The organism is Streptococcus sp. ELY_125 (assembly GCF_058314535.1).
Genome location: NZ_JBZFUM010000012.1, coordinates 1 through 57,671, shown reverse-complemented (window position 1 = coordinate 57,671; position 57,671 = coordinate 1). Strand labels below are relative to the sequence as shown.

Annotated in this window: 61 protein-coding genes, 1 tRNA gene and 1 pseudogene (1 of these 63 running past the window's edge); 11 read left to right on the top strand and 52 right to left on the bottom strand. The window is 40.4% G+C overall.

Annotated features, from left to right (window positions below; genetic code table 11):
- From AC4HAL_RS06350 to AC4HAL_RS06225, 26 genes and pseudogenes are all read right to left on the bottom strand, one after another.
- Positions 1–757, bottom strand: the 5' portion of a protein-coding gene (locus AC4HAL_RS06350) for a methionyl aminopeptidase (RefSeq protein ID WP_491093478.1). The gene continues 104 nt to the left of window position 1, outside the view; 757 of the gene's 861 nt are visible here — the first part of the coding sequence; its start codon is at positions 755–757; the stop codon falls past the left edge of the window.
- A gap of 129 nt (positions 758–886) precedes the next feature.
- Positions 887–2,167, bottom strand: a complete 1,281-nt coding sequence (spxR, locus tag AC4HAL_RS06345) for a CBS-HotDog domain-containing transcription factor SpxR (RefSeq protein WP_447452068.1) — start codon at positions 2,165–2,167, stop codon at positions 887–889.
- Between the two features lies 1 nt (position 2,168).
- The gene (locus AC4HAL_RS06340) at positions 2,169–2,714 is read right to left on the bottom strand and encodes a GNAT family N-acetyltransferase (protein ID WP_491093477.1); all 546 of its coding nucleotides are present in this window, start codon (positions 2,712–2,714) and stop codon (positions 2,169–2,171) included.
- 418 nt (positions 2,715–3,132) lie between these two features.
- Entirely contained in the window at positions 3,133–5,343 is a 2,211-nt protein-coding gene (gene recJ / locus AC4HAL_RS06335) for a single-stranded-DNA-specific exonuclease RecJ (protein ID WP_491093476.1), read from the bottom strand.
- Positions 5,340–6,107 (bottom strand): SDR family NAD(P)-dependent oxidoreductase, encoded by a 768-nt coding sequence (locus AC4HAL_RS06330; RefSeq protein ID WP_491093475.1) that lies wholly within the window; start codon positions 6,105–6,107, stop codon positions 5,340–5,342. The genes recJ and AC4HAL_RS06330 overlap by 4 nt, the downstream gene beginning before the upstream one ends.
- A gap of 2 nt (positions 6,108–6,109) precedes the next feature.
- Complete coding sequence (rnz, locus tag AC4HAL_RS06325; RefSeq protein WP_447452064.1) at positions 6,110–7,039, bottom strand: ribonuclease Z; 930 nt, start codon at positions 7,037–7,039, stop codon at positions 6,110–6,112.
- 62 nt (positions 7,040–7,101) lie between these two features.
- On the bottom strand, positions 7,102–7,764 hold the full coding sequence (locus tag AC4HAL_RS06320) for a cystathionine beta-lyase (protein ID WP_491093474.1): 663 nt from the start codon (positions 7,762–7,764) through the stop codon (positions 7,102–7,104).
- Positions 7,757–8,995, bottom strand: coding sequence for a GTPase HflX (hflX, locus tag AC4HAL_RS06315; RefSeq protein WP_491093473.1), 1,239 nt, complete (start codon positions 8,993–8,995; stop codon positions 7,757–7,759). The genes AC4HAL_RS06320 and hflX overlap by 8 nt, the downstream gene beginning before the upstream one ends.
- A gap of 233 nt (positions 8,996–9,228) precedes the next feature.
- Complete coding sequence (gene ezrA, locus AC4HAL_RS06310) at positions 9,229–10,953, bottom strand: septation ring formation regulator EzrA (RefSeq protein ID WP_491093472.1); 1,725 nt, start codon at positions 10,951–10,953, stop codon at positions 9,229–9,231.
- A 310-nt stretch (positions 10,954–11,263) separates the two neighbouring features.
- Complete coding sequence (gene gyrB, locus AC4HAL_RS06305; protein ID WP_491093471.1) at positions 11,264–13,216, bottom strand: DNA topoisomerase (ATP-hydrolyzing) subunit B; 1,953 nt, start codon at positions 13,214–13,216, stop codon at positions 11,264–11,266.
- A 1-nt stretch (position 13,217) separates the two neighbouring features.
- Positions 13,218–13,778 (bottom strand): HAD-IA family hydrolase, encoded by a 561-nt coding sequence (locus tag AC4HAL_RS06300; RefSeq protein ID WP_491093470.1) that lies wholly within the window; start codon positions 13,776–13,778, stop codon positions 13,218–13,220.
- 449 nt (positions 13,779–14,227) lie between these two features.
- Positions 14,228–15,460, bottom strand: coding sequence for an FtsW/RodA/SpoVE family cell cycle protein (locus AC4HAL_RS06295; RefSeq protein WP_491093469.1), 1,233 nt, complete (start codon positions 15,458–15,460; stop codon positions 14,228–14,230).
- 63 nt (positions 15,461–15,523) lie between these two features.
- Entirely contained in the window at positions 15,524–16,510 is a 987-nt protein-coding gene (locus AC4HAL_RS06290) for a YeiH family protein (RefSeq protein WP_491093468.1), read from the bottom strand.
- 114 nt (positions 16,511–16,624) lie between these two features.
- On the bottom strand, positions 16,625–18,319 hold the full coding sequence (gene ilvD / locus AC4HAL_RS06285; RefSeq protein ID WP_491093467.1) for a dihydroxy-acid dehydratase: 1,695 nt from the start codon (positions 18,317–18,319) through the stop codon (positions 16,625–16,627).
- 26 nt (positions 18,320–18,345) lie between these two features.
- A complete protein-coding gene (locus AC4HAL_RS06280) occupies positions 18,346–18,687 on the bottom strand; it encodes a metal-sulfur cluster assembly factor (RefSeq protein ID WP_447452055.1) in 342 nt (113 codons plus the stop codon).
- A 221-nt stretch (positions 18,688–18,908) separates the two neighbouring features.
- Positions 18,909–19,364, bottom strand: coding sequence for a class Ib ribonucleoside-diphosphate reductase assembly flavoprotein NrdI (gene nrdI / locus AC4HAL_RS06275; RefSeq protein ID WP_491093466.1), 456 nt, complete (start codon positions 19,362–19,364; stop codon positions 18,909–18,911).
- A 348-nt stretch (positions 19,365–19,712) separates the two neighbouring features.
- A tRNA-Arg gene (locus tag AC4HAL_RS06270) sits at positions 19,713–19,784 on the bottom strand.
- An 80-nt stretch (positions 19,785–19,864) separates the two neighbouring features.
- Positions 19,865–19,966: pseudogene (locus AC4HAL_RS06265) on the bottom strand (NAD(P)-dependent oxidoreductase); the annotation flags it as partial.
- Between the two features lie 164 nt (positions 19,967–20,130).
- The gene (gene rplS, locus AC4HAL_RS06260; RefSeq protein ID WP_447452051.1) at positions 20,131–20,478 is read right to left on the bottom strand and encodes a 50S ribosomal protein L19; all 348 of its coding nucleotides are present in this window, start codon (positions 20,476–20,478) and stop codon (positions 20,131–20,133) included.
- A 99-nt stretch (positions 20,479–20,577) separates the two neighbouring features.
- Entirely contained in the window at positions 20,578–21,765 is a 1,188-nt protein-coding gene (locus tag AC4HAL_RS06255) for a chloride channel protein (RefSeq protein ID WP_491093465.1), read from the bottom strand.
- A gap of 113 nt (positions 21,766–21,878) precedes the next feature.
- Positions 21,879–22,163, bottom strand: a complete 285-nt coding sequence (locus AC4HAL_RS06250; RefSeq protein ID WP_491093464.1) for a chorismate mutase — start codon at positions 22,161–22,163, stop codon at positions 21,879–21,881.
- Positions 22,164–22,215: 52 nt separating this feature from the next.
- A complete protein-coding gene (locus AC4HAL_RS06245) occupies positions 22,216–22,902 on the bottom strand; it encodes a VTT domain-containing protein (RefSeq protein WP_491093463.1) in 687 nt (228 codons plus the stop codon).
- A gap of 46 nt (positions 22,903–22,948) precedes the next feature.
- The gene (gene sufB, locus AC4HAL_RS06240) at positions 22,949–24,334 is read right to left on the bottom strand and encodes a Fe-S cluster assembly protein SufB (RefSeq protein WP_491093462.1); all 1,386 of its coding nucleotides are present in this window, start codon (positions 24,332–24,334) and stop codon (positions 22,949–22,951) included.
- Positions 24,335–24,742: 408 nt separating this feature from the next.
- Complete coding sequence (locus AC4HAL_RS06235; RefSeq protein ID WP_491093461.1) at positions 24,743–25,186, bottom strand: flavodoxin; 444 nt, start codon at positions 25,184–25,186, stop codon at positions 24,743–24,745.
- 64 nt (positions 25,187–25,250) lie between these two features.
- A complete protein-coding gene (add, locus tag AC4HAL_RS06230) occupies positions 25,251–26,270 on the bottom strand; it encodes an adenosine deaminase (protein ID WP_491093460.1) in 1,020 nt (339 codons plus the stop codon).
- A 158-nt stretch (positions 26,271–26,428) separates the two neighbouring features.
- Positions 26,429–26,812 (bottom strand): VOC family protein, encoded by a 384-nt coding sequence (locus AC4HAL_RS06225; RefSeq protein WP_491093484.1) that lies wholly within the window; start codon positions 26,810–26,812, stop codon positions 26,429–26,431.
- A gap of 312 nt (positions 26,813–27,124) precedes the next feature.
- Between AC4HAL_RS06225 and yghU the strand changes: the two genes are divergently transcribed.
- The 3 genes from yghU (at position 27,125) to AC4HAL_RS06210 (ending at position 29,447) form a co-directional block, all read left to right on the top strand.
- Positions 27,125–27,916, top strand: a complete 792-nt coding sequence (gene yghU / locus AC4HAL_RS06220) for a glutathione-dependent disulfide-bond oxidoreductase (protein ID WP_491093459.1) — start codon at positions 27,125–27,127, stop codon at positions 27,914–27,916.
- Between the two features lie 417 nt (positions 27,917–28,333).
- The gene (locus tag AC4HAL_RS06215; protein WP_491093458.1) at positions 28,334–28,765 is read left to right on the top strand and encodes a MarR family winged helix-turn-helix transcriptional regulator; all 432 of its coding nucleotides are present in this window, start codon (positions 28,334–28,336) and stop codon (positions 28,763–28,765) included.
- Between the two features lie 46 nt (positions 28,766–28,811).
- Positions 28,812–29,447, top strand: coding sequence for a GNAT family N-acetyltransferase (locus AC4HAL_RS06210; protein WP_491093457.1), 636 nt, complete (start codon positions 28,812–28,814; stop codon positions 29,445–29,447).
- 317 nt (positions 29,448–29,764) lie between these two features.
- Here AC4HAL_RS06210 and AC4HAL_RS06205 read toward each other — a convergent pair whose 3' ends face one another.
- The 4 genes from AC4HAL_RS06205 to AC4HAL_RS06190 all read right to left on the bottom strand — a co-directional run bounded on the left by AC4HAL_RS06205 (position 29,765) and on the right by AC4HAL_RS06190 (position 34,129).
- The gene (locus AC4HAL_RS06205; protein WP_491093456.1) at positions 29,765–31,300 is read right to left on the bottom strand and encodes a HAMP domain-containing sensor histidine kinase; all 1,536 of its coding nucleotides are present in this window, start codon (positions 31,298–31,300) and stop codon (positions 29,765–29,767) included.
- Between the two features lie 85 nt (positions 31,301–31,385).
- A complete protein-coding gene (locus tag AC4HAL_RS06200) occupies positions 31,386–32,090 on the bottom strand; it encodes a response regulator transcription factor (RefSeq protein WP_491093455.1) in 705 nt (234 codons plus the stop codon).
- 326 nt (positions 32,091–32,416) lie between these two features.
- Positions 32,417–33,205: a CPBP family intramembrane glutamic endopeptidase gene (locus AC4HAL_RS06195; protein ID WP_491093454.1), complete on the bottom strand. Its 789-nt coding sequence runs from the start codon at positions 33,203–33,205 to the stop codon at positions 32,417–32,419.
- Positions 33,206–33,364: 159 nt separating this feature from the next.
- A complete protein-coding gene (locus AC4HAL_RS06190) occupies positions 33,365–34,129 on the bottom strand; it encodes a CPBP family intramembrane glutamic endopeptidase (protein ID WP_491093453.1) in 765 nt (254 codons plus the stop codon).
- Positions 34,130–34,282: 153 nt separating this feature from the next.
- Here AC4HAL_RS06190 and AC4HAL_RS06185 point away from each other — a divergent pair, with 153 nt between their 5' ends.
- The 5 genes from AC4HAL_RS06185 (at position 34,283) to AC4HAL_RS06165 (ending at position 38,423) form a co-directional block, all read left to right on the top strand.
- Positions 34,283–35,227: a DHH family phosphoesterase gene (locus AC4HAL_RS06185; protein WP_491093452.1), complete on the top strand. Its 945-nt coding sequence runs from the start codon at positions 34,283–34,285 to the stop codon at positions 35,225–35,227.
- Positions 35,214–36,146, top strand: coding sequence for an FAD:protein FMN transferase (locus AC4HAL_RS06180; protein WP_491093451.1), 933 nt, complete (start codon positions 35,214–35,216; stop codon positions 36,144–36,146). The genes AC4HAL_RS06185 and AC4HAL_RS06180 overlap by 14 nt, the downstream gene beginning before the upstream one ends.
- A gap of 68 nt (positions 36,147–36,214) precedes the next feature.
- Complete coding sequence (locus AC4HAL_RS06175; protein ID WP_447452032.1) at positions 36,215–36,817, top strand: NADPH-dependent FMN reductase; 603 nt, start codon at positions 36,215–36,217, stop codon at positions 36,815–36,817.
- Positions 36,818–36,826: 9 nt separating this feature from the next.
- The gene (locus AC4HAL_RS06170; RefSeq protein WP_491093450.1) at positions 36,827–38,068 is read left to right on the top strand and encodes an NAD(P)H-dependent oxidoreductase; all 1,242 of its coding nucleotides are present in this window, start codon (positions 36,827–36,829) and stop codon (positions 38,066–38,068) included.
- 112 nt (positions 38,069–38,180) lie between these two features.
- Entirely contained in the window at positions 38,181–38,423 is a 243-nt protein-coding gene (locus AC4HAL_RS06165) for a type B 50S ribosomal protein L31 (protein ID WP_447452031.1), read from the top strand.
- Positions 38,424–38,550: 127 nt separating this feature from the next.
- Here AC4HAL_RS06165 and AC4HAL_RS06160 read toward each other — a convergent pair whose 3' ends face one another.
- The 22 genes from AC4HAL_RS06160 to AC4HAL_RS06055 all read right to left on the bottom strand — a co-directional run bounded on the left by AC4HAL_RS06160 (position 38,551) and on the right by AC4HAL_RS06055 (position 55,315).
- Entirely contained in the window at positions 38,551–39,777 is a 1,227-nt protein-coding gene (locus AC4HAL_RS06160; RefSeq protein WP_491093449.1) for a tyrosine-type recombinase/integrase, read from the bottom strand.
- Between the two features lie 15 nt (positions 39,778–39,792).
- On the bottom strand, positions 39,793–40,059 hold the full coding sequence (locus AC4HAL_RS06155) for an excisionase family DNA-binding protein (protein ID WP_491093448.1): 267 nt from the start codon (positions 40,057–40,059) through the stop codon (positions 39,793–39,795).
- A 70-nt stretch (positions 40,060–40,129) separates the two neighbouring features.
- Entirely contained in the window at positions 40,130–41,185 is a 1,056-nt protein-coding gene (locus tag AC4HAL_RS06150; RefSeq protein WP_491093447.1) for a phage tail tip lysozyme, read from the bottom strand.
- Positions 41,186–41,201: 16 nt separating this feature from the next.
- On the bottom strand, positions 41,202–41,429 hold the full coding sequence (locus AC4HAL_RS06145; RefSeq protein ID WP_491093446.1) for a hypothetical protein: 228 nt from the start codon (positions 41,427–41,429) through the stop codon (positions 41,202–41,204).
- Positions 41,430–43,310 carry a conjugal transfer protein gene (locus tag AC4HAL_RS06140; protein WP_491093483.1) on the bottom strand — a complete coding sequence of 627 codons (1,881 nt, stop codon included), beginning with the start codon at positions 43,308–43,310 and terminating at the stop codon, positions 41,430–41,432.
- 32 nt (positions 43,311–43,342) lie between these two features.
- Positions 43,343–45,862 (bottom strand): ATP-binding protein, encoded by a 2,520-nt coding sequence (locus AC4HAL_RS06135; RefSeq protein ID WP_491093445.1) that lies wholly within the window; start codon positions 45,860–45,862, stop codon positions 43,343–43,345.
- An 18-nt stretch (positions 45,863–45,880) separates the two neighbouring features.
- Complete coding sequence (locus tag AC4HAL_RS06130; protein ID WP_491093444.1) at positions 45,881–46,297, bottom strand: conjugal transfer protein; 417 nt, start codon at positions 46,295–46,297, stop codon at positions 45,881–45,883.
- A gap of 4 nt (positions 46,298–46,301) precedes the next feature.
- Complete coding sequence (locus AC4HAL_RS06125; RefSeq protein ID WP_491093443.1) at positions 46,302–46,526, bottom strand: hypothetical protein; 225 nt, start codon at positions 46,524–46,526, stop codon at positions 46,302–46,304.
- A gap of 23 nt (positions 46,527–46,549) precedes the next feature.
- Entirely contained in the window at positions 46,550–47,533 is a 984-nt protein-coding gene (locus AC4HAL_RS06120; RefSeq protein ID WP_491093442.1) for a conjugal transfer protein, read from the bottom strand.
- 7 nt (positions 47,534–47,540) lie between these two features.
- A complete protein-coding gene (locus AC4HAL_RS06115; RefSeq protein ID WP_491093441.1) occupies positions 47,541–48,017 on the bottom strand; it encodes a hypothetical protein in 477 nt (158 codons plus the stop codon).
- Between the two features lie 30 nt (positions 48,018–48,047).
- Positions 48,048–48,470, bottom strand: a complete 423-nt coding sequence (locus AC4HAL_RS06110) for an LPD11 domain-containing protein (RefSeq protein WP_491093440.1) — start codon at positions 48,468–48,470, stop codon at positions 48,048–48,050.
- 215 nt (positions 48,471–48,685) lie between these two features.
- Positions 48,686–49,381 carry a hypothetical protein gene (locus AC4HAL_RS06105; RefSeq protein WP_491093439.1) on the bottom strand — a complete coding sequence of 232 codons (696 nt, stop codon included), beginning with the start codon at positions 49,379–49,381 and terminating at the stop codon, positions 48,686–48,688.
- 136 nt (positions 49,382–49,517) lie between these two features.
- On the bottom strand, positions 49,518–49,793 hold the full coding sequence (locus tag AC4HAL_RS06100; RefSeq protein WP_491093438.1) for a hypothetical protein: 276 nt from the start codon (positions 49,791–49,793) through the stop codon (positions 49,518–49,520).
- 89 nt (positions 49,794–49,882) lie between these two features.
- The gene (locus AC4HAL_RS06095) at positions 49,883–50,269 is read right to left on the bottom strand and encodes a hypothetical protein (protein WP_491093437.1); all 387 of its coding nucleotides are present in this window, start codon (positions 50,267–50,269) and stop codon (positions 49,883–49,885) included.
- Complete coding sequence (locus AC4HAL_RS06090; protein ID WP_491093482.1) at positions 50,247–51,479, bottom strand: replication initiation factor domain-containing protein; 1,233 nt, start codon at positions 51,477–51,479, stop codon at positions 50,247–50,249. Before AC4HAL_RS06090 ends, AC4HAL_RS06095 begins: the two co-directional genes overlap by 23 nt.
- Before the next feature lie 214 nt (positions 51,480–51,693).
- Positions 51,694–53,340: an FtsK/SpoIIIE domain-containing protein gene (locus AC4HAL_RS06085; RefSeq protein WP_491093436.1), complete on the bottom strand. Its 1,647-nt coding sequence runs from the start codon at positions 53,338–53,340 to the stop codon at positions 51,694–51,696.
- Between the two features lie 5 nt (positions 53,341–53,345).
- The gene (locus AC4HAL_RS06080) at positions 53,346–53,756 is read right to left on the bottom strand and encodes a DUF961 family protein (RefSeq protein WP_491093435.1); all 411 of its coding nucleotides are present in this window, start codon (positions 53,754–53,756) and stop codon (positions 53,346–53,348) included.
- 32 nt (positions 53,757–53,788) lie between these two features.
- A complete protein-coding gene (locus tag AC4HAL_RS06075; RefSeq protein ID WP_491093434.1) occupies positions 53,789–54,103 on the bottom strand; it encodes a hypothetical protein in 315 nt (104 codons plus the stop codon).
- A 214-nt stretch (positions 54,104–54,317) separates the two neighbouring features.
- The gene (locus tag AC4HAL_RS06070; protein ID WP_491093433.1) at positions 54,318–54,545 is read right to left on the bottom strand and encodes a DUF3850 domain-containing protein; all 228 of its coding nucleotides are present in this window, start codon (positions 54,543–54,545) and stop codon (positions 54,318–54,320) included.
- Positions 54,535–54,753 (bottom strand): hypothetical protein, encoded by a 219-nt coding sequence (locus AC4HAL_RS06065; RefSeq protein ID WP_491093432.1) that lies wholly within the window; start codon positions 54,751–54,753, stop codon positions 54,535–54,537. Before AC4HAL_RS06065 ends, AC4HAL_RS06070 begins: the two co-directional genes overlap by 11 nt.
- Positions 54,746–54,949 carry a hypothetical protein gene (locus tag AC4HAL_RS06060; RefSeq protein ID WP_491093431.1) on the bottom strand — a complete coding sequence of 68 codons (204 nt, stop codon included), beginning with the start codon at positions 54,947–54,949 and terminating at the stop codon, positions 54,746–54,748. The genes AC4HAL_RS06065 and AC4HAL_RS06060 overlap by 8 nt, the downstream gene beginning before the upstream one ends.
- A gap of 30 nt (positions 54,950–54,979) precedes the next feature.
- The gene (locus AC4HAL_RS06055; protein ID WP_491093430.1) at positions 54,980–55,315 is read right to left on the bottom strand and encodes a hypothetical protein; all 336 of its coding nucleotides are present in this window, start codon (positions 55,313–55,315) and stop codon (positions 54,980–54,982) included.
- Positions 55,316–56,041: 726 nt separating this feature from the next.
- On the opposite strand from AC4HAL_RS06055, the gene AC4HAL_RS06050 reads away from it, so the two are divergent.
- From AC4HAL_RS06050 to AC4HAL_RS06040, 3 genes are read left to right on the top strand one after another with little or no spacing between them, the layout of a single operon-like run.
- Positions 56,042–56,395 carry a helix-turn-helix domain-containing protein gene (locus AC4HAL_RS06050; protein WP_491093429.1) on the top strand — a complete coding sequence of 118 codons (354 nt, stop codon included), beginning with the start codon at positions 56,042–56,044 and terminating at the stop codon, positions 56,393–56,395.
- A gap of 1 nt (position 56,396) precedes the next feature.
- Positions 56,397–56,822 (top strand): ImmA/IrrE family metallo-endopeptidase, encoded by a 426-nt coding sequence (locus tag AC4HAL_RS06045; RefSeq protein ID WP_491093428.1) that lies wholly within the window; start codon positions 56,397–56,399, stop codon positions 56,820–56,822.
- Positions 56,819–57,523, top strand: a complete 705-nt coding sequence (locus tag AC4HAL_RS06040; protein WP_491093427.1) for a restriction endonuclease — start codon at positions 56,819–56,821, stop codon at positions 57,521–57,523. The genes AC4HAL_RS06045 and AC4HAL_RS06040 overlap by 4 nt, the downstream gene beginning before the upstream one ends.
- The last annotated feature ends 148 nt before the right edge of the window (positions 57,524–57,671 follow it).

The window sequence follows — 57,671 nt, the reverse complement described above, 5'->3', positions numbered from 1 at the left end:
TGTGAGCCCAGCCAGTCTCTAAATCCGTATCAATTTCCCAAGTACCTGTATTGATCATGGGTTCAATGGTAAGCACCATTCCCTCTTTAAGGCGCAGGCCGCGACCTGCCTTGCCATAATGAGGAACATTAGGTTCTTCATGCATGGTCGGACCAACACCGTGGCCGACCAGATCACGAACAACACCATACCCGCGGCTTTCTGCGTATTCCTGAATAGCAGCACCGATGTCGCCAATACGATTGCCAACAACGGCCTTTTCAATTCCCAAATACATAGCTTCCTTGGTCACATCCATCAAATCCTTGACCTCCTGTGATACATCACCCACAGCGTAGGCCCAGCAAGAATCAGCTAAACCGCCAGTATAGGGTGCTGTATATTCTTTCATCTCAGCAGTGTTGTCAAAGTCCAACTTAGAAACATCAAGAATTGATTGATCCAAGGGCTCACTCAGTACCATATCCACCTTAAGCAGATCACCTTTTTTTAAGATGTAGTGACGCGGGAAGGCGTGGGCAACTTCATCATTAAGACCGCAGCAGGTCGCATAAGGATAGTCCATTAGTTGTCCGTCCACTCCAATTTGTAAGGGGAGAACATTGGCTTCTTTACAGCGGCGGCGAACATATTCTTCAACCTCCCACATATCTAAGCCTGGTTTAATCAGGTCACGCAGACCAATATGGATGCTGGCAAGAAAGTCACCTGCGCGGTCCATGGCTTCAATTTCACGTGCTGATTTGAGTGTTATCATTTATGTTTTTCTCCTTTTACTAAATATAAAGCTGTTAAACACTCCAAAAGAATTTAGAAAATGGAGTGACGATCCATTAAGAATCGAGCGGTATTTACCTAACTCCGCAGGAATGTAGGTGTGTTCGATTTAAGTTACCCTGCTTGAGATAACCGCTTTACAGATAACCTGATCCATGCAACGTACTTCTACATCGACAGTCGCACTGCGACGATTTTTAGCAACGATTCGCGGTTTCAGGTGCAATTGGTCATCGATTTGAACGGCCTGTAAAAAGTATATCATCATTTGCTCAATAAAGATATTTTTTTTGCGATTGAGAGATAAGAGGCGCATGGCTGACTCTTTCAAAATTTCTGTCAGAATACCATTGGTTAGATTGCCGGCATTATCAATCATAGCTGGCTCCACTTTAAAACTGAAGTAACCATTTTCCTGTTTGAGGCTAGCCGTAATCTGATCGCTAAGCGTATGCAGGCCATCATGATTTAGTTCTTCCAAATTTTCCATGACCAGCTTTCGGGTGATGACGCCAAGCAATAGGTTGGCATCATCAACAACCGGCAACATAGCAAAATCTTCCATAATCATCCTCTGGGCAACCGTCGCCAGACTTGTCTCAGGTTTGGTGGTTACCGGCTTGGTCATAACAGAAGAAAGGTTAGCTATAGACTCTTGATTAGCAACATCGCGCATACTAACAACACCCACTACCTGACCAAGATTATTGATAATGGGGTAGCGAACGTGGTTACTCTTTTTGACCAAGCGATGGTAATCATTCACAGTGTTGTCAGGATTGAGATAACCATAGTTGGACTTGAGAGTATAAACCTGCGCTACCGTTTTGATATCAGTTTTGATACGAACATTGGATAGGGCACGGTTAATCATAGTCGCTACTGTAAAGGTATCATAGGCTGTTACCATAACGGGTATCCCCTGTTCTTGGGACATGGATAAAACCTTATCCGATACGGCAAAGCCCCCTGTTACCAAAATAGCATTGTGATTTTCTAGAGCCAGCAGTTGAATCTCCTCGCGGTCTCCAACAATCAGAAGTCCCCCTTTAACCAGATAGCGACCAGCATTCTCTCGTGTCATAGCACCGATAGAAAAGCGGCTAAACTCATGCTTAAGGCCTGCATGCCCTGCAACGACTTCTGATTCGGATATTGTTGCAATTTCAGCATAGGTCAGCTTTTCCAAGCGAACTTTGACCTTTTGCTCCACTCGAACAGTGCCGCTGCGGGGACGGGTTTCAACTAAGCCTCGGTTTTCTGCTTCCTTAATAGCACGATAGGCTGTTCCTTCGCTAACTGATAAATAATTGGAAATACTGCGTACACTGACATGTCTGCCAATCGGCAAAGCCTCTAAGTATTCTAAAATTTCTTGGTGCTTGGTCATACTAATTCTCACCTGCCCTTAGCTGAAATTCTAAGTAATCTCGCATCTTGTGACTGTAGCGATCGCTCCCCTTAAAACGCCTAACTAGTCTAAACCCGGCCTTCTGCGCTACCCTTTGACTGGCTAGATTTTCCTGATGGGTAATGATGGATAAACTGCGCAATTGACACTCCTGAAAGGCCAAAAAAACAATACTTTGTAAGCTTTCGGTAGCCAATCCCTGTCCCCAGAAATCCTGATTGATAAAATAGCCAATTTCAGCGTGGTGCTTGGCTAGGTTGAGATTCTCTAAGCGGATAGCTCCAATCATTCTCTTACTGGCCTTATCCTCAATCGCCCAAATGCCCAGCGGCTCCTTCATAAAATAATGGACTAAGATATAATCACTTTCAGCTTGACTAGCTTGCAAGGGGAAGATGAAGGCTAGATTGTCGGGATTATGGGCAATCGCAAAAAAATCTTCACGGTCTTCAAATCGGAAGGGACGCAGCCAGAGTCGCCTTGTTTCCAACTGAGCATACTGCCCAAGTGCTGTCCAAATATCCATGCTATTATAGTACAGTTTTTCTAGAGGCAAGTCAATGGAGGACTAGAAACCTGCTAATACAGCTGTTTTCGGGGCCAGAAAAATCGGAAGCGAGCTCCTGCTACTATTTTTATCGGTGTTCAAAGCTAGAATGAGTTCAGACTAGTGTGATAAAGCGCTATAATTCTAGTGGGGTTTATCCACTACAGTTGACAAAGAGCCTAAAAAAGGCCCTTCATTTTCCTGATTATCCAGAAAGCGAGGACCTTTTTGGTATTCCAATACTGTTTTAAAAGTTCTATGATTCAAACAGCAATAAGAAGACGTTATACCCCAAAGCTGATCATTTTCCAAAGCAAAACCACAGACAAAGAACATTTAAATGCTATTGGGACTAATACAGGGGGCAACAAGAGATATAGCTTCTTAACTGATTCCTTTACCTACTGCTGTCAGACATCAGCCAGTCATAGATTTCCTGCGGTGTTCCCAGCGCCATCAGTTCCTGGTATTTGACCAGAGCTACTAGGTCTTGATAGATTTGACTATCAGCAATAGCACGTTTTGGAGCGTTTTTATTGACTGTCATAATCCCATCATCAATCGTGACAAAATTTAGTTCATCAAAGATTTGAATCATCTTGACCAATAAAATATCAGGGATTTTCAAATACTCTGCTAAGTCAGCCAATTTATGGCGGACATCGAATTCCGGAAACTGGTAGATGGTCTTGTAAAGTTTGGCAAACTGTTCTCGAGTTCCATAACCAGTTAGATAGTAAGCACGCTTAATGTGGTTTTTGAAATAAATCGCCTGAAAAGCCTTGCCGCTGAAAAGCGCCTTTAGCTGGTGCGGATCTTCTGGCAGGTCAACCACTGCTACAATATCACTGTTGCTATTCTCCGTTAGAACCGGCACCTGATCGGGCAGGCTGGCTGATTTTGAGCGCACATCAATCAGCTGGATTCCTTCAACTCGAGCATCCACTAGTATAAGCTGGAGGCTGGTATTACCGTTCCAAGTGTTGACTGATAAGGTAACGGCTAATTCAAGACGGCTAGCTTGGGCAAATTCTTGAGCTCGGTCACCCTGTGAAAAAGCAACAAGGTCAAATTCTGTACCGTCTTGGGCTAACTTAAGTTTAAGATGAGCACCTTGCTGTCCCATAGTTCGACTTTGCAGCACCTTGAAATTCCTTAACCAAAAAACAGGTTTTTTATTATCCATACCAAAAGGAGCCAGTTGTTCTAAACTTTTAATAGTATCAAAATCTAAGTTGGATAAGTGCAGCTCTTCATCGATTGTCAAATTATTTTTGCTAGACATGTCAATCTGATTGTCAACGATATAGTCACAGAGGATATGGCTAAGCTTTTCCAAATTTTCTGCTGGCAGAGTCATGCCTGCTGCACCTGCGTGTCCGCCAAAAGCCTCAAAAATATCTCGGTGATCCGTCAATGCTGCAAAAATATTGACAGCTTCAATTGAGCGAGCCGACCCCTTGGCTTTGCCAGCTTCAATGTTAAGAACGATAACCGGTTGGTTGAGGCTATCCAAGATACGCCCCGCGACAATACCTAAAACACCAGGATGCCAGCCTTCCTTGGCTAAAACTTGAACTGGTTTATCGGGGTCAATCATTGTCATTGCCTCATCGTAGATGGTTTGAACCAAGGCCTTACGCTCTTCATTTTTCTCCTTAATCATGAGGGCGATATCATGAGCTTCCTCATCGTCAAAACCGGTCAAAAGCTCAATTGCGGGATTAGGATCATCCAAACGTCCGAGAGCATTGAGCATGGGAGCAATCTTAAAACCAACAGTCTCCTCATTAAGGCTGCTAGAATCAATATCAGCCACATGCATTAATTCCTGTAGACCAATGCGGTCGGTCTGAGCCAAGACTTGCAAGCCATATTTTACTAAAGCCCGATTCTCATCAGTCAGACTAACCATATCAGCAATCGTTCCGATTGCCACTAAATCAAGAAGTTCATTGGGAATACCTTCTAAGAGAGCTGTGGCTAACTTAAAAGCTACACCACAGCCAGCTAAGTCTTTAAAAGGATAATTCCCTTTCGGATGTTCAGGGTGGACAATAGCATAGGCATCCGGCAATTCATCTGGCAGCGAGTGGTGGTCAGTCACGATGACATCTACCCCCTGATCTTGGGCATAGCCAATAGCCTCGTGTCCAGCCACACCATTATCAACGGTCACGATCAACGAAATTCCTTGCTGTTCAATGAAATATTTGTAGACACTGAGGTTGGGCCCATATCCATCTGTAAAACGATTGGGCAGATAAACCAGATTTTCGGCTCCTATCATCTCCAAGGTTTCCTTCACGATAGAAGCCGATGTCATTCCATCAGCATCATAATCACCATAGACTAGGATGGTTTCATTACCTTCGATAGCTCGGCGAATCCGAGATACAGCTTTTTCCATATCATGGAGCAAATAGGGATCATGTAAATGGGATAGATCAGGGGCTAAAAAGTCATCAAGCTTATCTTGAGTATGGATGCCTCGCTCAAAAAGAATTTTGGCAGCTGTATCATCTAAACCTTTTTTATGTGCCTGTTCTAAAAAGGACTCGCTGGGAGCCTGTTCGATTATAGTCCAGTCATATTTTGACGAAATCATTTGTAATTGAAAACCTTTCTCGAAAGAAAATCAGCCATTTTAGGAAATAAAGCGTAAAATTTAGCAGAAAGAACCATTGCAAAGGGCATATTGAGCTCGCGCCTGTTTTCACCCAGACTTTTGATAATCTTCTTTGCTACTTGTTGAGGCGTCAGGCTGAAGCGCTCTACTGCTTGGAGATAGCCGCCTGATGGATCAGCCCTGTCGAAAAATTTAGTCGATATAGGACCGGGGTTGACCGTTGTTACATAGACATTGTTATCGGCTAATTCCAGACGCAAGGCATTGGAGTAGCCGATAACAGCAAACTTGGTTGCCGCGTAGACACTAGCCTTGATAGTGGCCAGCTTCCCTGCCATACTGGCAATATTGATGATGTGACCGCTCCTTTGCTGAGCCATTTTAGCACCGACCAGACGGGAAAAGTTAATAGTAGCCAGAGTATTGACATCGAAAGTCTCTCGAATGGTCTCAGAGTCAAATTGATCAAAGCTTTTGAACTCTCCGAAGCCTGCATTATTGATAAAAATATCAATACGGCCATATTCCAGATAGAGTTGGTCAACTAGGGCAGCCACCTGACTGTCTGAATGGATATCCAAACTAAAAGTACGAACCTGTGGCTTGCCAGCATAGAGCTGGTCCAGTCTTCCTTTATTGCGTCCTATGGCAATAACGCTATCATCAGAAGGTAAAAGATTGATGATAGCCTCTGCTAATCCCCCAGAAGCTCCTGTCACAGCGATAATACGACCCTTTTCCATGGTTAAATTTCTACCTCTTCTAAATCCCAAACTACCTTACAATTTTCAAAGATGGTTCGAGCATCTGCTTCTAATTGACGAACATCGCGAGCTAGGAAGCGAGCGCTGATGTGGTTCATTAAAAGACGTTTGGCTGATGCTTCCTTAGCAATATGAGCAGCCTGCATATTAGTAGAGTGTCCGTGATTTCTAGCCAAGCGCTCATCTCCCTTGCCATAGGTCGCTTCATGAACCAAGATATCAGCTCCCAAGCCCAAACGCACACTAGCATGACACTTTCTGGTGTCACCTAAAATGGTTACCACTTTACCCTTACGTGGCGGAGATACGTAGTCCTTGGCGGTGATTGTTCTGCCATCTTCTAATACAATATCTTGACCACTCTTAATTCGGCCAAACAAGGGACCAAAAGGAACACCTACAGCCTTTAAACCATCTGCATCCAGACTCCCTTCCAGATCTTTTTGGACTACACGATACCCTACACAAAAAATAGTATGGTCCAACTTCTCCGCATAGACTGTAAATTTATCCGTTTCTAAAATTTGTCCCAACGACTTGCCATCAAATTCGTGAAAATGAATGCGGTAGGGGAGCCGCGTTCCCGTCGCCTTTATACTGGACAGAACCAAACTCCGAATCCCCACTGGACCGTAAATATCAAGATCAGTCTGTTCTTCACTAGCCTGAAAAGATCGGCTGGCTAAAAAGCCAGGCAATCCGAGAACATGATCTCCATGCAAGTGTGTAATAAAAATCTTTCTAATCTTACGCGGCTTAATATTGGTCTCTAAAATTTGGCGCTGGGTTCCTTCACCGCAATCAAACATCCAGACTTCATCGATTTCATTAAGGAGCTTTAGCACTAGACTTGAGACATTCCTCGCTTTAGCGGGTTGACCTGCACCTGTTCCTAAAAATTGTAGTTCCATACTAAATCCCAATAACCATACTATCGGCTGGCTAAAGCCCTATAGTTCTGGCTCTTTCTAATCTATTCTTGTATATAAATCGTGCATTCTCTTTGCTGAAAGCCGTAGTAAAGCATAGCTTTATCTATCCCTGAAACTAAGTTATCAGCTACATCTAAAACTTCTTGCGCATTGTAGCCCGAAACCTTGATAATTCCTCCTTTGAGGCGAAAGGCACTTGTTAAAAGAACATCCGATGCTAACAAATCCAACTCTTTCTTACCTTCCTCATCAAAGATAAGCGGCCGCATTTTTATTTCATCGCCTTCTCGATAAACCTTATAGTGGGGAAAAATCTGTGCTAATTCCATCAAAAGACCACCAGTTGCACTGATTGGTTGTTCAGAAAATACCTGAGCAGTCTCATTATCTGTTTCATAAACAAAACCGAAAGACTGACCAGACAGATTCAAGCGCACAAAAGGGTGCTGCTCATGTGTAAATGAAGGCTGAGAGGTCGTCAACCAGCCAAAAGCCTTAGCAAGTTCAAAATAGTAATTTGTAGCAGCCTTTGGTCCCTGCTTTTGGTAGAGTTCAGAAAAATAGGCATTGACGACGCTAGGCGGCGGTGTCACTAGCAATTGCTGTTTTTCCGGAGTCAGCTGGGATAAAATTGTTGTCAGGTAAACCTTATCTAAACTCGTAAAACCACCATATTTAAGAGCTAAATCGATCACATCAGTCATAAAATTCTTCCAGCTTCCATTTGTTTTCTTCAGCGATAAAACCTGTAATTGTAGTAGTTTCACCTTCAAACTCATAAGGGTCAAGCAGAGCAACCCTGCTTAATTCATATAGCTTATAAAGTTTGTTCTGACCTATTTTAAGTGAGAATGGCACAAAAAGCTGCTCAACCTCGTCCAAAATTTGTCGACGTAGTATTTGTCGACTATTTTTCTCCTTGAGGGAGAGACGGATATTTGGAAAAGCTGTTGCCACTAGCTGGTCAGTTTGATCCATTTTATTGTAAACAGCCAGCCTTGGAATATCCTGCATCCCCAAATCCTCCAAAATTGATAGAACAACAGCCTCTTGTTCGGCATGATTGGGGTCACTAGCATCAATGACATGCAAGAGCAAATCAGCATGGCGACTCTCCTCCAAGGTCGATTTAAAGGCCGCCACTAACTCTGTTGGTAAATCTTGAATAAAGCCCACAGTATCGGTCAGAGTCACCTGAAAACGATCCTTAAGATAAATCTGTTTCGTCGTTGCATCCAAAGTCGCAAATAATTCATCGGCTTCATATTGACGATTATCCGTTAGCCTGTTCATCAAGGTGGACTTACCAGCATTAGTATAGCCAATCAAGCCAATCTTGAAAGCCGAAGAATCCAGGCGCTTTTCTCGTACGGTTGAGCGAGTTTTTTCCGCCACTTGCAACTGGCGCTCAATGTCAGCAATTTGATGACGGATAGAGCGTCGGTTGAGTTCCAACTGGCTCTCACCCGGACCACGACTGCCAATACCACCAGCCTGTCGACTAAGCATAACACCCTGACCAGTCAAGCGCGGCAGCATATATTTGAGCTGAGCCAAATGGACCTGCAACTTGCCTTCATGACTGCGAGCACGCAAGGCAAAAATATCTAGGATTAACTGCATACGATCGATGACTTTAACACCGAAAGCTGCTTCCAAATTTGAATTTTGTCTAGGGGTTAGACGGTTGTTGACAATGACAGTATTAATCTCGTCAGCCGCAATCATGGCCGCAATTTCAGCCAATTTCCCTGAACCTATAAACAACTTGCTGTCATAACGCTCCCGTTTTTGACAATAAACAGTAATAACCTGAGCACCTGCTGTTTCAGCCAAGCTAGCCAACTCCTGCATGGACATGTCGAAATTTTTTGTTTCTTGCAATTCGACACCAAGTAAAATCACACGTTCAGGCCTGTCTGCTGTCTCGAACATAGGTGCCCCTTTCAATTAATTTTCCCTCACTCACGGAATTTTATTATATCACAAAACAGGGTGTTTTTTGCTTAATAGCTCTTAAATTTCATCGCACTTTTTGGGGTTCTTTACCTTGTAAACAACACCTATCAGTACCTATGAAAGTAGGGATAATAGGCGGAGAAGACTTTTCTTTCATAGTTGCAAAACAGAGCCGAACACAATGGCTCGACTCTGTTTAACTATCTACTTTAAAAGCGAATAATTTCGCGTGTTCTCTCATAAGATGATACAAAGCGATCGGTTACGCCTGGTTCAACCATTTCCAAGGCATATGAGATTTCTTCAAAAGATGATTTGTAGTCATACTCTTTTTCAAATAGACGCAGAGCAATTTCAAAACTATCTTGGACAGCTGGCTCAAAACTCCGATAACGGTTGGAGTATTGGAGGAGCTGTTCTGTCAGAGTAGCATTTTGCACCACACGGTAGGTTGTTTCAAGCAGGAGATCCATTGAAGAGCCTGCAGATTCGGTCAAACGTGCTACCAAGTTAATATTGATGCGGTGTTTATTCAGTTCATCTAAAAGGGTTTCCAAATGCTCACTCGTTGTGAAGAAGATACTGAGGAAATCCTGCGGAATACCTGGTAAATTGCGTTTTTCCATAAAACGCTTAATAACATGAAGCTGGTTGATGTAATCATCAGCTTTGATTCGAGATTCATTTTCGATACGTTCAATACTCTTGAGCTCTCCGCCGAGTTCAATTTGGCCTTCTTCCACTGTCGACAAGGTTTTAAGCGCTTCATCAAAGATAACCTTGAGCTCTGAATATGGTTTTTCTTGTGCATCAAAGTTCTCAATCGCTGGAATCGTATCTTGCTCGATGGTCTCTAATTCTTTAGCAAAGTTTTTAACGCTGAGGGTCTCATTGTCCTCAATGATATAGAGATGGTTGAGACGCGCCATTTCTTTTTCAAGCTGATCGTTATTGTGCTTAGCATGTTCCAGATATTTAGGCAGAACTTTGCTGTCTTTCATAACCTGTTTGTTGGCATCGATCTCGCGCTCGAAAATAGCGTAGAGACTGTCAATCTTTTCTTGAATTTCGGCATTTTCATCATTAGCTCGATCCAGATCTAAGGTAACTAGGCCATCAGCATTGCTGCTGATTGACTCACGAATATCCTGAAAGCGCCGTTCGATATTGCGTTCTGGGAAATGGTAATGTGCCTCTAACAGCTTGCTGTATCCAGACTCCAAATCGTCCAGCTGATCTGGAAAATCATCCTCTAATTTGGCGACAATCGCTGGAATTTTTTCAGAAATCTGACCGAGAGCAATGGTATGTTCTTCTGCCTTGTCCAAGATTTCAGCTGCCTCGACAGGGTCACCGGTTGAATTGAGTGTAACAAACTGTGAAAATTCTGCTTCGATATTTTTGAGCTGTTTTTCGATCTCGTTCTTGGTGGTCCCGAAATTATCGGCATTATCTTCGATGCTGCTTTTTAGATCTTCGTAAAGATCCAAGGCATGCTTAACACGTGCACTATTCTTATCCTCTTGATCCTGTAGGATTTCTAGCGCTTCCTGAACCGCTGCGATATCTTCTTCAGCTAGATCCAACTGACTTTCGATAGTTCCAATCGAATTTCTGACCTTCAAGAAACGGAAGGAATCATTCTGATTTTCAGCTTCAGTTAGGTTGGCTTCAATATTTTTGACAGTATTAGAGGTAAGATCCGTCCACTTTTGGTTCCATTCACGAAAAGTCGTTTGACTTTGACCAATCAAGTTGAGTTTCTTGACCTTCTCCAACTCTTGGGCTATCGGCTGGTCAAATAACTTTTGCTTACGCTCCTCTAATTGAACCAGTCGCAGGTCGTTTCGTTTTCTTAGAATAACACCGATAAGGTAGCCGACGATGACCACAAGGACAACAGCTACAATCAGTACTACAATTCCGCTCGACATGTTTTCTCCTTTAAGTGTCGAAGGCACTGAGCACCTTCACATTATCACATAGTACGCCCCATTATATCATAGTTCCAAGGACATATCAAAAAAAGTTCTAACTTAATTGAGGGTGGTGCCATCATGTCCGTCTATACCACTCTCCAGAAATATTCTGTGGCGTTTATCAGTTTGGAAATACCCTACTCTATTTATCTAAATCTAGTATTAGGAAACAGTAGATACAAGCAGGCAACTACAGTCGTGAGAAAGTGATCTGTTATAAAAATCAGGTTCTTTCCCACACTTTTTCACTTGGAATTCCAGTCTTTTAAATATCCAAAGTACTATAAACGGCATTTTCTTCGATAAATTCACGGCGAGGCTCAACACGATCTCCCATCAACATATCAAAAATTTTATCTGCTTCTGCTGCATCATCGACTGAGACACGGGCCATCAGGCGGTTATCAGGATCCATGGTTGTCTCCCAAAGCTGGTGGTCATCCATTTCTCCTAGTCCTTTATACCGTTGGACACTTGGTTTAGAGCGCCCCTGTGTGTAACGTTCTAGGGCCTCCTGTAATTTTGTTTCCTGATCAGAACCCGGCTGAATATATTCTTTAACCTCACTTCCGACCTTAACACCGTAGATAGGTGGCTGAGCAATGTAAACATAGCCCGCTTCCAGTACTGGACGCATAAAGCGATAGATTAAGGTTAAGAGCAAGGTCCGGATATGGGCTCCGTCAACATCAGCATCGGTCATGATGACCAGCTTATGATAACGCGACTTGCTGACATCAAACTCAGCACCAAAGCCAGTTCCCATGGCAGTAAAGAGGCTGCGGATTTCATCATTAGCTAAGATTTTGTCCATGCTGGCTTTCTCAACATTAAGAATTTTACCGCGAATAGGCAGAATCGCTTGAAATTCGCGATTGCGACCCGACTTAGCAGAACCACCGGCTGAGTCCCCCTCAACAATAAAGAGCTCATTTTGGCTAGCATTATTAGATGAGCAATCCGCCAACTTACCTGGCAGGTTAGAAATTTCCAGACCAGACTTCTTGCGTGTTACTTCGCGGGCACGTTTAGCAGCAATCCTAGCTTTGGAAGCTAAGATCCCCTTTTCCACGATTTTCTTAGCTACCTGAGGATTTTCTAAGAGGAAACGGGAGAAAGCGTCGCTAAAGAGACGATTGGTAATCTTTACTACTTCTGAGTTTCCTAGCTTGGTTTTGGTCTGCCCCTCAAACTGAGGGTTAGGATGCTTGACAGAAACGATAGCAGTCAGCCCTTCTCGAACATCCTCACCAGAGAGGTTATCATCCTTTTCCTTGAGTAGTTTATTCTGCCTAGCGTAATCATTGATGACACGTGTTAAAGCTGTTCTAAAGCCTTGTTCATGAGTACCGCCTTCATGAGTATGGATATTATTGGCAAAACTAAGAACATTTTCATGATAAGTTCCCGTATACTGCATGGCTACTTCAACGGCTATGCCATTCAGCTCACCATCTGTATAGATAGGATTTTCAAAAAGCACATCCTTATTTTCATTGAGATAGTCAACATAACTGACAATCCCACCTTCATAATGGTAATCCTCTTGCTGTTCTTGACCACTGCGCTTGTCCGTGATTGAAATCTTTAGCCCCTTATTGAGAAAGGCCAACTCCTGAATTCGCTTAGCTAATTTGTCAAAATCAAACTCGATTGTTTCGGTGAAAATTTCTGGATCCGGTGCAAAGTGGACTGTCGTACCTGTGCGTTCAGTATCACCAATAATCTTCAAATCATCAACAACAACTCCTCGTCTGTACTCTTGGAAGTGAATGTGACCATTCTTATGGACGCGCACTTCCAGAAATGTGGACAGAGCATTAACAACGGAAGAGCCGACACCATGTAGACCACCAGAAACCTTGTAACCGCCGCCGCCAAACTTACCGCCAGCGTGAAGAACCGTAAAGACAGTTTCTACTGCAGGACGACCCGTTTTTTCTTGAATATCAACAGGAATACCACGGCCGTCATCAGTAACAGTGATGGAGTTATCTGCTTCAATAAAGACCTCAATATGGCTGGCAAAACCAGCCAAGGCTTCATCAATTGAGTTGTCAACAATTTCCCAAACCAGATGATGGAGGCCTTCCTTGGAGGTGGACCCAATATACATACCCGGGCGCATTCTTACAGCCTCTAAACCTTCCAAAACTTGGATTTGGCTAGCATCGTATTCCTGCGCTAATGCGTCTTTGTTTTTATTCTCTTCTGTCATTCTACACTACCGTTTCTAATAATGGTTTTGTGCCATCAAATAGCAGGGCGTCAATCCCTGCTGCTTGTGCTGCTTGCCGATCAATCTCCCGATCCCCGATGGCAAGGGCGTTTGTCATACTATATTTTTCTTTGAGATAAAGCATGGATTCCGGATCAGGCTTTCGAGCAAAGCCGCTCTCACTGGTCACCACCTCAGTAAAATACTGGGCAATAGCTGCCTTATCCAAAATATCTAGGACCAAGTGATTTCGATGTGAAATCAAAAAATTTCGACCGCCATCCGCAACAATTTGCGCCAGCAACTCCTCAGCTCCTGCAAATAAAATAGGAGCTGCTAATGCTTTAGCTTCGCGATCCTTGTAACGAGCCAAAAAAGTAGGGTGATTGGGAATAAAGTGAGCGACAGCAGCTTCTGTTGAAACCTTAAGCCTCGCATAGACTTGGTCGTGATCAGCTTCAACACCAAATTCTTTAAGTGTTTGGCAGAAAGCCTGCGTTGAGATTTCATAGTTATCAAGCAGAGTGCCCCCTAAATCCCAAATATAATCATGAAATTTCATAATCTTAATTATAGCATATTTCTCTCGTTTTTGCACCTGATTTGTAGGTATTAAACCCTTGTTTCAAGGGACTTCCCAGCCCATTTTGCTGTCCATGACGACACATTGTTTTGAACCAAAATAAGCCCGTATTTTCTTAGTATTACTTTACCGTGTTTTCTATATATGAGTTACTGAGCCGTTAAATGACTTAAAGAAAATTAGCCTGTAAGGTCTGGGAAAGCTGTTGCAGTTGGAAATTAAATCAACAACAGCTGGTCACAAATATAGGTGCTGGGTTCTTGGCACATAGGATGTTTCTTCTTTTTCCCAGAGAAATTAGACCCTTGTTCAATTGCCAGAAAAGCGGCACACACTTCTACAGATCTTCTATTGGCTGACATCAAGGCTATAAGACAGACTTGTTCACATAAAAACGAACTGGCACTTCCTTGTACCAGTTCGTTTACCTAAATCCAGTATTTATTCCAATTACTACGACTCATGCGTTCATCAATGCGCCTTTCCTTAGTCAATGAATTTTGATAAGACATGGATAGGATCAGACCAACACCGATCAGGTTGGACATGAGTGAGGATCCCCCCTTGGAAATAAAAGGAAGAGGGATACCTGTCAGCGGAAGAACTCCAATAGCTGCACCGACATTCTCAAAAATATGGAAAAGAATCATCATGATAAAACCTGTTGAAATGTAGGTGTAAAACACATTATTTGATTCAATCGTGATACGAATCATCCGGAAAATCAAAATTAAATAGAGCAAGATAACAACAATACTGCCAATAAATCCGTAATCTTCTGCAATCACCGTAAAAATCATATCCGATTCTCTGACCGGCACAGATAAATCCGCAACATTAAAACCTTTACCAAAGATTCCACCACTACCGATGGAAATCAGACCCTGTACCTGCTGGTAGGCAATGCCTGATTCGTAAGCAAAGGGATCCAGCCAAGCCGCGACACGGTTGATTTTATAGGTATCCATTCCCATATGATAAAGCCACTCTTTTCCCCAGTTACTAGTAAAGACTAAAAGGAAGAGGCCAAACCCTATTGTCGCAACTAAAATTGCCGGCAGGATGATGCGCCAAGAAATACCCGATAAGACAATCAGACCTGCTAAGATGGCTAAGAAGACCATTGCTGTTCCCATGTCCTTTTGCAGTACCAACAGCAGCAAGACCGGTACAGTGACTCCTAAATAAAGGAGTAGGAGCCGACCGTCTTTTTTAAGTGATGGTTCTTCTTCCTTATTTTCATCTTTAAACCAGACAGCCATGCGTGCCAGCATCAAGATATAGGCTATTTTCATAAATTCTGATGGCTGAAACAGACTGACCGAACCAATGCTAACCCAGTTTTTAGCCCCTGTAGAAGCTACTAAGGTAGGACTATAAATAAATAGTGGTAAAACCATTAGAACAAGTCCCACACCGTAAAGATAAGGGGTTAATTTCCATAACCGTTCAACATCAAAAAACATGACAACAAAAGCAACGACACAGCCCACTACGACACCAATAACTTGTTGGATCATGACTGATAAAATCGTCTTGGGGTAGTCATGGTAGGTAGCAGTATAGATAGCTACCATTCCGATTAAAATTAAAAGAAATACTGGTAAGATTACCGTGTAGTCAATCCGACTATCCAGCGGCCTTTTTCTTTTTCTTGGCATACACCACACTCCTTAACACAATTAAAAAATATTATAACATGATTTTGTAACGAGGTCATAACTTTAAAAGACAAAATATTGCAGAAAGAGACTGGACAGAGCTACTGCAGCCCATGTTACAGCACCAGTAATCAGGGGTCTAAATCCCGCCTGCTTAAATTGCCGAAAAGAGACCTTGCAGCCGATACCCGCCAGTGCCATAGCCATTAAAAATTGTGACAGGAGTTTGGCCCAAGGAAGAAAATTCTTTGAGATAACTCCAAGGGAAGTCAGTAAGGAAGCCACAATAAACCATAGGATAAACCATGGGAAAACCTTCGCGAATGAAAAATTTTGCTGATTCTTTTTTGAACGATAAAATTGAACTCCAGCTAAAATTAAACAGGCAGGGACAATCATCAGTGCTCGTGCTAATTTAACAATCGTTGCAAAATCTCCAGCTTTTTGACTGTAACTATAGCCGGCAGCTACTACTGATGATGTGTCATTAACGGCTGTTCCTGCCCAGAGACCGAAAGCGGTGTCTGTCATCTGCATGAGGTGCCCTAAAATAGGAAAAAGAAAAACAGCTGCAATATTGAAAAGAAAAATTGTCGACATAGATAGAGCAATCTCATCATCCTCAGCTTCCAAAATGGGAGAAGCTGCTGCAATGGCGGAACCGCCACAAATCGCTGTCCCAAACCCTATTAAAACCTCTAAATTGTGCGGCAATCTGAGCCAACGACCGATCAAGTAGGATACTACAAATGAAATTACAATGGTTGTCGCCGAAATCCTCAAGGATGAAAAACCTGTCTGAGATACCTCTTGAATGGGCATACTTACCCCTAAGATAATAATGGCATATTGTAAAATCTTCTTGCCGCTATAGGCTACTCCTGCTTGGGCAGACGCTGGAATCCCTATCGTATTGCTGACAATAATGCCTAAAACAATGGCGAAGATGCTGGAACCAATCAAAGGGATATAATTGCCCATAACCAAAGCTACAAGAGCTATAACAGCCGTCAGAGCAAAACCTGACCAGTAGGTCCCTAATTTCTGCATGGTAGCCTCCAAATGTATGATACTACTATGTTACCACTTTTGCAGCTACAAAAAAAGAGGGGAGATAAGAAAGGGCTCTCCGCCTCTTTTGACAGCACTATCGTTCGTTTAACTCTAATCCTTATTCCAGAAATCGGTAACAGCACCTTTTGATGCTGAAGAAACAATATGGGCATACTTACCGAGAACTCCGCGTGAGTAAAGCGGCGGGATCGCTGTTTCAGCCTTGCGACGTTCCAATTCTTCTTCGGATACCTTCATCGTAATTTCTTTAGTATCTTGATCAACGATGACAGTATCACCCGTTCTTAGGTAAGCAATAGGACCACCGTCTTGTGCTTCCGGTGCAATGTGACCGACAACTAAACCGTAGGTACCACCAGAGAAGCGACCATCCGTAATCAAGGCAACCTTGTCCCCTTGACCCTTACCGACAATCATGGATGATAGAGAAAGCATCTCAGGCATACCTGGACCGCCCTTAGGACCAACATAGCGGACAACCACAACATCGCCGTCAACGATATCATCATTCAGAACTGCTTCAATAGCGTCTTCTTCAGAATCAAATACCTTGGCCGGACCTTCGTGGCGACGGACTTTAACTCCAGAAACCTTGGCAACAGCACCTTCCGGCGCCAAATTACCATTGAGAATAATCAGAGGGCCATCTGCACGCTTAGGATTGTCAAGCGGCATGATAACCTTTTGACCAGGCGTTAAATCTGAGAAGGCTGCCAAGTTTTCAGCAACGGTCTTACCAGTACAAGTCATACGATCACCATGTAAGAAACCGTTAGCCAAAAGATATTTCATAACAGCAGGCACACCGCCAACATTATAGAGATCTTGGAAAACATATTGGCCAGATGGTTTCAAATCAGCTAGGTGCGGCACTTTTTCCTGAATGGTATTAAAGTCTTCTAGGGTTAATTCAACATTGGCTGCATGCGCGATAGCAAGCAGGTGAAGGGTTGAGTTAGTCGATCCACCAAGTGCCATTGTTACTGTAATAGCGTCCTCAAAAGCTTCGCGCGTCAGAATATCAGATGGTTTAAGGCCCATCTTCAACATCTTGACAACCGCACGACCAGCTTCCTCAATATCAGCCTTCTTTTCAGCCGATTCAGCTGGATGCGACGAAGAACCGGGCAGACTCATTCCCAAAACTTCGATAGCTGTTGCCATAGTGTTAGCCGTATACATACCGCCGCAGCCACCAGGGCCGGGGCAAGCATTACATTCAATTTGGCGCACTTCTTCTTCGGTCATATCACCGTGATTCCAGTGACCAACCCCTTCAAAGACAGAAACCAAGTCAATGTCCTTACCGTCCAGACTACCCGGAGCGATAGTACCACCATAGGCAAAGATAGCTGGAATATCCATATTAGCAATGGCAATCATTGACCCAGGCATATTTTTATCACAACCACCAATAGCCACAAAGGCATCTACATTATGACCGCCCATCGCTGCCTCAATAGAATCAGCAATAATATCACGAGAAGTCAAGGAAAAACGCATACCTTGCGTTCCCATAGCAATACCATCGGCTACTGTAATGGTACCAAATTGAACGGGCCAGGCTCCCGCGTCTTTGACACCCTCTTTGGTAATCTTACCAAAATCGTGAAGGTGAATATTACATGGCGTATTTTCTGCCCATGTTGAGATGACACCAACAATGGGCGTTTCAAAATCTCGGTCAGTCATCCCTGTAGCACGCAGCATAGCGCGGTTAGGGGACTTAACCATACTATCGTAGACAGCTGAACGATGACGGAGCTTCTTCATATCTTCTGTCATAAGACTTCCTCTTCTCTAAAATGCCATTATTTAGGACTGATTCCTAGCGCGATACGACCCAAGCGACTAATACGAGTGAGTTTCCAAACAGGCTTCCAGACCACCTCGACGCTGGCTGACTCGATACCATCAATGGTCTTTAAGGTTTCCGCTAAATCAATAGGTAAGGTATCAGCACAGCCACAAGCTACATCGGTAAAAGTCATAACGACCTTACAGTGACCTTTTTCATCTAGGTCGATTTCATAAATCAGACCCAGATTATAGATATCCAACTCAATTTCTGGGTCGTAAACTGTTTCCAATTTACTCACCAATTCCTGGCTGATGGCCTCGGCTCGATCATTAATCTTGATGTCGTCTCTCATTCAGAATCCTCCGATTTATATTTTTAAATTGTAGCACAATTCAGACAATTTGTCCAGACTAAATTTATCGTAAGTAAAACCAGTGAATTGCTAATCACCTATTTTTATCCCCAGCAGGAAAATTGATACCGTACTTTTCCACCAACTAAGCCAAGGCTATTCAGCAATCAGAAATATTAAGTCTAAAAATCATTTTTACCTACTTTTTAGGATAATGGCGACTAGCTAACTGCACCATAGACCTGCAAAATTTTCTCAGCAATTCGCTCCACATCAGCAGACAGCCCTCTCATCTCATAAGTGTCAAGAACGGGAAAGCCAAACTGGTTGGAGTACTGATAAGCCGTTAAACAGAACTGATTATTAAAATTACGATTACCACTACCGACAATACCCAAGCAATATTGGGCATTATTTCCCTTAGCGATTAAATGGCGCAGATCAGTTGTTAAGATCTCCTGATCACCGTTATCCACACCATTTCCACCTTCTAAATAAGTTGGTAGAAAGGCTATATAGGGCTGATCCAAATCAGGATAAGCCTGACCTTCCTTGACTAACTCTTTGACATCTAAAGTTTCAACTGGAATATCGGCATGGTTAAAGGTAAAATAATCAACCAGCTTCTGGACAAAGGCCTTAGTATTACCGCTCAGGCTAATATATACAAACTTCAAGAAAAACTCCTTTTATTACAATATCTTGTGTTTGATTATTTATTTCTATACAAGATATTGTAGCATGATTATTTCAAAGGAACAAGAAAATAAAAATACCCTCACAAAACCAGAATGTAAATAGTAGGCTCAAAATGTGCCAATAGCGGTGGCTGCGTTAACTTAATTCTCCGCAGTATGCAGAGATTAACAATAATCAGCCTGCAAAAGATGGATGAATAGCAAGCAGCACTGATTTTCACTACTATATGAGTTTGAGACCCAGTATTAGCCACTTGCACTCATACTGCATAAAATTAAAAAACTGAGTCGTAAGTTCTCAGTTCCTACTATTCTTGCTTTCAAATATATCCCCTGCCGGAATCGAACCAGCAACTACTCCTTAGGAGGGAGTTGTTATATCCATTTAACTAAGGAGACACATCAGCTTCCTCTATTGTACCCTAGACTAAAAACGAATGCAACCCTAAGAAGCTGATTCAAGCAATTAAAACATGAGGCTATTCCTTTCCTGAAATTAAATAAACACCCTGCCACTCTTCCATTACAGCATCTGCTATCGCCAAGGCAAAATCTGCATAAAAGAAGAATTTAATCAAAAAAGTTTTCCTCATTTGAGAAAAACATACCTTTAATATTCCCCTCTAAGTACGGTTTGGCAGGTTTCTACTAGACCAGTAACTTTTTCATACTTATTACAGTTGACAAAGAGACAAAAGTTTATGAACTAAAAAAGCACAATCCAACGGACTGCGCTTCAGCTTTCTTATTTACGCACTTCTTTGATACGCGCAGCCTTACCTTGCAATGCACGAAGGTAGTACAGTTTAGCGCGACGTACCTTACCATGACGAGTAACCTCGATTTTTTCGACACGTGGCGTGTGAACTGGGAATGTACGTTCGACACCGATACCGCTTGAGATCTTACGGACAGTATACATTTCTGAGATACCTTGACCTTTACGTGAGATAACCACACCCTCAAAGATCTGAACACGTTCGCGGCTACCTTCGACAACTTTAGCGTGAACACGGACAGTGTCACCTGGACGGAAGTCAGGGATATCAGTACGCAGTTGACTTTCAGTCAAACTTTGGATTAATGGATTCATTTATTTTTCTCCTATCTTACTAATCTTAGGTGCTTGTCCCAGCGGATTAGCCGTATTTTCGTGTGTCCATTGCACACATAGGACTATTTTACACTATGATTAGCGTTTTTGCAAGGCATAAATGCCGTATTTATGGTTGACAAGAAAGGCTAGGGCAGAGACAATAACAAAATAAGGCATATTAGCAAAGCCGAAAACTTCACCACCGATAAACATCGGAGCTAACAGCGTATTGGTTGCAGAACCAAAAACTGCTGCATAACCAAGTCCAGCGACAAAGACCGGTGGTAAGCCAAAAAGACTGGCCAAAACAACTCCCAGACTAGCACCGATAGCAAACAGGGGTGTCACTTCCCCACCTTGAAAACCAGCTGTTAAGGTAAGAAGGGTTAGTACAAATTTTAAAAGCCAATCCCATATGTAGACATTTCCACCATCTAAACTTAGAGAAATGAGATTAGTCCCTAACCCTGCGTAACGCCCCTGCCAGAATAAGAACAGTAAACCGGTGACAGTTAGGCCTATTAGAGCAATACGAATGTAGGGATTATTAAAATAAACCGCTGCTTGTCTTTTAGCCCAAGCTAAACCAGCAGCAAAGGCCGTCCCAACCACACCAAAACAAAGGCCCAGCAGACATAATTTCAGGATAAGCACAGGCGTTAGGTCTAGATTCACTGATAGCGGAGCTGCAAACTTTTCTAACCCCAGAACATGGGAAGTTTGACTAGCGACAAGAGAAGCTAATAGAGCTGGTAGTAAGGCTGCTATTGTTAATTCTCCAATAACTAACACTTCTAAGGCAAAAAAGGTAGCGGCCAATGGTGTTTGAAAGAGACCTGCAAAACCGGCGGCCATGCCTGTCATGAGAAATATACGAGAGCTGTCTTTGACGGGTAATTGCTTTCCCAACCAGTGAGAAACGGTTGCTCCAATCTGAACAGCTACACCTTCGCGGCCAGCACTGCCGCCAAAAAGGTGGGTCAACCAAGTTGTTAACATAATCAGAGGGACAAGCACTTTAGGAATGTAGTTACCTTTCCCCTGCCCTACTTCAAATATCAGGCTCATTCCTCGGCTACTCTTTCCCCCAAAGCGCTGGTAAAGCCAGACACTCACCAGTCCTGCTAAAGCTAGAAAAGGCAAGGTTGCGAAGTAGTGACTATCGCGAAAATCACTGAGAGTTATCAAGACTCGACCAAACAAAGTATCAATCGCTCCGATAAGCAGGCCAACAGTAATAGCTGCTAGAATGAGAATAAGATTATTTTTTAATGATTTTTGCACTAGTTCCTCCAGACATGGCAAATAGAGAATTTATCAGTCGATTCTACAAATTATTGATTAATTACTTTAGATGCTGTAGTAATCCTCTTTTAAAACGGTATTTTTTCTGCCTTTTAAAGAGGATTCTGCTCAACTTCTAAATTGTGATTTTGATAGGCTCGTGATTCCTTCATAATATCTGCAAAAGTCGCAACAACAAAGGGTTCATAGTTTTTATCGGTTACAAGTTCTGACACCTTGGCCAATATGGCATCCTCACGTTCTTTATCGTAAATAGCCTTGCCCGTCTCTTTCTTGAAAGCTGCTACTTGGCTAACCAAGTTCATTCGCTTTTCAATTAAGATAACCAACTCTTGATCAATAGCATCAATATTTTGACGAATTAGTTCTAAATTCATGGTACTTCCCCCTTCATTCTTTGAAAATTATAGCAAAAAAAGCCCAGTAAAACTAGGTCTTTTGCTTTATTGTATATTTTCTCACTAATAGGTAAACTATGCCAGCAAGCACAAGCAAGAGTAATAACCGCTTGACGTTACCATTTATAATCGCATCACCGCCAAAAGCATAAAGGCAGCTAGTAGGAAAAACTCCTATTGCGACACAAGGCAACCATTTCTTAAGTGGTAGCTGTATCTCCGTTACTAAATAGTTCACTAAGAGTGTCGGAAAAACAGGAATCATATATCCTAAACTGACAGCTACATAGGGATTATCGACTTGCTTTAAAATAGCCAATTTATCAGAAAAGTTTTTCTCGCGCTCTGTGATATTGACGATTTTTAAAACTCTTAAAACTAAGAAATTTCCTAGCGTATTGGCTAGCACATTCATGACCAGAGCAATCCAAGGACCAAAGACAACCCCGTTAAAAACCGCCAGAACACTATTGGAAAGAAAAGGAATAGCTGATCCCAGAGCTGTCAACAGTATGAGTACACAGAAATTAATGACATTGGCGGTGGACAATTGGCGGCCCAAATTAGCAACTTGCTTTTCTACATTGACGTAACTGAGAAGGACATCCCAGTAGCGCAGAAGCAAGAAGCTAAAGTAGATAATTCCAATCAAGAGGCCTACCAGACTCAATATACGCCGCAGATTTTGGCCCTTCAACTCTAATTTCTTAAATGCCATACCGTTATTATAGGAGAAATGACCTCATATAGCAAGGCAAAACAGCCTAACCGACTGATCCTTCCATACTCATATTGATCAGAGTATTGAGCTCAACAGCATATTCCATAGGCAATTCCTTGGTAATGGGATCCATAAAACCATTGATAATCATAGCAGTCGCATCTTCCTCACTGATACCGCGACTCATCAAATAATAAAGCTGATCTTCTGAAACTTTGGAGACCTTAGCTTCATGCTCCAGAGAAACATTAGAGTTGTGAATTTCATTGAAAGGAATGGTATCTGAACGTGATTCTTCATCCATCAAGATCGTATCACATTCAATATGGGATTTAGAACCTTGACTGTCAGGAGCAAAACGAACAGTTCCCCGATAGTCCGTTCGACCGCCGTCCTTAGCAACTGATTTAGAGATAAGTGTACTGGAAGTATGAGGAGCGTTATGGTAGACCTTGCAGCCAGCATCCAGATGCTGACCATAATTGGCAAAAGCCATAGACAGTACAGAGGTACGTGCATAAGGACCATTTAAAATAGAGCAAGGATATTTCATATTGACCTTACTACCAAGATTACCGTCAATCCACTCTAAGGTCCCGTTTTCTTCAACTGTTCCACGCTCCGTTACAAGATTATAGACATTATCTGACCAGTTTTGCATAGTGGTATAACGAAAGGTGGCATCCCGCTTAACAATGATCTCTACAGTTGCTGCATGAAGACTGTTAGTGGTGTAATTGGGCGCCGTGCAACCTTCGATATACTGGATGGAAGCACCATCTTCGATAATCATCAGGGAGCGCTCAAATTGACCGGCATTTTCGCTATTGATACGGAAATAAGTTTGAACCGGCATAGGACATTGAACACCCTTAGGAACATAAATAAAGGTTCCCCCAGACCACACTGCTCCGTTTAAAGCCGCAAACTTATGCTCCGATGGGGCGACAACTGTTCCAAAATATTGCTTCACAAGCTCAGGATACTCTTGCAGAGCTGTGTCTGTATCGGTGAAAATTATCCCTAGCTTTTCAAATTCTTCTTTCATGTTGTGGTAGACGACTTCAGACTCATACTGGGCTACAGCACCAGACAAATACTGCTTTTCAGCCTCAGGAATTCCTAAACGATCGAAGGTCTCCTTAATCTTATCCGGCACTTCCTCCCAAGTGCGAGAGCGATCCTCGCTGAGTTTCTGATAATAGATGATATCATCAAAATCAATACCAGAAAGATCCGGCCCCCAATCGGGCATGGGCAGACGATTAAAGAGCTCAAGACTTTTAAGACGGTACTCTAACATCCACTCAGGTTCTTTTTTCACTCTGGAGATCTCTCTGACAACTTCTTCTGTTAAACCGCGCCCCGTTGACACAAGAGCAGTAACATCATCGTGAAATCCAAAAGCATAATCTCTATTTTTAGGCATAGGAACCCCCTTACTCAGCTTCTTTTGAAAAATCGACAAACACTAAAAAATGGCTTTCTGCGCATTTAAACTCTCAAAAGGCAGTCAAGCTTCAACCCTTTCAAGTTAGGCTATACTCTTCATATTTCAAGCCGCTAAACTTTAGTTTTTTTATTAACAGCTACTTGCCATTATTATACTCCTATCCTAGAAAAATGTGGTTGGTAAAGCTCAAATCTTTTCTCTCAAGTATTAGTTTTTCTATTGTAGAGCAAGGGATAAGGATATCCGACCAACCACTGCGTCTAACAAATAAAATCAACCAAATAATAAGGCTGAGAACTTTTGTCTCAACCTCAATCTTTAATCAAAAATAAATGATTTAATCCTCGGGGACACTTCACATCTCCCTCACATATTTCTGCCTAACTAACTCAATTTAGCAGACATTTCTTCAGCAAAGGCTTCTAAGTGTTCAATATCCTCGTCTTCTGCTGCTAAATCTACTTTTACTGAAGCTGCCCCTTTAGTGGCACCGGTCAGGGCAAACTGCTCTTCAAACTCATCAACTGATTTGCAGAAATAATCGTAGAAGGTGTCACCTGAACCAACCACTCCATAAATCTTACCTGATAGATCAACATCAGCCAAATCTTCGTAAAAATCAACGATTTCATCAGGCAAATCCCCATCGCCATATGTATAGGTTGCTATGATAGCCATATCAGCATCTTCAAAGTCAGCAGCATCCACTGTTGTGCACTCGTCAACGTCAACGGTATGACCAAGATCCTGCAATTTTTCTGCTACAATATCGGCAATCTCTTCGGTATTTCCAGTCATACTAGCATATACTATTTTAGCTAAAGCCATAGTTTCCTCCAAATAATCAGTGATTCGATTATATCACAATTATCAGATTTTTTATAGAACTTGTTTAGAGATAGGTCGCATAGGCTGTCTCTAGTTTTTCTAAGAGCTGATCTTTTTGTTTAGAATTGGTAAAGGAGGCTTCAATAGCATTGCGGTTAAAGGTCATAAAATCGCTTGGTGTTGTGCCAAAGTAGCGATGAAACAGTTGGTATTCCTTAGTTAAATTTGTATCTGATACCGTCCGATTGTCCGTATTGATAGTCAGCTTGGCCCCTGCTTCATACAGCTCCTGATAGGGGTAATCCGCTAGACTAGGTGCAGCTTTAGTCTGCAGATTGCTAGTCAGACAGAGTTCGGCTGTTGCTCCAGCTGCAACAAAATCCGCTATAATTTCAGGATGGTGGGCGATAGCTGCAGCATGCCCCATACGTTTGATCCCCAATTTGAGAGTATCTGTAATATGATTGGGACAGTTGCATTCTCCTGCATGGAGTGTCATGGGATATCCCATGGACTGGACATCTTTTATCAAGGAATCAATCTTGGCAGGGGGAAAGCCATGCTCATCCCCAGCAAAATCAAAGCCCACTAACCCTTTAGGTGCTAGAACAGCAATTTCCGATAACAGTTCCTTTGTTATATCTGGATCCGACTGCCGCATACCGCAGACGAGAAGCTTAGCAGCAATACCGAATTCAGTTTCAGCCCTCTGTAACCCCGCTAAAGTAGCTCTGACAGTATCACTAGCACTTAAACCTTCATCCATAGATAGCTCGGGAGCAAAACGGATTTCAGTATAAATGACATTTTCTCTAGCGGCTTGACTGGCCACATCATAGGCTGCCAGTTCCAAGGCTTCCTTTGTTTGTAAGAGCGGACGAATAAAATCAAAGGTCCTGAGATAATCCATCAAATTCTCGCAGGATTCAGGCGCAGTGACTAATTTCTTCAAATCAGCATCTTCTTGCGGGATGGAAATACGAGCCATCTCGGCCAAACTTCGAATAGCTTCAAGTGACAAGGAGCCGTCTAAATGACAGTGCAATTCTACTTTGGCTAAACGATGAAAATCGAGTGGTTTCACGAGGCTTCTCCTTTAAGGTCAATTTTTACTATACTATCATTCTAATTGCAAATGTCAACCCTTACTGAGATCAAGATGCTGCAGTGTCCTGAACTCAACGATCATATCAGCTAAAACCTGTGCAATACTTTTCTTAAGGCAGATTCTCAGTTTAATAACTAGATAGTCAGTTCTAACTGATTGCCTTCGGGATCTAAGATGACAGCTTCATAATAACCGTCACCCGTCACACGCGGACCATTCTGGAGGTAAAAACCGTGCTCCTGCATCTTATAAGCGAATGCGTCAACAGCTTCTTTTGACCCCAGAGAAAAAGCGAGGTGGGCGAAACCAAAGCTGTCTTTAACTCCCTCAATGATATCTGGGCGGTAGCACAATTCCAATCTAGTGCCATCTGTAACCGTTAAAAAGTAAGATGAAAACCCTGATTCTGGATTATGGTAGAGTGGACTGCTTATTGCTTGAAAATAGGTACAGTAGAAATTCTTCATCACTTCCAAATCTCTTGTCCAAAGACCGATGTGTTCAATTTTCATAGAAATCTCTCCTTCTTGATTGAATTACTACCATAAAGTCTATCTAAAATATTTTCCTTCAACTAGGTCTTTGATACTAAAAAGCAATACTATCCTATGTTAACAGCGAGTATTATAAGACATGGGTGGCTTCTCTGTTAGTGTTATAAACAAGCATTAAAAATCTTATCCAATCTATATCATAAACAGTGGCTAGCTCTTTATAAATGTCAAAAAGAACACTAATCATGCAGGATAAACAATGGTCAATTTCTTGAAAAAGCACTGTATTTTTGCTAGGATAACACTACAACTTACAACTATTAAGGAGATAAATTGATGTCGGATTATAAATTACCAGAAATCTGGGAAAATCCAGCTGCTATTGGTGGCCAATGGGGAGCCATCAACCAGCCAACAGCTGGTGCCCGCTTTGAACAGAAACTCCCTCGCGGAGAAAACCCTTTCCAACTCTACTCCCTAGGCACTCCTAATGGGATCAAAGCAACGATTATGCTAGAAGAACTCAAAGAATTGGGGATTAGTCAGGCTGGTTATGACCTTTACAAAATTACAATCGGTGAAGGAGATCAGTTTGGATCGGACTTTGTTGCCATCAATCCTAATTCAAAAATCCCAGCTCTTTTAGATCTCTCAGGTCAACGGCCTGTACGCGTTTTTGAATCCGCCAATATTCTGCTCTACCTCGCAGAAAAGTTTGATCAACTGATCCCCAAAGACCCAGCCGAGCGGAACGAGGTTCTCAATTGGCTCTTCTGGCAGACAGGCGCAGCACCCTTCCTCGGTGGCGGTTTTGGGCACTTCTTCCACTACGCACCTGAAAAGATAGAGTATGCGATCAATCGCTTCGCCATGGAAGCCAAGCGCCAGCTAGATCTTCTCGATAAGGAATTAGCCAAGAAATCTTATATTGCGGGCGACACCTATACCATCGCCGATATTGCTATTTGGTCTTGGTATGGCCGACTTGCTCAGGACAAAATCTGGGACCGTGCAGGAATCTTCCTCAATGTTAAAGAATACAAGAATCTGCAGGCTTGGACTGCTAAGATTGCTGAACGTCCAGCTGTTAAACGCGGTCTGGAAGCAGAGTATAAAGAGATAAAATAATATTAATATTTCAAAGGGAGCTGGGCATTAATTAACCCAGCTCCTAATCTTTTGTACAATATGGTGGCTTCGTCACCACAAAATAATATAAGCAACGGGGCTATGTATAAAAATTTAAACCTATCACAATTCCTATTTATACCAAAAATTAAAGTTTTTGAGTATTAGTGAGAGTTAGTCACTTAAAGTTATTTCAAGCCCTGCCAGACAGCAAATATCCAGCAGTATAGGCTATCATGACCAGTTCTTTTGCAATACGGAAAAAACTACTTTATTTTACTCTCCTCATATTATCCCTTCTGACTTTACAAGGCAAAAACAATCTGATATTATTTCTATTATAGAACTAAATATCGGCAATAATCGATTTAATTTGCTTATATTTATTCTTTTATAGAAGTATTAAAAGGAGGAAAAATGAACCAATCTGAATTAGTTAAGGTATTTGAAAGCCTAGATAGAATATATATGAAATTAGAGAAAAGGCGAAAAGAATCACTCACAGAAGCAGCCTACAACCGTTTAACAGTAACTGAGATCCATACACTATATGCTATCGGGAAAGACGACCTCAAAACTATGAAAGATATTTCCGAACGCCTAGGAATTGCTCCAAATACAGCTACAGTAGCTGTGGATAGACTTGTAGCAAAAAAATTAGTGACCAAACAGACCAGCCCTGAAGACCGAAGAGTTCAGCTGGTACAAGTGACCCAAGATGCTATAACGATCATGGATAGCATTGACAGTGAGTTATTTAAAGATATCGGGCAACTGCTTTCCCCACTTACCGATATAGAGGCTTTGCTTTTTAAAAGCCTCTTGGAAAAAATTGACGATCACCTATAAACGTTTGTGTTAACCATAGCTAAAATAATCGAAAGGAATAACAAAGATGATTCGGAAACCCAACGATAATGAGATGGCAGCTTGTTTAGAACTGCTATACATGTCTGCACCTAAGATGTTCCACTACCTTTTTGCACGAAAAGAAGACAATTTTTATAAAACGACACGACAGTTTTATGCAAAACCTGATAATATGTTCAGCAAAGATTATATGCTTGTCAAAAGCGAAAACAACAAGGTTTGCGGCCTACTTCTTTCCTATCCTGTTAAAGACGAAAAACAACTGGTAAAAAACACCATTACGGATCTGGGCGTTTGGCTAAGCTCTGTTGGGCTGATAGATATGCTCAAAATAGTGCATTCTTCAAGATTAGAGAAATATTTACAGGTATTTAAAGACGATGAATACTATATCTCAAATCTTGCTGTATTTGAAACATTCAGAGGTAGAGGTTTGGGACTAGAGCTGCTGAGAGAGGCAGAGAGACTGGCTGTTAGCCAAGGTTACAGCAAACTATCTTTAGCAGTTGAGTTTTACAATAAAAAAGCCAAAAGCATTTATGAACACTTTGGCTTCAAGCAAGTTGCTAAAGTTGAATTTCCTAAAAACTACCACAAATACGACATTGACGGTTTTTATAAAATGGTAAAACCATTAGAAAATCCTACAAAGGGAGAATGAGGTGTAATTGAGCTACTGTTCATCCTTGAGGCGACTGGAAAGTTTTTGAGGCTAAGTCAACCACGAAACCGTAGAGTTACTGGCCTGCTATCAGCTAAGGAGAACTGGTATAAAACATACTGCTTATAGAGCAAATGACGATGAACTTGCGCCACACTCCAAAAGTTAAGGCTCCTTGTCAACGTATAACGAAAGGCTATATTCTAGATAGAACCGGATTGGCTCTATCTTTTTTGATGGTCAGCGTCATGAAGAGACGCTTCTTGAAATTGGGGAACTTCTATAACCAACACCCTGACGCTTGATAGTTTTGAGATTTATAAGGGCAGACTAATGACAAAAACGGTTTTATAGGGCGCTCGAGGCGGTTGTTCCGACCTGATATTGCCACCATGTTCGTCAATAATGCGCTGAACGATAGCCAGACCCAAACCTGATCCTGCCTTGGACGGTCGCGCCTTATCACCTGTCACGAAAGCTTGAAAGAGCTGGTCTGCTTGCTCAGGATTAATACCGACCCCATCATCTGCCACCAAAATCTGGAGTTTTTGCCCTTTTGCTTCCAATCCGATAAAGAGGGTGCTGGCCTTAGCGCTGTGCCTGAAAAAATTAGCCAAAAGATTATCCAAAACTCGCTCAAACTGCTCACTATCAATATGACAGAAGATTCCTTCCTCACGTGGTAGGCTTAACTTAAGACGGTAACCCTTGAGTTCAAACTCCTGACGGTGCTGCTCTAGGTAGTTTTGGAGAAAAAGACAAATGTCCAATTGCTCCAATTGCAGGGTAAAATCTGGGTGATCAATCTTGCTGTAATTATGAAAGGAGTCAATCAAATGGGTCAATTTCCGAGATTTTTGACTGATTGCCTCTAGGTACCTGTCCTGTTGCTCAGGCTTGATTAAACCATCTCTCAAAGCTTCAGAATAGCCCTTGATGACCGTGATAGGTGTTTTGAGATCGTGAGAAATATTAGCCAGCATCTCCTGCTTTTCAGCCTGAATCCTCTGGCTTTTCTCCTCACTGCGCCGCAAGCTATCGGACACCTGATTGAAATCTTCTATAATCTCAACAAACTCTGATGGTCCTTGATAATCCAGCACCTGAGACTGACTCCTATCCGTCAAGTTATTGATGGCCTGGCGCAATCGACCGAGCGGCAGCCTGACCTTGCGGTTGAGCCAGATGGCAAATAGCAAAGCGATGAGGACGTAAAAAGCCGAAAAGGCTAAACTATTTAGCAGAGGACCATTAGCGACAAGGAAGGAAGGTACCGAAGACTCCTCTGAATAGTATAAAACTAGTGTTAAGTTTTCCTGTTTATCCGTTGTAAATGGGTATTTTACAACCCTCGACTTCTGACGGAGGAGAGGGCCTAGATGTTGGAGGGAAGCCCCTTTCGGCAAAAAAGAGGAGGATATCACCTTAAAGTCTTGATCGAGTAGAGTCTGGTGAACTATCTCATCATTTTTTTCGTTCTTATCATCCAGATGAACCACGACAGAATCAAAGAAAAATTTTATAACCTTCAGCCGGCTATATTTAAGTAAATAACGTTTCTGCCCTCCATGATCAGTAAAGGGAGTCATTGACCAATTCACAACGAAATTATCGTCAAGCCTTTCGATTATTCCTAATTCTGCTTTATTCAGTTCAGTCAAATCTGCCTTAGGACTAGCATAAATCAGTTGTCCAGACTGATCCAAGACTACAAGATGAGCATCTTTGGGAGCTATTTTTTTGAGAGGAAACTGATGATATCGACCAGTCTTTAAATAGTGGTCATTTTTTTGAAAATCCTCTTGGGTAGGATAGCGAACCACTCGAGTATATCTTAGGATAAATGTCCCCACACTTCCAACAAAAAGCAAAATGACGATAAGTGTTAAGGGGAGTAAGAAATAACTCCATAATAAGGAGCGGATTAAACTTTTTGACCTAGTCCTGCTTTTCAAATTTATAGCCTACCCCTCTTACCGTTTTGATGTAGGCAGGATTTTTAGGATCTGCCTCAATTTTTTCCCGCAGATTGGAGATATGAACCATCATGGTCTGTTCATCTGCGGTTAAATAGTCGTCGCCTGTCTGATTATAGAGTTGCCGTCTAGTGAAGATCTGTCCTGGTGCAGCCATCAGCATGTGAAGCACCCTAAATTCTGTCATGGTCAAGTGAACAGGCTGGTCCTCCTTAAAAACAAGCATTTTTTCTGGATCTAGAAAGAGGTTACCGACCCTTAGCTGCCCATCACGCGCACCGCTGATACCCTTGCTGCCCAAGTCATAATAACGCCTCAGATTGGACTTGACACGAGCAACAATTTCAAGTGGCTCAAAGGGCTTGGCCACATAGTCGTCAGCTCCGATATCCAGACCTAGGATTTTGTCGCGATTTTCGTTTTTAGCTGACAGGATAATGACCGGAATATTACTGATCTGTCGGATACGCTTGAGCACCTCATAGCCAGTTAGTTTGGGCATCATGATATCTAAAATAGCCAAATCTACCGATTCTCTTGAAAAAAGTGTCCAAGCTTCCTCTCCATCCACAGCTTCTATGACCTGATAATGATTGCTTTCCAAATAAAGCCGAATGATTTCAGAGATTTCCCTATCGTCTTCAGCCAGTAAAATCGTATAACCCATAGGTCCCTCCTATTGCCATTATAGCATGAAACTCGCTTTTGAAACCGATAAACAAGCCCTCCTTTTCACGATAGATAACCAGACAGTTTGCAAAATCTAGCGGAACTCCTTCATTTACTAACACAGGCTCCTTTAAACTTCCATTCTATAAGTAATCAGCCTGCCTGTCCTTCCAGTGAAAATAAAGTTTGACTAGATCCAAACGGAGGCTAGAAACGATCGTCAGTATGACGGGGACTAGGCTGGGGGATTGTTTCCAGAAGAGCAGGGAAACTGACAGGAGTAAGCCTGCCAGACAGGTATCAATTGAGCTGGACATCAAATCATTACATTGTCTCGCCACAGGTCTTTTCCTTCTTATCCGTCCGATACCAGAGCCAAACTCCACAACCAGCTACCAAGAGTAGACCAGCCATGTAATACCAGTTACTGGCTTGTGAGTAATCCGAAGTCAACCCCTCAAATGCCAAGAAATGTAAGTTAGATACTGTATGGAAAAGGCAACAGGCTATAATGGAGTGTGTGGCTTTGTAGAGCCCTGCATAAGCAAAAGCAATGAGTATGCATCCTAGGAGTTGTATGATAAAGTTGGACAAGCTTCCCCCTCTGTCTATGACCCAGAGTGGCAGATGCCAGATCCCCCAGATAATACCAAGGATCACGGTTGCCAGCGGAAAAGAAAACTTTTTCTCCAGAACTGGCTGTAAAAAACCTCGCCAACCTAGTTCTTCATTGCCTCCGCCGACAAGGGTAAGCAGGACGGCCATTAAAGGCAAGGAAGGTAAAGCTTCCATAGCTAATCTTCCAGAAACCGCCAGACTGCTCACTACTGTTAAAAGTCCAGAAAATAACAGAAGATAGAGCCAAGTCCCCTTTTTACCGGAAAAGAGCCATTTAGGGATTGTTTTCAGAGAGATTTTGAGAACTATAGTTGCTCCTATGGCAGGACCAAACGGCCACAGCAGGCCTCCTACCAGTCGCCCTATCTGGGCAAACGGTGAGTTATCAAGTAGAAAGATTAACCCCCACCAGCCCCAAGTCCAGCCAAAGGTCCAGACCAGATAAGGCCAGATGAGTTTTGGTTGTGGTTCGATCATTTTGTTATCTTTAGTCATTAGCATTTTTTCCTTCTGCCTATCTTTCCAATGAAAATAGACCTTAGTCGCTCCTGATATGAGCAAACTGGAGAGAGTCATCAGTATGACGGGGACTAGGATTGTTTCCAAGAGAGGAGCACACCTACCGGACAGGTACTTATAAGACTGAGCGTCAGGTCAGTGTTTTGTCTCATCATAGTTCCTCTCCTTACGGTCAGTTTGATACCAGAGATAGATACTATAGGTCGCCATAATTGTCATTCCAAACAGTCTCATAATGATGTTTTCCCTTTCAAAGTTGAAGAGCACACCAACTCCGCCATTCATAAACCCATGCAGTAGCATACAGTAAAGAACAGATTTGGTTTTCTTATAAAGGCCTGCAAACCAGAATGAGTAGAGAACCGTATAAAGCACAAAAATTGGGAAAAATGTTAGATCCATGAGCATCAGTGGCAGATGCCAGCAAGCCCAAATCAAACCTGTCAAAATAGTTGCTACAGGAAAGGCAAAGCGCGCTTCCAAAGCCGGTTGCAAAATACCGCGCCAACCAACTTCTTCACCAATTCCAGCTGTCAAGAAGCTAGTCATTAAAAAACTAGTAAGCAAAGACAGTGGGGTAAGCCCTTCAGACATCCGCCCTGATGTAGCCATAGCACTTACTAACGTGAGAAGGCCCATCATGATAAGCAAATAAAGCCAGCCTCCCCTTTTTCCCGGTGAAAAGATCCAGTAGAACTTCTCTTTAAAATTTCCTTTGACGACTATTAAAGTCGCAATAACTGGTCCCCATTGGCCAATAGTATACAGAAGTAGCCAAGCTAAATCGGTAGTGTTAATAATGTTATTGGCAAGCATAAAAGTTTGTAGCCCCCATGCCAGCCATGTTATACCAAAGGTCCAAACTAGGTAAGGCCAGATGAGTTTTGCTTCTTTAGGCACTAGAAATTTCCTCCATCCAAATTTTTCTACTTCTTATTTTATCTCCCTATTCTTCAGTCAGTCTTCAGATTTTCTAAAGATTTCTTTATAATCTGAAGAAAACAAATCTATACGTGCTATAATAAGGGTAATCTTATTTAAAAAGGGGTTCTTATGTCTATATACGCACAAATTCTTGCAAAGATTAAAGACTATAATACGATTATTATCCACCGCCACCAGCGGCCTGATCCGGATGCCCTAGGCAGTCAGTTGGGACTAAAAGAATTGATCAAGCATAATTTTCCACAAAAAAGAGTGCTGGCAGCTGGAACCAATGAACCCAGCCTGTCATGGATGGCTTCAATGGATCAAGTGGATAATACCGCTTATCAGGAAGCACTCGTAATTGTTACCGACACAGCTAACCGACCACGAATTGATGACGAACGCTACGGCAGTGGAGATTTTCTCATCAAGATTGATCATCATCCCAATGAAGATGTTTATGGAGATATTGTATACGTAGATACACAGGCCTCTAGCGCCAGTGAGATTATTACAGATTTTGTCCTGAGCGCCGGCCTTGACTTCTCCGATGAAGCTGCCCGTCTCCTTTATGTTGGTATAGTCGGTGATACTGGCCGCTTTCTCTACAGCGCAACAACACCAAAGACACTACGCTTGGCAGCAAAGCTGAGAGAGTATGATTTTGATTTCGCTAGCCTCTCCCGGCAAATGGATAGCTTCTCCTTTAAAATTGCTAAATTGCAAGGCTATATCTTTGAGCATTTGCAAGTGGATGACAATGGCGCTGCACAAGTGACCCTAACTCGTGACATACTCGATAGCTTTCAGGTAACAGAGGCTGAAAGTTCTGCTATTGTTGGTAGTCCTGGAAAAATTGATAGCGTACAGTCTTGGGCTATTTTTGTAGAACAACCTGAGGGACATTATCGTGTCCGCCTGCGCAGCAAAACAGCTGTTATCAACGAAATTGCCAAGCGACATGATGGCGGCGGCCACCCACTTGCTAGCGGAGCTAATTCTTACAGCTTGGAAGAAAACGAGCAAATCTATCAGGAAATTAGAGAGGTTCTTGCACATGCTGCTCACTAACCGTCGCGTTAAACTGATGGGAACCAGCATCGATATCAGCATTTATCACGATAATCCTCAGCCTATTTTGGATGAGGTTGAAGAGCTGCTCCACCTCTATGACCATCGTTTTTCAGCTAATGACGAAGGCTCCGAACTCATGGCTATCAATCGTGCAGCTGGCATTTGTGCTGTTCAGGTGCACCCTGAGCTCTACGAACTCATCTCTCTTGGTCAAAAGCATAGCTGTGCACCTGACAGCTACCTCAATATAGCTATTGGTCCTCTTGTTCAGACTTGGCGCATTGGCTTCGCAGATGCTAGGCGTCCCAGCCAGACGGAAATTGATGCTGCTCTAGCCCTCATCAATCCGGAAGATATTATACTAGATAAGGCCAAAGAGACGGTCTATCTGGCTAAAAAGGGCATGAAAATAGATTTAGGAGCCCTAGCTAAAGGCTATATTGCCGATCGTATCGTCGACTTTATTCGCCAGTGCAATGTCCCAGCTGGGCTTATTAATTTGGGAGGCAATGTCTTAACTTTCGGTCCTGCCTTTCACAATCCCGACCAGCTGTGGCATATCGGTATCCAAAACCCGAAACAGCCTCGGGGACACCATGTAGCTGTTCTAGGAGTTCGTGATCAATCCATCGTCACCTCAGGTATTTATGAGCGGACTCTTACAGCTGCAGGTAAGACTTATCATCATATTTTTGACAGCCAAACAGGTTACCCTCTTGATAGTCAAATAGCTAGCTTAACGATTGTTTCTCCAAAATCAGTCGATGGAGAAATCTGGACTAGCCGCCTTTTTGGCCAGAATCCATCAGACATTCTGACAGGGATTGCCCGAGAACAGGACTTAGGCGCTCTGATTATTACTACCGATAATAATCTGATTGCTAGTCCTGAGATCAGTAAAATAAAACTATCTTAAAAACGCTTACATAATAAGTGTTTTTTTGCTACAATAAAAATATCATAGTACTAGGGGGCCTTATTTATATGAAACTAATTGGAATTGTTGGAACAAATTCAAAACAATCGACTAATCGCCAACTTTTACAATATATCCAAAGACACTTTGCTGATAAGGCTGATATTGAATTAGTTGAAATCAAGGAATTACCTGTCTTCAATAAACCTGCTAATCGCCAACTACCAGACCTTGTTACAGAATTAGCTGATAAAATCGAAGCTGCTGATGGTGTGATTATTGGCACACCGGAGTATGATCACTCTATCCCTGCCGCTCTAATGAACGCCTTAGCATGGCTATCTTACGGTATTTATCCTATGCTTAACAAACCGGTTATGATCACCGGCGCTTCATTTGGTACCTTAGGATCCTCGCGCGCCCAGCTGCAGCTCCGCCAGATTCTCAATGCACCTGAACTAAAAGCCTCAGTGCTACCTGATGAATTTCTCCTGTCCCATTCTCTGCAAGCTTTCGATTCTGAAGGAAATTTGAATGATATTGAAACCAGCCAAAAGTTAGATGCTATTTTTGACGATTTTCGACTTTTTGTCACTATGGTTGAAAAGATGTCAAATGCTAAAGAACTGCTGAAAAAGGAAGCTGAAAATTTCGACTGGGAACAACTGTAAGGAGGAAGTATGACTATGAAATTTGTTGGAATCGTTGGGTCAAATGCTGAGCAATCATATAACCGCATGCTGTTAGAATATATTCGTCGTCATTTTAAATTTAAATTTGAGATGGAAGTCTTAGAAATTAAAGATGTTCCTATGTTCAATCAAGATGACGATCAGTCAGACTCCTTTGCTATTCAGTATCTCTACAATAAAATTATACGGGCTGACGGCGTTATCATTGCAACACCTGAACACAATCACACGACTACTCCTGCCCTCAAAAGCACATTGGAATGGCTGTCTTTCAACCTGCATCCATTTGAAAGCAAACCAGTTATGATTGTTGGTGCTTCCTATCACGATCAAGGAACCTCACGCGCCCAAGTGCACCTGCGGAAAATTTTAGAAGCCCCAGGTGTCAATGCTTACACCTTACCCGGCAACGAATTCTTGCTTGGCAAAGCCAAGGAAGCCTTTGACGATGACGGAAATATTATCAATGAAGGAACGGTTAATTTTCTAGAGACCTGTCTCGATAATTTTATCAAGTATGTGGAGGTTGTTTCCAAATTGAAAAAACCAAGACCCATTGAGCCTGAAGACTTGGACGTTACTGGCAATATCGCAACAACTGTCCAAGGTGTCGATCCAGATGATCCAGAGTGGCTAGACAAGGCTGCTAAGCTCACCGATGCTGTTGATGGGGATACTTATGTTAAACTTGATAAGGGGCTCCTGACAGTCAATCAGCTCAATATGTTTCTGAATTCCATGCCATTCGAACTAACTTATGCTGATGATAATAATCAATTTCTTTATTATAACAATGCTCATCAAGACCCTGAAACCATGCTGGCTAAACGGGTGCCTGAACAAGTCGGAAACCGTATGTCCACGGTTCATGATTCCCTGCCGCCAGCTCGTATGAAAAATGTTGAGTGGGTTATTGGTACCCTGCGCAACGGTAATCAGGAATATGTTCGTACTATCGTCCCTGGTTCACCTGCTGGTGTTGTCAATACCCATAATTACCAAGCCATGTATTACCCAGATGGTTCCTATGCCGGTATCAACGAAATTGTTTTTAACTTTCAGCCTTGGCTTGATTGGTATCTCGAAACTACTGGACAGCGCTTGGTTGGGGGAAGCGGAGGAGCTATGCCTGCTAGTGCCCATGGCGGAACTGATGCCACGTCTGGTGCTTCATCTTCTGGTGGTCATGATGATACTACCGATGCTACTTCAGGGGCTTCATCCCATTAAAATCTATAAGAATTATGGTAAAAGTCTTGCCAAACGCTTGGAACTTTGTTAAACTAGAATAGTTATTAAACTATGGCTTATGAAAGCTATGGCAGAAAGGAAATTTTAAAGAATGAAAAAAGATATCCATCCAGAATACCGTCCAGTCGTATTCCTCGATACAACTACCGGTTACAAGTTCCTCAGCGGTTCTACCAAACCATCGAACGAAACTGTAGAGTTTGAAGGTGAAACATACCCTTTGGTACGTGTTGAAATCTCTTCTGACTCACATCCATTCTACACTGGACGTCAAAAGTTCACTCAAGCAGATGGACGTGTCGATCGTTTCAACAAGAAATACGGCCTCAAATAAGATTCTCATTGCTAACAATAATGAGAACGTTGATTACTACCATGATATCAACGTTTCTAAGCACTCAAGATTTTATATCTTGGGTCTTTTTTTATGCCATTTTTAAAAACTTCCCTCAAAATTTACCTTACTCCTTCTTTTTTAGATTTTCTAAAACCATATCACCAACTGTCTTAGGAACTACAGACTGACTATTAATATAACCCTGTGTTGTACTTTGAGAACTGTGTGTCAGAGCCCTTGATATTTCATCAATCGAAACACCCTCTTTACTCGCCAAAGTCGCTCCCGTATGCCTTAACATATGAGGACTAGCATGTTTTAAATTAGGATGCTTTTTCTCAATAGCACGCATACGGTAATTTAAGTAATCAATATAAAGCAGCTGATTAACTTTTCCCCCATTTCCATTATAGGTAAAAACAAATTGATCACCTGTTTGTTTCAACCCTAAATGCTTCAAACGCATGGCTTGTTCCTTTTTCCACTCATCTAACAAAGACATCAAGAAATCCGATACATGGAATACTGTTTCCTTTTCTCCTTTCGTTGTTTTAACATTACCAAACATATCTAAAGCTTGAGTCAATAAAATCTTATTGGACTCAAAATCAATATGCTTCCACTGCAAAGCATAACTTTCTGATTTTCTATCTGAAAGCAAAAATGTTGTATAAAACAAAACATAATCCATAAAATCTAATTGACCCTCTTGTAATTCCTGATCAAATACAGCGAGCCATTGCCTCAATTGCTCTACTGATAAATAAAGCTCTGCATCCTTCTTCTGCCTTTTCAGCTCTATTTTCTTAACAGGTTTGATACGATTAACCGTTTTCTTCAATGTATTACCTTCTATAAATTCTAGTTCCTCAGCCCAATCAAACATAGAATTAACATAGCTCCTGATCATTTTAAAATTAGCAAACTCACTAGCCTTTTTTGTCAATGATTGCATTACAAATTGCTTATGAGAAGATAAATAGTTTAGCGAATACTTCCCAAATAAAGGTAAAATATGCAGCCTAAAAACATTCTGTGTTTGAAAAATTGTACTAGTTACCGGTGGATTAACTGTTTGTGTTGTCTGTCCTGCTTTATAAGCTTCTAACCAATACTTCTCATAAAATTCTCGAAATGTAATATCTTTCAACATCTTATTCTCAGTTATGACATCTCTGCCTGCCCTAATATCCGAAATTTTAAGTTTCAAATCCAACTCAGCAGTTTTAGCTTGTTTCTTAGTTTTATAACGTTTATCAAACTGTGAACCTAACCCCAACCGCCCTCTGACATCCTTGGGAATATACATTTTCAAACGATAACTACCAGTTTCCAATTTTGTAATAGCCATAAAAAACTCCAATCATTATTGTTCCATTTTATGCATCCACTGTTTTATTTTAATTTTATCAAATCGAACAGTTTTGCCTATTCGAATAGCTGGCAAACCTCTAACAATCCAAAGATCTAAAGTATTATTAGAGATACCAAGATACTCACAAGCCTGTTTCTTATTCAGATATGGACTAGACAAACCACTATCTTCCCTAAAATTTTCAATTTCATCTTCAATCAACTGCTTTACTAGAGATTGAATTTCTTGAACTTGTTCGTCTTGTAAAATCACTTGCATAAACTGCCTCCCTTCTCTTACCTTAATAAACCAAAAAAGAACGCCATAGTCCCAAAGACTACGGCTCCTTCTATTTACCAAGCACATAAGTAAATTGACTAGCCTGTGCCTTATCAAAAACTCGGTAAGTAACTACACCTAGACCCTTAGCATTAGATTCCGAAATTAAAATTGATCCATCTGACTTAACTTGCTCCACAAAAGCCACATGACCATAATTGGGATCTGAATTTGCCTGACCAGGAGAGAAACTAACCGCCGCATGCTCTGTCGGTGTATGAGTTGTCTCATAACCGGCTTTATTTTTCCAATCTCCGCCATTACCCATATAAGGATCAAAAGTAATGCCAAATTCCTTAGCACGATTAAAAACAAACCATGTACACTGGCCATATGGATAGCTATCCGTAATATATCCAGTAGTATCAACTTTTTTAGCTAAACTGTAACCTTCAGGAACTCCCTCAGCAGAAACACCACCACCATCTCGACTTTTACTTTTCTCTTTCTTACTAGTGGAATTCTTGAAAATTTCATACCATTTTTGAGCATCTTTTTGAAGTTTGTCAGCTTTTGTTTGACCGTCTGACAAACCTACACCTTCATAATGCTCAGAAAAGTAAAGAGCAGCCTCACCTGCATCCTTAGCCGTTTTAAGGTAATCTTTAACCTTACTATAACTCCCATTTAACTCTTTATGTAACAACTCCAACTCCACATCAGAATCTAGCTTTTTTTCAGGAGCGCTAGCCCAACGGTTACCATTTACAGTACTAGACCAGCCAGACCACTGGTAATAGCCTGCAACACCGCCTCCAGTATTAACTGCAGTAGGATCAAAATTAGATTCCCTTTCTGCAATTGCTAATCCACCTGAAGCCCCCTCTACAGTTGACTCCTCCTTGGATACAAAATGATTAAAAATAGCAATCACATCTTTTGCTCTTTCCTCAGACACACCTCCTCTCTGAGCGACTTCAGCTGGCGACAGCGTTGTAACACTTCCGCCTTCTCCTTCACCACCGGCAGATTCCGAACTAGCACCTAAAGCACCCGCTGCAATAACTACCAGTATCAAAGGCAAAAGTAAGCTACCTAATCCAAAAGCAATGATAAGTTTTTTCACCCTTGTTCTTCCTCCCCTAGCTCTTAATATAAGCTGTTAACTTAACAGAACCAAACCGCCATCTGGCGTCTAAAACAAGACTATTGGCCTTAACAAGGTCCAAAACTTCCTCAGTATTGTTTCCCTGAACCGAAAATAAAAAGAGAAAGTCTACAGATCTTTCTCTTCTTTCATAAGCTCTACTAACAGCAGTTTCAATAATCGTCGGCAATCGCTGACGAGAAAATATCCGAACACTTTTCATCTAAACCTCTCCTCTCAATCTGGCCAATTCATCTATAATTCGATCACGACGATCTATATTTGATTTAATCTTGTCATCTCGCGATAAGGTTTTACGATAATTACGCACAAAAGCATTAGAGCCCTGGGCCTTATACATGGACTCCTCATCCTTATAAGTATCTAACTGTTCTTCTAACTTATCTACCTTACGCTGTTCACGGCGACTGATATAATTCTTACGCAGTTCCTCATACTCTTCCTCACGTTTATCAATATCTCCCATCATTGGACTATCATTTTCAAACTTAGTAGGCGATACCGTTTCATGAGACGCCATATCTTTAGATGAAAAATCTCCAGTAGGCATTTCAGGTTCAGATGCAAAAACATCAGAAGTATCACCATTAGAACTATCAGGCCTGACATCACTTCCAGAAAAATAACTTTTGACTTTCTTACCACCATTCATCACAGCTCCAGCTCCAAATCCTAAGCCTCCTAATACAAAATTTCCTAAACCCTGAGCACGATCAAACACATTACCTGCACGTACTTTAACCTGATCAACTGTACCAGTAACTCGAGACGGCAATTGCGAAATATCCTGTTTATACTGCGATACTTGGCGGTCAATCTGCTCAACCTGCAAGCGGGCCCGAGAACCCAGTAGCACTTCCAGCAGCTCACCCTTATACTTCCAAAGTAAAAAATAAACAGCCCCTTTTCCAAAGGCCGAAACCATTATCTCGAACAACAAACGAAATGTTTTTAAAGAAGAATCCTCGCCAATAACACCAGTCATGCCTTTAGAAACTATGCCTTCTATGACCTTTTCCAAGTAAAGAACAGCCAAGACCAATAAGCTGCTGATGGCAGGAAAAGTTAAACCGCCAAACATAATCTTAAAAGCCCCAAATACAAGATCCTGCATCTTGGGAAATAAAGAGACCAAAAGAATAACCGGGAATATTAGAATCATGATCAACACTAAAGCTTGAGCTAAAACATTCAACAATTCAATTAAAACAATGGGAAGTCCTATCACAAAAGCTTCTACAATTTTAATAATTACATAAAATGCCTTAATAAAGAGATAATCCCAAGTTGCTGACACCCAGCGATTCTTCTCCTTATCATCATTGGCACCATTCCCTAAATCTTCTACATAAGCTGTCCGATCTTTCGTTGATACCGCCTTAAATTTACCGTCTTTAACAGTCCCTAATACCTTAGTGTCATCAAACTTTTCAGGTTTACCAGTCTGACGATTATCAAACTGACCATCATCACGGCCAGTATTAACAAACAGATAAGCCTCATAAGACGTTTCTGCTATGTAACGATCAGAAATGGAGGACCCTACTTTTAATGTTTGATCCTTATCATAGGTAACAGAAACATTTGAAATCTTATCAACAGCTGTTTCTTTTACACTGTTAACTGTATTTAACAAATACAAACCGCCAGAAGTTCGAGAAACTGTACCAAACCAGGCAAAACCAAGCAAAATTACCACAAAGGTATGAAGCAGACGCTTAGAAAAATTGCCCCGAGCCGATGCAAATAAATAAAACAAATAAATGCCTAACAACATCAGGGCCAAAGATACCAAAGAACCTTTGGCCACACCACCACTAGCAGAACCTGTAAAACCTTGCCAAAGAGACTTAGAAGCCTGATAAACCGATTGCTTATAGCCATTATACAAGTCAACCTTTTCCAATACACCAATAATCAAGGAGAAAAAACCAACGACAAGATTTAATAGCATAAAGGGCAGATTCACCAATAGCTCATTTAACATAGCAATAATAGATGTTTCAATAGAATCCGTAGTTTCCAAATAGGACCTTAAAGAAAAGATATCAACGCCTTTCAATTTGTTAAATGCATTTAAAATATCAAATCCATCTTTTGCCATTGCCTCACCTCCTAACTGGCATATTTATTTTCAAGACTAGATGATACTGTTTCTTCCATTGGTTTCAGCAAAGAATCAATCCCCTCAAAGATATTGGTAACAGAGATCATATTAAGATTCCCGTAAACATCTTTATACAAACACTGGCCAGAAATCATATTTTTCAACCACTCCAGATTTTCTTCACTTACTTCCAAACCGACATGTTTCAAAATATCTGGCAGTTCATTATCTTCCCTGAAAGCAAACAAGGTTCCAAACCCTGTAGTATCATCATCTCCTTCAGCGTCATGAACAGACTGGGTAATCAAGCACAGAATATTATTATAAAAGCGACCCACACGGCGCATAGACTGAATAACCGCCCGTCCCTCAGCTGATTTCATTAATACCCAAGCTTCGTCGAAAAATTCAATCGTGTCTTCAAAGCGATTCAATTCACCAAAACGAGTACAGAAGGCACCCAAGGCAAACATCAGAGCAGTAGAATTGATTTCTTTATCTTCTGGTGCGACATCTTGGTTTTCTTTCTTATTTTGATCTGGCAAAGAAAGATCCGCTACTTCCAAGACCGTCACCCGCTTATCATAAGACAGACCCTCAACATCACCGTCAGAAAAGGCCAGCTCCAAAATAGAATTTTCAACGATGGACATTAAATAATCCCCAACCTCAAAAATCTTCTTATCTTTGCTGGCCATAAGTTCTGTAATCACATGTTTTAAGCCCACCTTTTCTCCAGCTTGACGCCGTTCAACCACCTGATTAATTGTCCGAGAGATAGCTGTCATTTGCCGCATAGTTACTTCAATCCGCTTATTGGCATAAATCAAGTAATTAATCATATTTTTAGCAACAGATACCGCATCATCTTTATCCAGCATAACAATAGGATCCAAAGCTCCATGATTAGATTTGACCTTGCTATCCAACGTGACAAAATTAATATTCTGAATATGCTTAGCCAATAGAGGAAATTTTTCCTCAAAATCTGGATCATGGACAATAGCTTCAAAGTGTTTACGGATAGAGCGTTTAGGGTCCACATACAAAGCTTTAACATCCTGTACCGATGTCAAAATAAAAATCAGTTCCCCCAGGAATGATTTCCCTTCACCCGTTGCTCCTGTAATCAAAACGTGAGGATTCTTGGTTAACTTCCCAGCGATATTTTCTTTATTCCCAACAGTCGCATTAAAAAACACCATGTTCTTAGATGATTCTTGAGCTTTCTCAATACTTTCCCAACGCCCAAGCCAGTTATCTACCCGACCAATATGCCAACCAATGCGATTACCAGCAGAGGTATTAGTAAAGAGCATCAATTCCGCAAAGCCTCTAGCAGTCACATAATGCGGCCAAGTCCGTGTCTTAGCTTCCAAAGGCACACCATATAATAATGACTGGAACAAGTAAGGTGTATCATGACTAGCCTCACTAACCTCAACGTGCATATCTTCAAAGTAACTCAAAACAACTTGACGACGGTGTCGTAATTGAGCCAAACTAGACCCTGCTACAATCAAATAAGCCCCATATTCAATGATTTCGTCCTTCCCACCAACTTTTTTCATCAAGTCTTTAAGAGACATAGAACCTAAAATAATCTGATCCTGCTGTACCGTATCGGTATTTTCAGCCTCTTCCATAATGTTATTATAACGAGTGTTAGAGCGCCCCATACGCCCCTTGAGAGACGTTTTATCCATAAATTCTCCTTTAATCCTCAGTTCAACAGGAAAATTAAATCTTTGAGTAAACTCTCCCAAGTGAAACCCATTAAAAATAACCGGCGTCTTAGCAACCGGTAAAATGCTGAGAAAGGAGGAACCATAAGGACTCTCTAACTTCAGAAAGCCACCTGCCATTGACTTAATCACGGTATCAGTAACATTAATGATAGAACGATTGGCCGTTACTTCCTGCTTTAAATGAGGGATATAACGTAAATACTGCATCCGCTGGTAATAAAACAATTCTTCATTTGAGATCCGCTGAGCACGCAAAGCCGAAAATGTTTGATAAACTTCCGCTTCATTAGTCGAATAGTTCTCATACCAATCATCTGCAATTTCATAATCATAGCCCAAACTATTAGCCGCTTTTTCAGCAAGTTCATTAAAACTTTCTACTGCTAATTCTTTGACGCTAGCTCCCATATTATCAGATACAAGATTAACCCCTACTAGCCAATCAAATTGATAAGGAATCTCCATTTCATCAGTCAAATGAGTCACAGAATAATCTAAAAGCTCATTACCCAACTCTCTACTATCAGGAGAAAGGGCATCAGAAAAATCTTTCATCTTCTCCTCAAGCAGGTAGTCTTTAGGAATTAGCGAAATCTCAAAAGATTTATTCTTGGCTAGTTTAGCTAGCAGCTGAGCTACCATAATCTTATGTTTTTCTTTTTTCCCTTTATCTGTAATCGTAATAGGTGTATTAGGCACCCGATAAAATCCCATCACCTTTTTATCCCTTGTTAGCGCCAAATTACCATATGTCCTAATAATCGGATAAGCCAACTTCATATACTTACAAACCTCCTTCTATAAATTTGTTTTCTCAAACACTATTTCTTCTTCTTCCAAAACCTTAGCCCGCTCCTCATGATAAATCGCTTGACGATTAAGTCTAAATTCAACGAAATACTGTAAATAATCAAAAATAAAAACGTGCATCTTTTTACCTTGTGGTTCATACTCCGTATAAAAGCGGGCCAATTTGTACGGTACATACCAGTAGAGCAAAAAAGAAATCGAATGTGTCAGCTTGTTAATAGGTGCCATAATGGGATGTAATCCAAACACCATCACAATTAAAACCACCAAAAAAACCGCAAAAAAGGAAAGCTGAACCGGCGTTGCAAAATACCAAAGACGCTTCCCTTTTTGCGTTTTTATTTCTTGTATCCAGTAAGGAGCATTTACCCCTCTAGCATAATCATATAGTCGTTCTTCTTCCATAACATTAACCTACATGAATACCAAACCAACTTGCAATTTCACCCATAAGCTCCAATATAGGCTCACCACCCAAAAGTAGTTGGGTAATAATAAAATAGAAAAACAGTGTTGAGAACAACTTAATCCAAGAGCTCTCTTTCCAAGCCCTACCAACTAACAAAGCAGCTACAACTGTAACCAAAACCTTACCATCACCTTGCATAAACTCCTGTAAACCTGATGTATTCATATATTACATTCTCCTTTTATTCATTATTTATCATAATCAACTGGAATGGTATGTTCCAGCTTGTCAACATAATAAGACCTATCTTTTTTAGATAAATGCAACGTAAAATTTTCAGCATGAGTGGTGCCATTCACTTCAAAAGTGACTTGAGCATAGGCTGTCACTTTCTTTCCTGATTCCCTATAATAGCTAAAATCAACTGTCTTAAAAGTTGTATTTTCAACTACACTTACATTTTTTGCAATAAGATTCAAACTTTCCTGATCTTGTGTGTAAGTTTCAAAGAAAAACTTTAAGAAACGATTTAATTTTTTTCGCGACTTATCAGATACCTCATCTGAACCTTCCAAGCTAACCTGTTTCTCATCCTTGACTTTCTTATCCTGATTATTTTCAATCGTTGTAAACCACGGCAAACCCAAAATATAGTAACCATTCTTAGTCTTAGCATATGGAATATTAAATTCAGTCGCTAAATAATCTTCCTTGGTTTTATCACCATCTTTAACTTTTTCTTTATAGTGCACCTCATAAGTCACAAAATCATTTCTAACAGCTACCAAACGTTGCCAATCCAACTCACTAGCATTTCTCATCTGTCCTTGAGACATCACTTCAGGAGCAGAACCCCCATAAAATTCATTCAGTCTATCAGCTTGTTTCGTTCGCTCATCAGGATCATCCGATACTGTAAAATACTGATAAACAAAGTCATCAGTATAATTTTTCAAGCGATTATCAACATTAACCTGTGCAGTTTTAGTCACTGGCTTTGTCTCATGCTCAATAGCATGCTCTAAAGTATTAACCCGCCCCGCCAAGGTTATAGCTCGAAAACTCCCTGTAACCCCTATTAATAAAACAAATCCAAGACCGCCAACAATTAACCTGTTTACTGTCTTCTTATCAGCAATCTTTAATTCAGGTTTTCCCTTCTTCTTAGGACGCTTAGAAAAACGCTCCAAATAAGCTCGACACTGCTCATAGTAATCCTTAATTTTTTTCATACTAACCTCACTTTTTATATTCTGATAAATAAAAACCTTTAGGCACAGAAACAACAGTTCCAATACTCATAAACTTTCTGATGATCTCTCTGCCACTTCCCATCGTATAGACGATCAATGCAATATTTTTAGCAGAACGCCCCTCAAATAACTTAGCTAAAACAGCCATGTCTCCCCCTTCAACAAACTTAAACTGACGTTCTAAGATCGCTGGAATAGACCAGCCTTTTTTCAGTAAATCCTTTACCAAACTATCATCACCAGAACAAACTTCTTCAATATAACCCTTTAACTGATAAGCTTCACTAAGTGATGTAACCCTATCAATTCTCCAATCAGTAAACCCACAAACAAAAAAAGCATCATCTCTGATACCTTTTTCTTCCATACGCTGCCTCACTTGATTTTCTGTAAATTTCAGCAAATCTAACTCACATAAAAAATTAGAGCGAGTCCCATCCCTAACTCTAATACTAGCTATCATAATTTCCCTTTCTAATACTAACTTTTAACTTCAACGAAAGGTTAACACACTATCTCGACCAACAAAAATATCTTCTGGCCGAACATCCTCAGGCAGTGAAAAATAAAGTACCTTTCCTTTTTCAGCCAGTCGTTCCAAGTCATCTGCCCGACGCTCTAACTGGCCAGCCATCTTCCATGTCTGAAATATCCCCAAAATATGGTAAAGCTCCCGAATCTTACTCGTCCATTCAGGATTCATCCGATATTCATAACGTAAAATTTGTTCCCACGTTAACCACTCAGGCTTTTCATCCGCTTCAAAAGCCCGCCAGCGACGTTTCATTTCATCCATATGACTTAACTCATCACCGCCAAAAAGACTTTTAACTTGATAATGTCCATTACCTAAAAAATACTCGCAATCTTGTTTCAAGCGATCCAACATGGCATACCGAAATCTCAAATCTTCCATACCAACTCCTTAAAATAAAGAGGAACCTCTACTATTCATTAACTCCTACAGCTGTCCAATTAAACGCTTTGAACACGTCCTCGTAACTACCTTCGTAATCCACCATTATAAAATTGTCAGGTATCAAGTCCCAACAAAGCTCTAGCTTCCGACGAACTAAAGAATCAACAATAAAATTACTGTTCAAACCATATACAACCATCAGCAATCACTCCTTAACGTAACCTTGCATTACTTACCATTCTATTCAACTTTTCTCCTCTTTCTTTACTTAACTCAAATAAAAACAAATTATAAGACGTATCAGGAAAGATAAAATATTCTCCATCCTCACATCTATAATCAACATATGGATCAAATGTAAAAACATCAATACTATCCTTTAAAACAAAAGAAAAATTTTCCTTCTCAAGAATTAATGCCTTTTTCAAACAATGATTTTCTAACTTACCAACAAAAAGCAAAGGTTTTCTCCTATAAAGAACAGTTACAAAATCTCCAACTTTTAGTGTTTCCAGATACTCAAGATATTCAGAGTTTTCTGAATCCAGCAAAATATCCAATTTACGATACAAAGTTTTCTCCAACCAATAATAGGCAATCGAATACATTAAAACCGACAAATAAAATAAGCAATGACTAATTAAGAAGACATGGCCATAATAATAAACCACCCCTACATCAAAAAGACTTAAAAGGATAGCTATAAAAACAGAACTACTAAGAATTTCCAAACGTTTTTTTGACGTAATATAAATCTCCAGAACCTTACTTAAAAAATAAGAAGCTAAAAGAAACATTCCAATTCCAAGAACCACCAAACAACCTATACCAACAGGTACAGCTATCTTATGGAATAACTGTATAAGATCTGCAATAAACCTCTGGTAAAACTCTATTGTCTCCATCATTACTCCTTCCTATCCAAATATTTCAACAAGCGATACCAACTAATCAATTCCTTGAAATAAAAAAGCGATTAGCCTTTGAAAGCTAACCGCTTACCTTTCGACTAATTACTTAGCGCTGGCAAAGTCCTGATTGCCATTACTGAAATTCACCCAACTTATGTCCAATCGCAGACATAGCTGTGTGAGCCTTTTTAATCACACCACTCTGGTAGTAATATGACTTTACATGATTTCGTAACATATCTACCATATAAGACGGCAAAGTCAATTCTTCACCTGATTTCTTCAAAAGGCCATTTAACTCTCCAGCTTTTTCCCATGATTCATCATAATTATGATTCACTAACATTTCCGAAAGCTCCTGAGTTATTTTTAAAACCTTTTTGTCCAATTCTGATTGCGTTCCTGCCATAACTTTACCTCATCCATTCTTTTATTTTTTTACTTCTATCACCTTAATCATTCTATCTAAGTAGGATCTCTATTTTTCATAAATGTCTCCTATAACACTAACCGAGCATAACCCGTCTGAATTAAAAATTCAGCTACCCATCTCACATTGACCGACATTTCTTTTAACGGCCGGGTAAATAATTCATCAAAAAAAGGCCGTCTCGCTTCCTGCCGAACAGCCTTTTTAACAGCATTCTGAAAATGCTCTTCATTTTTAAAATCTAACTGTCTAAAATCTTCTACATACTTGACCTCCAAATCTTTTTTAGGGATGATATACAGCAGTCCCCAATAATCAATCAAATCTTTCACCAAATCAACATCGTAACACTCTAAATACAAGTCATCATAGCCAACGGGAAACTGAACCTGTTGAATAGGGCGGTTGAACTTTTCAGGAACATTAATAGGCTTATATCTGTTCAACAATGGCATCAAATTCCACCCCATTTCGTTCACAAATTTCCTCAGCTAATTTAGTATGACTGTTACTAAGATAAGCTTCCGATATAATCTCTGATACTTCATCAGTTTGATACACAATATCAGCAATCTTAAGCAACTTTAACGCACTAGAAACCTGTTTAGTTACCCAATGCTTAGTTCTAGCATAATCAATTTGACGAGGCCTAGTCACAAATTTAAAGCCTTCCTGAACACCTACTAAGTTATCCCACTCACTGTCATAATGGCCATTCCAATCCATGACTTCAAAATAATTATTAAGGATTCTGGCACCAATTTTTGTTAAATCATTTTCCATGGTATACCATTCTTTTATCACATCAAAAGCCTTAGTATCATGTAATTCAATTTCATAGCGATTTTTAAAATTATAGGCCTCACGAATATAGTCAACAGACACATCTTTTAAAAGCGCCTGCTCATAATCTTTTTGATAGAATCGTATCATCACACTAGATTGACGACTGCCAAAATTAAGTGTTAATCCTTGATTCACAAAGCGACTGTCAACCTTCTTAAGCCCTTCAATTGCTGTAAAGGTTTTAAAACGCTTCATAATAATTTTATTAGCAAAAATTCTAGCTTTCACATCAAACAAATCAATATTGCCAGATTCCTTATACAATTCATCCAAAGCAATATCAAAACGTGGAAACGCTAAATAATCTTCCAAAGCCCTATCTTTGCGTGTTTCTTCCGCAAATAAAAAGACATCATGCAAAAAAGAGAACCAATCACGCCCCTGTTGCATTAACAATAATTCTAACTCCCGACAACCACCTCCAGTTAAATCAATCAAGGTTCCTGATTCAACTTTTTTCTCATCCTCAGAATAAAGAACCCGAATAGCTCCATAAGTTACCATACTCGAATAGTTATAGAGACTTTTCTCTTCCAAGAAAAAATCAGCTGGTTTCAATTTCAAAACTTGCTCAATCACTTGTTTAAAATCCAAAGTTTTAAACCGAATTTTTAACCAATCCACAGAGCCTTCTAGCTTTGTTTTAGATTTACGATTTAAAAAATGGAATAAATGGTCTTCAAATTCTTTGGAAATCTGCCGCTGACCTTGTTCAATATTACGATAGTTATAATAACTATAGCCAATAATAGAAGCCATCTTCTTTTGAGTAAATCCTAATTCAAGCCTGATACGCTTCAGCTCCGTATGAGTCAACAGCACTTATTTTTCTCCTTTCTGTGTTACTAATAGACTTGTTAGAAAACAGTTATTCCATAAGCTCTTTCAGGCTTGTGTTAGTTTTAACCCCCCTATTAGTATCGGGTGGTTAAGGCTTTTTGGGCCTGCCTACGGCATGCCCAAAAACCACCTCGCTTGTCAGCTCAGGTCGGACAGGTCGGTCGGGCTTACGCCCTGACCTTGACCTTCGTGCCTACGCTGGTTCATTAGTAGAGGTAAAATAGTCCAAGACCACCTGCTTATAGGTCAAACCAAGCCGATCCTTATCCAATAACAGTGTTTCTAATACATTGACATCAGCCTCATCCAAAACGATTTGCCCATTATCTCTAGCAAAAACATAGTCCTGTTCCTCAATATATTTCACTAGATTCCTTAAAGTAGAAACTGGAATAGACGCCTTTTCAGCAAAATCATTCAGCGACAACAAAGTATCGTCCCAACTTTCTTCCACTTCCTCAATAGTGTCAGTCTCTACTTCTTCCTGCTCATCAAACAATGGATCATCTAAAACGGGAAGTTTGGCATATTCTTCAAAGAAAGAGAAACCTTGGTCCAATGGCACAACTGGAGAATAAAATTCCTGAGCCAATTCACCACCATTGGCAACATAACCACGGCCATAAATTTTTTCTCCATCGATTTCATCTACCTTTTTAAACACTTTACTAGCATTAGCTTCTCCAAACATCATCTTATAGCCCATGTCTTCCAAATGACCAACAGAAATACGTTTCATAAATTGGTCACGCAAAGAAGTCTTAAGATACTCACCATCTGGCCGCTGCATAGCTACAATAAGGATAACGCCAGATTGCCGCCCTTTTAAGATAAGTTCTGTCAGATACTCAATAAAGGCATTGGACGATTCATAATCTCTTTCTAACTTTGCGACCAAAGCTGCCAACTCATCAATAACAATAAAACGTGGTTTCAAGCCATAAGCATAATATTTTTTCCCAGCTTGGTACTCAGGGTGACTGGTCATATAATCATATCGTTTATCCATTTCAGCTTCCGCTCGTTTCAAACAGTTAAGCATATCTTCTTTTTCCCAATAAACACGCCTTTTAAATACTGGGATATTTTTTAATCCCACAAAGTCGGAACGCTTAGGATCCAATATTTCGACGTATCCGATCTGAGCCAAAATCCAAATAAGAACCATCAGCAGGATTGTTTTACCGCCACCAGTACCACCACCAATTAAAAGATGGGGCTGGTCATTAAAATCCCAGTAAACATCTTTCATCAGACGAATTCCCTTATCAGTCATTTCAACATCGAAGATGGATAAACGGCCGGAAAATTGATCAATAGCAATCGTATAAGAAACATAACCTTTAGTGAACTGTTTATTCATAAAATCACCATCAAACATGATCTCTAAAGGCTTTTCAAGGGCAATAAAACGCTCTTGGAATCGACTACCCTGAAGCTGAAAAGCAACCGTAACACCAAAACGATCTCGCTTCAAATAAACTCTCGGTAATCTAATACGTTCAATAGTTCTATGATCGCGTTGAACTCTCTTGACAATATAAAAATTATTTTCCAACAAAAAATGGGAGACAACTCGCAAATTTTCTAATCGAGCAAAAAATAAAAAATGCTGGTAGCAAAACTCCTGTAAGAATAATACCAGCAACAGACTTCCCAGCAAACTAGCAAATAAAATCGCCCCATATTTCATTGGATCATACCGAAATAGATCTACATGATTGTAAGTAACCCATCCAATCCCTAAAAGAAACGGCAAAGAAAATAATCCAAATATTAAAATTTTTAGCTTCTCATGAAACCTTCGGATTCGAATACCTTTATACATAAAGAAGCTCATTCATATCACCCTTCTTTCTTTGGCTGATCAGGCTTTTTAGCTGGAATAATATCCGTTGCTCGGATTTTAACCCCACTAGTTACCACACGCCGATCATTGACAGTATCTGTACTTGTCCAAAAACGAGCCGTAGGTGCAACCAAAGTTACTTCTTCATTGTAATTCTTTTCAGCTGTCATTTTGGCTACTCTAGCTTCTGGAGGCACTGTCACCGTAATATCACCATTAACAGACGATGAATACAACTTCACATCCACACTTTCAACATCATCTGTTTCACGGCGTTTTTCATCACCAGATTCATCAATATAATCTTCCCAACGATGATTTAAAATCGTATCCAAATAGTTCAAAGTTCCAAGTGTTTTATCTGTATCAAATGATTCAATTACATCAGCAGCATACTTTATAGTCATATTTTTTCTCCTCTAATTTCTATTTTCAAATGTTATTTACCCTTAATAATCCGCATTTCAGGAGCGACAAACACATTTTCACGTTTTCGCTTTCCGCCAAATCGGAAAGAACGTCGTTCAATGGCAATACCACGTGGAAAGACTACCTTTTGACGGCCTTCTGGCACATCTGACATCTTAAACCCTTCAACAATCAAAAACGCGGAAGGCTCCTTACGGCTCGATACCTCAAATACTCGGTAAGATACCGGGTTATAATCATTTGCCCGCACTTCTTCCATGCCTGAAACAAAAACATCTTGACCTAACACCATATTAGGATCTACAAAAACCTTCGTAATTTCCATTAAATTTCACCTCATTTTCACTTTATTAAACCTTTTATAGACTTATCTAAGTCATCTCAACAATCAAAAAAAGACACAATCTCTTATGCCTCTCCGATGGTGCTCTCACCAATATCATATGTTTCACCCCTATCTAAATAATTCTCAACCAAGTATTAAAATACTAGAAATCAGCATACCACCGCCTCCTAATCCTTCTTTCCACTAAGCTTTCTTATATCAATTTAATCCCCAATATACAATAACCTTCTTCAAGTCCAACATAATTTTCTAGCTTATAAATAATTTCAACTAAACATCTCTCTAATGAATCATCTACCCTTCTCAACCAAAGATAATCTCCTACTTGATAATTCCTATCATTTTTCCTTAATTCAAAAGTTTTACGGCCACTCAAAACATCTCCCCAATATTCATCAGACAATTTAACTTCATGAATCACAAACACCATCACCATCCAATATTACTAAATCCTCAATAATTTCATCTTCCAATTCAAATAAAATACGAAGCTCATCAACGTAATCATTAAAACGATCATCAAATAATTCACCAAAAGTCAATACAAACTTCTCAAATACATAACTACGTAATAATACAACTCCCTGCAAAGTCTTTACCAATGACTTATAATTTTGCGCACTACTCATACTCTAACTTCTCCATCTCACTTAAAATAACATCTTCAATATCAGATAAAGCCTTCAAATAACCCGATTGTACATCTGATATTTTTTCTCCTGCTAACAACTCCTGCAAAATGGGTTCACGCAACCTTGAAATTGTCTCTTTTCCCAATTCTAATGTTCGATATTTTCCCATTTCTAAATATTCTTCACGATTCATAACACCATTCCTTTCATCAAAAAAGCCATCTTAATTTAAGATGACTCCCTTTTTAAACCAACGATTTTTTACTTTCTCCTTCAATTCCGTATCAAAGCCAAAAAGCGAAACCATGATCGATTTACTGGCATACTGCCCTTTACCCTGATAAAACAATGATAACTCATACTCGTACTGATCAATAAACTCTTCCAATGCTTTTTTACTACGCTTGCTCAAATCAGTTGTAAAAGGATAAAGTGGTGTAACAGCCAGCTCTTCACTATCTTCAAGTATAACTTCCAAACCATAAAAACTTGGATACACCGTCACTTTAGGATCATCAACATAAATACTTTTTTCTACCACTTTAACTTCAATTGTCATCACTTCCTTTCATAATCAAACTTATAAGAAAGATTAAATCCTGTTAGTTTAATCTCTCTTACAAGTCCCCTAACACTTGTTAGGCAGACCATTTTCCTATTCAATTATCACAAACAAAAAAGGACAATCTGAATAATTTCAAATTGTCCCGCTTAAGATATGCACCATCATACACCTATCAATTTCACATAATATTTAACTTACCAAATATGTAGTTGACTACACATCTTTTACTTCATTTATTTGCTTATTGCGTGCTCTTATCCTCGCACACTCTTTTCAGTAGATACTCTACCTAGCGCCCGCATTTCTAAAGAATACATCTCACTCTGCGTTACTCTAGTCCTGCCTCCGACCTACCAAGGCCAGCACTTCCTAGTGTTTCATCCAAGCAGGCACACTAGACAAAGCCCAGCACATAGTCAACCACTCTTTGACAAACTAGCTAAAATAACTTATAATTAAACTGCTACATATAATTATGTGTGTTATTCAGTCCTGCCTAGGGTTGTCTAATGCACTTTTTTATTAATTTTTCAATGAACTAAGAAAATCTTTTTGTTAATCTCATCTTTTTCATACTTAACTAAATCATACTTTACTGTTTTAGATAAGATTAACTAGATTTTTATAACCTTTTGGCTATGTTTAAATTATATAACCAGATGGGTATAATGTCAATAGTTTTTTGAAAAAAATTTAAAATTTTTTTCTAAAGGATAAAATATGTTCCCAGAACGCCTGAAAACCCTACGTTTAGAAGCTGGCTTAACCCAAAAAGAAATAGCCGAAAAACTAAACATGACACAACCCCAATATGCACGAACAGAAAACGGTGGACGTAAGCCATCAAGCGAAACCCTTAAAAAATTTGCTTCATTTTTCGATGTCTCAACTGACTACCTTCTCGGCAATTCAAACCTCAGACATGACATTCCAGAAGGTGAAGAACTAGAAAAAGAACTGGATCGTGCTATTGAAACGTCTGTCGGTTATGAAGGCGAGCCTCTATCCGATGAAGACCGTGAAATTATTAAAGACGTCCTCAGAAACTACTTCAAAAATCAGAAAAATAAATAATATGAATCTATCAGAGATTGTCAAAAGCGTTGAAAAACTTGGTGCTACTGTTATCTTCTGTCCCTTGCGAAAAGCAAAAGGCAGGCACCTCAGCGCTTCTGACAATCTTTTTATTTTGATAGATGAAAGTTTATCTGATACAGAAAAAATAAATGTCTTACTCCACGAAAAAGCCCATCTCCTTAATCAAGATACCCAAAATGTTCTCAGCCAAAGCGAGACCTTCTCCCATCGCATAGAACAAGCAGCTGAAGCCAATCGTATTATAGATTTTATGAATCTTGTCAATCTAGAATATCCCATTGACGAAAGCTTTAACTACCTTGATTACATGAAAAATGCTTTTATCCCCGATAAATTTGAGAATTTAGTAAAAGAAGAAGCAAAAAAACTTTTTAACGACAACAAAGGAGGAACACTATCATGAAATTATTTCAAAGACTATTTAAAAACAACAACCAAACAAAAAACGACTTAAAAAGTTTACTCAATTACACTGACATAAAAGAACGACGTCCTTATGATCAAAAATCATTTCAAATTGAAAAAATGATTCATAAAATATTAAGTTCCGAAGAAGACTATAATGGGAAAAATCTCGTCAATCTTGTCATAAAAGTATTCGAAAAAATGGGCTATATAGCTAAAAATAATGATGGTTACCATGATAACAAACAGGATATACTAATCTACGAACAAAATAGCATGACTCCCATCATAGCTATCCAATGCAAATCTTATTCACCTCAAACAAATCATGATCGTATTGGAAAAAATTTAATCTCTCAATTCATGGGACACACAGAAAATTTTGGAAAAAATCGAGTCTATATTACAACAAGTTATTTCCATAAAACAGCTATTGATAGATTTTCTAATGATATCATTCTTATTGATAGAATAGGCTTAATTTCTCTTCTACACAAGTACTTTCCATCAGAAACAACCAACGTACTAAATGCAACTTCTTTACACGAAATCAAAGAAACTTGTGAAAAATGCGGATATGGAAAATTACAGCTTATGTTCTTTAATTCTCAGCCAAGATATAAATGCACTAACTGTGGTTCTACCTTTAAGTCTGAAGATTACAAACCCACTAAATTCAAAAAATGGCAGCAATACTAAAACGACTAGAAATTATCTAGCCGTTTCAGACTGAAGACAAAGCTCTTGGAATTACATTTCTAAGAGCTTTTTGCTCTGTTTAGGAGTATACTAAAAGAAAACAGTTTGTGAGGTAAGGCCATGTTTCACAAAGAAAAGCCAGATTATA

Excerpts from the sequence above, each read along its gene's own strand:
- AC4HAL_RS06290 (WP_491093468.1), bottom strand. The coding sequence starts at position 16,510 with ATGCAGAAATTAGGGACCTACTGGTCAGGTTTTGCTCTGACGGCTGTT.
- AC4HAL_RS06300 (WP_491093470.1), bottom strand. The coding sequence starts at position 13,778 with ATGAAATTTCATGATTATATTTGGGATTTAGGGGGCACTCTGCTTGAT.
- AC4HAL_RS06185 (WP_491093452.1), top strand. The coding sequence starts at position 34,283 with ATGTCTATATACGCACAAATTCTTGCAAAGATTAAAGACTATAATACG.
- AC4HAL_RS06235 (WP_491093461.1), bottom strand. The coding sequence starts at position 25,186 with ATGGCTTTAGCTAAAATAGTATATGCTAGTATGACTGGAAATACCGAA.
- AC4HAL_RS06340 (WP_491093477.1), bottom strand. The coding sequence starts at position 2,714 with ATGGATATTTGGACAGCACTTGGGCAGTATGCTCAGTTGGAAACAAGG.
- AC4HAL_RS06110 (WP_491093440.1), bottom strand. The coding sequence starts at position 48,470 with ATGGAAGATTTGAGATTTCGGTATGCCATGTTGGATCGCTTGAAACAA.
- AC4HAL_RS06245 (WP_491093463.1), bottom strand. The coding sequence starts at position 22,902 with ATGGCATTTAAGAAATTAGAGTTGAAGGGCCAAAATCTGCGGCGTATA.
- AC4HAL_RS06050 (WP_491093429.1), top strand. The coding sequence starts at position 56,042 with ATGTTCCCAGAACGCCTGAAAACCCTACGTTTAGAAGCTGGCTTAACC.
- AC4HAL_RS06055 (WP_491093430.1), bottom strand. The coding sequence starts at position 55,315 with ATGACAATTGAAGTTAAAGTGGTAGAAAAAAGTATTTATGTTGATGAT.
- AC4HAL_RS06330 (WP_491093475.1), bottom strand. The coding sequence starts at position 6,107 with ATGGAAAAGGGTCGTATTATCGCTGTGACAGGAGCTTCTGGGGGATTA.
- AC4HAL_RS06125 (WP_491093443.1), bottom strand. The coding sequence starts at position 46,526 with ATGAATACATCAGGTTTACAGGAGTTTATGCAAGGTGATGGTAAGGTT.
- AC4HAL_RS06175 (WP_447452032.1), top strand. The coding sequence starts at position 36,215 with ATGAAACTAATTGGAATTGTTGGAACAAATTCAAAACAATCGACTAAT.
- AC4HAL_RS06295 (WP_491093469.1), bottom strand. The coding sequence starts at position 15,460 with ATGCCAAGAAAAAGAAAAAGGCCGCTGGATAGTCGGATTGACTACACG.
- AC4HAL_RS06115 (WP_491093441.1), bottom strand. The coding sequence starts at position 48,017 with ATGATAGCTAGTATTAGAGTTAGGGATGGGACTCGCTCTAATTTTTTA.
- AC4HAL_RS06195 (WP_491093454.1), bottom strand. The coding sequence starts at position 33,205 with ATGACTAAAGATAACAAAATGATCGAACCACAACCAAAACTCATCTGG.
- AC4HAL_RS06280 (WP_447452055.1), bottom strand. The coding sequence starts at position 18,687 with ATGAGAGACGACATCAAGATTAATGATCGAGCCGAGGCCATCAGCCAG.
- AC4HAL_RS06075 (WP_491093434.1), bottom strand. The coding sequence starts at position 54,103 with ATGGAAATTACGAAGGTTTTTGTAGATCCTAATATGGTGTTAGGTCAA.
- AC4HAL_RS06130 (WP_491093444.1), bottom strand. The coding sequence starts at position 46,297 with ATGGAAGAAGAACGACTATATGATTATGCTAGAGGGGTAAATGCTCCT.
- AC4HAL_RS06065 (WP_491093432.1), bottom strand. The coding sequence starts at position 54,753 with ATGAGTAGTGCGCAAAATTATAAGTCATTGGTAAAGACTTTGCAGGGA.
- AC4HAL_RS06040 (WP_491093427.1), top strand. The coding sequence starts at position 56,819 with ATGAAATTATTTCAAAGACTATTTAAAAACAACAACCAAACAAAAAAC.
- AC4HAL_RS06120 (WP_491093442.1), bottom strand. The coding sequence starts at position 47,533 with ATGAAAAAAATTAAGGATTACTATGAGCAGTGTCGAGCTTATTTGGAG.
- AC4HAL_RS06200 (WP_491093455.1), bottom strand. The coding sequence starts at position 32,090 with ATGGGTTATACGATTTTACTGGCTGAAGACGATAGGGAAATCTCTGAA.
- sufB (WP_491093462.1), bottom strand. The coding sequence starts at position 24,334 with ATGCCTAAAAATAGAGATTATGCTTTTGGATTTCACGATGATGTTACT.
- gyrB (WP_491093471.1), bottom strand. The coding sequence starts at position 13,216 with ATGACAGAAGAGAATAAAAACAAAGACGCATTAGCGCAGGAATACGAT.
- spxR (WP_447452068.1), bottom strand. The coding sequence starts at position 2,167 with ATGACCAAGCACCAAGAAATTTTAGAATACTTAGAGGCTTTGCCGATT.
- AC4HAL_RS06250 (WP_491093464.1), bottom strand. The coding sequence starts at position 22,163 with ATGAATTTAGAACTAATTCGTCAAAATATTGATGCTATTGATCAAGAG.
- yghU (WP_491093459.1), top strand. The coding sequence starts at position 27,125 with ATGTCGGATTATAAATTACCAGAAATCTGGGAAAATCCAGCTGCTATT.
- rplS (WP_447452051.1), bottom strand. The coding sequence starts at position 20,478 with ATGAATCCATTAATCCAAAGTTTGACTGAAAGTCAACTGCGTACTGAT.
- AC4HAL_RS06045 (WP_491093428.1), top strand. The coding sequence starts at position 56,397 with ATGAATCTATCAGAGATTGTCAAAAGCGTTGAAAAACTTGGTGCTACT.
- AC4HAL_RS06160 (WP_491093449.1), bottom strand. The coding sequence starts at position 39,777 with ATGGCTATTACAAAATTGGAAACTGGTAGTTATCGTTTGAAAATGTAT.
- AC4HAL_RS06170 (WP_491093450.1), top strand. The coding sequence starts at position 36,827 with ATGACTATGAAATTTGTTGGAATCGTTGGGTCAAATGCTGAGCAATCA.
- AC4HAL_RS06085 (WP_491093436.1), bottom strand. The coding sequence starts at position 53,340 with ATGAGCTTCTTTATGTATAAAGGTATTCGAATCCGAAGGTTTCATGAG.
- recJ (WP_491093476.1), bottom strand. The coding sequence starts at position 5,343 with ATGATTTCGTCAAAATATGACTGGACTATAATCGAACAGGCTCCCAGC.
- ezrA (WP_491093472.1), bottom strand. The coding sequence starts at position 10,953 with ATGTCGAGCGGAATTGTAGTACTGATTGTAGCTGTTGTCCTTGTGGTC.
- rnz (WP_447452064.1), bottom strand. The coding sequence starts at position 7,039 with ATGGAACTACAATTTTTAGGAACAGGTGCAGGTCAACCCGCTAAAGCG.
- AC4HAL_RS06320 (WP_491093474.1), bottom strand. The coding sequence starts at position 7,764 with ATGACTGATGTGATCGATTTAGCTCTTAAATATGGTGGTTTTACGAGT.
- AC4HAL_RS06105 (WP_491093439.1), bottom strand. The coding sequence starts at position 49,381 with ATGATGGAGACAATAGAGTTTTACCAGAGGTTTATTGCAGATCTTATA.
- AC4HAL_RS06210 (WP_491093457.1), top strand. The coding sequence starts at position 28,812 with ATGATTCGGAAACCCAACGATAATGAGATGGCAGCTTGTTTAGAACTG.
- AC4HAL_RS06215 (WP_491093458.1), top strand. The coding sequence starts at position 28,334 with ATGAACCAATCTGAATTAGTTAAGGTATTTGAAAGCCTAGATAGAATA.
- AC4HAL_RS06095 (WP_491093437.1), bottom strand. The coding sequence starts at position 50,269 with ATGCCATTGTTGAACAGATATAAGCCTATTAATGTTCCTGAAAAGTTC.
- AC4HAL_RS06080 (WP_491093435.1), bottom strand. The coding sequence starts at position 53,756 with ATGACTATAAAGTATGCTGCTGATGTAATTGAATCATTTGATACAGAT.
- hflX (WP_491093473.1), bottom strand. The coding sequence starts at position 8,995 with ATGTTCGAGACAGCAGACAGGCCTGAACGTGTGATTTTACTTGGTGTC.
- AC4HAL_RS06100 (WP_491093438.1), bottom strand. The coding sequence starts at position 49,793 with ATGGCAGGAACGCAATCAGAATTGGACAAAAAGGTTTTAAAAATAACT.
- AC4HAL_RS06165 (WP_447452031.1), top strand. The coding sequence starts at position 38,181 with ATGAAAAAAGATATCCATCCAGAATACCGTCCAGTCGTATTCCTCGAT.
- AC4HAL_RS06060 (WP_491093431.1), bottom strand. The coding sequence starts at position 54,949 with ATGAATCGTGAAGAATATTTAGAAATGGGAAAATATCGAACATTAGAA.
- AC4HAL_RS06135 (WP_491093445.1), bottom strand. The coding sequence starts at position 45,862 with ATGAAGTTGGCTTATCCGATTATTAGGACATATGGTAATTTGGCGCTA.
- AC4HAL_RS06145 (WP_491093446.1), bottom strand. The coding sequence starts at position 41,429 with ATGAAAAGTGTTCGGATATTTTCTCGTCAGCGATTGCCGACGATTATT.
- ilvD (WP_491093467.1), bottom strand. The coding sequence starts at position 18,319 with ATGACAGAAGATATGAAGAAGCTCCGTCATCGTTCAGCTGTCTACGAT.
- AC4HAL_RS06180 (WP_491093451.1), top strand. The coding sequence starts at position 35,214 with ATGCTGCTCACTAACCGTCGCGTTAAACTGATGGGAACCAGCATCGAT.
- AC4HAL_RS06155 (WP_491093448.1), bottom strand. The coding sequence starts at position 40,059 with ATGCAAGTGATTTTACAAGACGAACAAGTTCAAGAAATTCAATCTCTA.